Below are 56,444 nucleotides of genomic sequence, written 5' to 3' on the forward strand. Positions count from 1 at the left end.
ACAGTGAAACGACTTTGCGCCGATGATAGTGCGGGTTCCCGTGTGAAAGTAGGTCATCGTCAGGCTCTTACAGCCCAAACCGCCCTTCTGCTCTGCTGAGTAGAAGGGCGTTTTGCTTTGGGCCGCACGCAAGCACGTTTACATTCAACTAGCTTCTATTTCTCCGCGTTATGCAGCTGCAAGATATTCTGTATTCCCAAGGCTTTGGCACCCGCCGTGTCTGCGCGGGGTTGGTACAGCAGGGCTGGGTATCGGTGCGCGAATCGTCGTCCGGCACCCAGGGTTACGAGCCGTGCACCGACGCGGCAGCCGAGCTGGAGCCGGAAGGGTTGATACTGCGCGTTCAGGGCGTCGATTGGCCCTACCACGCTAAAGCGTATGTGTTGCTGCACAAGCCCGCAGGCACCGAATGCTCTCAAAAGCCTTCGACTTACCCGAGCATCTATACCTTGCTGCCGCCCCCTTTGCGCCAGCGGCCTACGAAAAGTGCGGTTCAAGGGGTGCAGGCTGTGGGCCGGCTGGACCAGGACACCACAGGATTGCTGTTGCTGAGCGATGATGGACAGTTCATTCACCGGATGAGTTCGCCCAAGAAACATGTGGCCAAGGTGTACCAAGTCACCACGAAGCACCCCGTGGATGGCGGACAGATCGCAAAGCTGCTTGCAGGCGTGGTGCTCGACGACGATCCGAAACCGGTGAGGGCAGCGGCCTGCGAGCAAGTGGAGAGCCATCGGCTGGACCTCACGCTGACAGAAGGAAAATACCACCAGGTCAAGCGCATGCTCGCTGCTGTTGGCAATCGCGTGGAGGGGCTGCATCGGTCGCGCATCGGTGCGATGGAGTTGCCATCCGATCTGGCCCCCGGTGCGTGGAAATGGCTCAGCCACGACGAACTGGATTTGCTTGCTCAATCCAATTGAGAGGTAAGAGGAGGGGAGCGCACAGCAGCACCCTCGCGTGTATTCGGTGCTTGGCTGCTTGGAGAATATTCCAATCTGGTGCTACTGGTTGAGGGGTACTCGTGGCTGGATGCACCTGAATCCGGGCCCTCGCGATGCCGGGCCCGGGCCCTTCGAAGCCTGATTTCTTGATCCAAGGCCGTTCTACATCAAGGATGTTACGTGTTCCTGTTCGGGGTATCCGCATGGGCGGCGCTACACTCGAATGCTGTGTTGAAAGTGGTTGTGTGAAGATTTTTTCGATTGCACGCGCATACCTTGCGCTGGGTGGGCTCTGGATGTCGATGGGGGGCGTGCTGGCTGGAGCGCCTCCTTTGTTCGTGCTCAATTCCCTGGAAGCCAACGTCAGCGTCATTGACCCTGCGACCTGGACCGAGACCGTCCGCATTCCCACGGGCAAGGAGCCTCACCATCTCTATCTCACCCCCGACGAGAAGTCGATCATCGTGGCGAATGCGCTGGGTGACACGCTGACGTTCCTGGATCCGCGCACCGCACAGGTCCAGCGCACCGTCCGCGGCATCGTGGACCCTTACCACTTGCGCTTTACACCGGACATGAAGTGGTTCATCACGGCGGCCAACCGGCTCAACCACGTGGACTTCTATCGCTGGGATGGCAAGGAACTGACTCTCGTCCAGCGCGTGGCCACATCCCGCACCCCAAGCCATTTGTGGATCGACAGCCGAAGTACCACGGTGTACTCCACGATGCAGGACAGCGACGAGCTGGTGGCCATCGACATCGCGACGCAGACGATCAAGTGGCGCATCAAAACAGGAGCCATGCCTGCAGATGTCTACGGCAGCGCAGACGACAAGCGCGTGTTCGTGGGCCTGACTGGCAGTGACAGCGTGGAGGTGTTCGACGTTTCCGGACGCGAACCCGTGAGCATCAAGAAAATCAAGACGGGCAATGGGGCGCACGCTTTCCGCGCGGCGGGAGACGGACGGCATCTGTATGTCAGCAACCGCGTGGCCAACTCGATCAGCAAGATCGACATGACGACCCAGCAGGTGGTCGAGTCCTACCCTGTTCCTGGGGGGCCCGACTGCATGGAGGTATCCGCCGATGGCCGTTTCATCTATGTCAGTTCCCGCTGGGCGCGCAAGCTGTCCGTGGTGGATACTGAAACGAAGAAGGTCGTGCGGCAGGTCACGGTGGGCAAGTCTCCCCATGGCGTATGGACGCTGCAGCACGCGCCGCGCTGAACGGCGGGGCTGGCCGTAGCCGGCTTTCCCGGGGTTGGGGGCAGCTTGCCCGCGGGATCAGGAGTGCTATATTTTTTACAGCACTTGGCGCATGCATATCAGGCGCCAATGCCCAAAACGACTGTAAAACTCCTGTTTACCTCACCTTTGACACGGGCCACATGGCCGTGGCGCCCCTGGTCGCGGAGGTTCTGGCGCGCCAGCAGGTGCGCGTGACGTTCTTTGCCGCCAATGAGCGGACCCAGGAAGGCGATGGCAGCCTGGGCGCCCACTGGGCTTCGTGGTGGCGCGCACGCGCGGCAGAAGGGCATGAGTTTGCCTCGCACACCTGGGACCACACGTACTGGCGCGCCGACCTTGGCACGGTAGAAAACCCTTCGTTCCGCGTGCGTCCCTCGGCAGGGCCTCGAGAGGGGCAGGATTTCGTGCTGACGGCCGCCGGGTATTGCGAAGAGATCGCCCGGGCCGCGGACCGGTTGCAGGTGCTGACGGGCAAGACTCCCCTGCCTCTGTTTCGCGCGCCGGGGGGCAAGACATCGCCACGGCTGCTCGCCAGTGCGCGCGCATGCGGCTTCACGCATGTGGGGTGGTCCCCGGCGGGGTTCCTGGGAGACGAATTGCCCAGTGAGAAGGCCAGCAACGCCGCGCTCTTGCACAAAGCCTTGCGCGAGGTGCGCAGTGGCGACATCCTGCTGGCCCACCTGGGCATCTGGTCGCGCAAGGACCCGTGGGCGCCGGCGGTGCTGGAGCCGCTGATCGTGGGCCTCAAGGAGCGGGGGTTTTGCTTTCGCACATTGCGCGAGCATCCTGACTATGCACCCGGGAAGGGGCGCTGAGATCATGGCGGCGGGGATTGTTTGGGTTGTGCACGGCCGCCGCCTGAGCGCAGGCGGGGCCGGCGGTACGGAGGGAGCGTGACGCGATGGGGTGGCTAGGCAACGGGTTTGATGCGGCTCAGCAATGGCTTTTTGAAAGCCTGTTGCAGCCAGCGATGTTCGCCATGGGACTGGGGAACCAGCTTGAAAGCGGCTACGAGGCCGCGGGCTGGATACTGGTGGGTCTTTTGCAGCTCGTGGTGATCGCCGCGGTGATTGGCCCGCTGCAGCGCTGGCGGCCTGTGGAGGCCGTGACCGACCGGGCGACGATCCGCACGGACATTCTCTACACGCTGATTCACCGGCTGGGCCTGTTCCGGCTGGGCCTGTTCCTGGCGGTGGACCCGCTGGCGGATTCGTTCTTCGGCGCCTTGCGAGTGGCGGGCATCAGCACATTCCAGCTCGATGGCCTCTGGCCCGGTATCACCGATGTACCCTGGGTCAGCCTGTTGCTGTATCTGGTGGTGTTCGATTTCGTGGACTACTGGATTCACCGGGGGCAGCACCATTTTGAATGGTGGTGGCGCCTTCATTCCCTGCACCATGCGCAGCGCCAGATGACCATGTGGAGCGACAACCGCAACCACCTGCTCGATGACCTGCTGCGCGACACGATTCTCGTGGTGGTGGCGCAACTCATCGGGGTCGCGCCGGGGCAGTTCATCGCCATCGTCGCCATCACGCAGCTCAGCGAGAGCTTTCAGCATGCCAACGTGCGTCTGTGGTTTGGCCGCTGGGGCGAGCGGCTGTGGGTGAGCCCGCGCTTTCACCGACTGCACCACAGCATTGGGATCGGCCATGAAACCATCAAGCCGCTGCCGGGTGAGGGGGCGAGCGCGGGGCGCGCAAGGTATCGCACCGTCCTGGGCGGCCACAACTTCGGAGTGCTGCTGCCCTGGTGGGACATTCTGATGCGCACCGCCAATTTCGAGCTGCGCTTCGATCCGACGGGCGTGCGCGACCAGGTGGAAGCGGGGCCGACCGGGCAGGTACGGGACTACGGAAAGGGTTTCTGGTCGCAGCAATGGCGTGGCTTGCTGCGGCTGCTCGGCAAGGCTTGAAAGCCCCTGCGGACGGCCAAGACGGTATGCTTGCCGGCATGGGACTTCTGTTTGATTCTTTCTGGCGCGCTGCTGCCTACTGCCTGCGCCCGCGTGTGATTGCCCTGTCCGTGCTGCCGCTCGTGCTAATGGTGGCGCTGGCGCTGGGCTTGGGGTACTTCTACTGGGACGGCGCCGTGCGGGGAATGCGCGCACTGCTGGACGCATCCGCCCTCCTGGCCAGCTTCTGGAGCTGGCTGCAGGGCTGGGGGTTGGGAGATGTCACTTCGGTGGTGGCGCCACTGATGGTGATCCTGGCGGTGGCTCCCGCGCTGGTGGTGGTTTCCCTGCTGGTGGTGGCGGTGCTCATGACGCCTGCACTGGTGGCGCTGGTGGCCGACCGGCGCTTTCCGGCCCTGGAGCGCAAGAAGGGCGGCTCCTTCATCGCCAGCGTGGTGTGGTCGGTCAGTTCCACGTTGCTGGCATTGATCGCCCTGGTGGTGTCGGTGCCCCTGTGGCTGGTGCCGCCGCTGGTGCTCATCCTGCCGCCCTTGATCTGGGGGTGGCTTACTTACCGGGTGATGGCTTTCGATGCCTTGGCCGACCATGCCAGCAAGGAGGAGCGGCAGGCTATTTTTCGCCGCCACCGCAGCAGCCTGCTGGGCATTGGCATCCTGACGGGCTACCTCGGCGCTGCGCCCAGCATCGTATGGGCCTCGGGGGTGGTGTTTGCAGCGGCCTTTTTCATCCTGGTGCCGTTGGCGATCTGGATCTACACCCTCGTTTTCGCATTTTCATCGCTGTGGTTCGCGCACTACTGCCTGGCCGCGTTGGCACGCCTGCGGCAAGAGGCTGCGGGGCCGGTGGCCGCTGAGGCGCCCCCGATCCTTGCGCCGGCGAAGGAGCTGGCGCGCGGACCGGACGCCAGTGCCGAGCCGCCTCCTGCTGCTGCAGCCCCGGCGGCACTCGCAGCGCCTCCGACGCCATCTCCCACCCACGGAACCCCTTCCCCATGACTCCCTCTTTCGGCCTGATCATCGTGGGCGATGAAATCCTGTCGGGCAAGCGCGCGGACAAGCACATGCCCAAAGTCATCGAACTGCTCTCGGCTCGCGGCCTGTCGCTGTCGTATGCGGACTACGTCGGGGACAGCCCGGACCGCATCACCGCGACACTGCGGCGGGCCTTTGCCTCGGGCGATGTGGTCTTCTCCTGCGGAGGCATCGGTGCGACGCCCGATGACCACACCCGCCAATGCGCGGCAAGCGCCCTGGGCCGTGAGCTGGCTCTGCATGCCGAGGCCGAGGCGTTGATCCGCGAACGCATGCAGGACGTTGCGCGGGAGCAAGGTGTGCCATACGAAGCCGAGCGGCCGGACAATGTGCACCGGCTCAACATGGGCGTCTTTCCCGCAGGCGCCCGCATCATCCCCAATCCCTACAACAAGATTCCCGGCTTCAGCTGCGAGGGCGTTGGCGGCGGTGCCGTCCATTTCGTGCCCGGATTCCCGGTCATGGCCTGGCCCATGATCGAATGGGTGTTCGACCACCACTATGCAGACCTGTTCAACCGTGCTCCCCAGGTCGAGCAGTCGGTGGTGGTCTATGGCGCCATGGAGGCAGCATTGACACCTCTCATGGAGCGCATAGAAAAATCGCACCCCGAGATCCGGGTGTTCAGCTTACCCAGCGTGGATCATCCACAATACGGGCGGCACATCGAACTGGGCGTCAAAGGTCCTGCTCCCTTGGTCCCGGCCGCCTGGCAGGATCTCAAGACGGGATTGCACAGTTTTGGTGCGGAGTGTGGCCCTGAATTGGTGCGCAATTTGTGATGCTTGGTGTTGATCGTTGTTGTGCACCTTATTGGTGCAATCTCGCAAATGTCCTATCGGCCTGCAGTCCGTAGTGCTCCTTCATAGTGCGGCGGCTGCACCCAGCTGGCACGCAAACTGCTTTTATTTCCACAAATTCTTTTTTCAACAAGCGCTTTACCCAGGAGAACCTGATGGCCAAGACCGTTGCAGACGTGATGAAGATGGTGAAGGAGAACGAAGTCAAGTTCGTTGACTTCCGTTTTACCGATACCCGGGGCAAGGAACAGCACGTGACCGTGCCGGTGTCCCACTTCGATGAAGACAAGTTCACGTCCGGCCACGCATTCGACGGTTCGTCCGTGGCTGGCTGGAAGGGCATTGAAGCCTCGGACATGCAGCTCATGCCCGACCCCAGCACCGCCAACATCGACCCCTTCTTCGAAGAAACCACGCTGTTCCTGCAGTGCGACGTGATCGAACCCGGTGACGGCAAGGCCTACGACCGCGACCCACGCTCCATCGCCAAGCGCGCTGAAGCCTACCTGAAGGCCTCCGGCCTGGGCGACACGGCCTTCTTCGGCCCCGAGCCAGAATTCTTCATCTTCGACGGCGTGCGCTGGTCCAACGAACCCGGCAAGGTCATGTTCGAGATCGAAGAGTACGAAGCCCCCTGGAACTCGGGCGCCAAGCTCGAAGGCGGCAACCGCGGCCACCGTCCCACCGTCAAGGGCGGCTACTTCCCCGTGCCTCCTGTCGACAGCACGCAGGACATGCGCGCCGAAATGTCCTTGATCCTCGAATCCCTGGGCATCCCGGTCGAAGTGTTCCACCACGAAGTGGCGGGCGCTGGCCAGAACGAAATCGGCACGCGCTTCAGCACGCTGGTCGAGCGCGCTGACTGGACCCAGGTCCTGAAGTACGTGGTCTGGAACGTGGCCAACGCCTACGGCAAGACGGCTACCTTCATGCCCAAGCCCTACGCTGGCGACAACGGCTCCGGCATGCACGTGCACCAGTCCATCTGGAAGGACGGCAAGAACCTGTTCGCGGGCGACGGCTATGCCGGCCTGTCGGACTTCGCGCTGTACTACATCGGCGGCATCATCAAGCACGCACGTGCCCTGAACGCCATCACCAACCCCGGCACGAACTCGTACAAGCGCCTGGTGCCCGGCTTCGAGGCCCCTGTGAAGCTGGCCTACTCGGCCCGCAACCGCTCGGCCTCGATCCGCATTCCTTACGTCGCCAACCCCAAGGGCCGCCGCATCGAAGCGCGCTTCCCCGATCCATCGGCCAACCCTTACCTGGCCTTCTCGGCCCTGATGATGGCCGGCCTGGACGGCGTGGAAAACAAGATCCATCCGGGCGAAGCCGCCACGAAGGACCTGTACCATCTGCCACCCGAAGAAGACAAGCTGGTGCCCACCGTTTGCCACAGCCTGGACCAGGCCCTGGAGTATCTGGACAAGGACCGTGGTTTCCTTACCAAGGGCGGCGTCTTTACCGACTCCATGCTCGACGCGTACATCGAGCTCAAGATGGGCGAAGTCACGCGTTTCCGCATGGCGCCTCACCCTGTCGAGTACGACATGTACTACTCGCTGTAATCGCCTCCCTGCAGGCTGTTGCGCACCAAAAAGGCGGCCTTGGCCGCCTTTTTTCATGGGGCCGGGGAGGCTGGTGAAACCAATCCCGGGGCCGTTGCATCCATGTACAAAGCCCTGCGAGGGCCTGCTGGTGTTGGATTGGCGATGCATGGTGATTGGTGGATACTCCCCTGACCCCTGCATGGCAGTGCGAGGAAACCGAATGAAGAAAACGCTCATCACCCTGTTACTCATCGCCGCGACGGCACCGGCCGCGTGGGCGCAAGACCGCATCTACCGCTGTGGCAACGAATACACCAACAACGCCGCCCAGGCCAAGGAGCGGGGATGCAAGCTGGTGGAAGGCGGCAATGTCACCGTCGTGCAGGGCACCCGGCCGGCGTCGGCGGCCCCGGCGCCCTCGGGCGGCGGCACGCCTGCGGCAACGGCGGCACCTTCGAATGCACCCCGGGCCAACAGCAACGACCAGAAAGCGCGCGATGCCGATGCGCGGGCCATTCTCGAATCCGAACTGCGCAAGGCCGAGGCCCGCCATGCCGAGCTGGTGAAGGAATACAACGGCGGCGCGCCAGAGCGCAATGCCCTCGATTTGCGCAACCCCCAGCGCTACATGGAACGCACGGCGGAGCTCAAGGCCAACGTGGCCCGCAGCGAAAGCGACATTGCCGGCATCAAGCGCGAGATCGCACGCCTGCCGCCCGCCAACTAAGTCACCTTCCTTTTTTCTTGCATGGCACGCGTGTGAGCTCTTCGCCCTTTCCCGACACCCCAGCCACCGACACAGGGCGATTCCATTCGCTGGACCTGATGTCCACCCTGGTGGCCGTGCTGCGCGCCGATGGCGCCGTGCAATTTGCCAATGCGGCACTGGAAAACACGCTCGGCCTGTCGCGCCGCACCCTGGAAGGCGTGGACTTCTCCACCTTTTTCACCGACCCCGCGTTGCTGCAGACCGCGCTGGCAGGTGCCCGGGGCAAGGACTTTGCCGCCTTGCGGTATGAGGCGAGCCTCAAGCGCCTGCACCAGGACCCGGTGCCCGTGCATGTGAACGTTGCCGACGCCGAGCAGGTGGGCGAGATCCTCGTCGAGCTGTGGCCGCTGGAGCAGCAGGCGCGGCAGGACCGCGAGGAGCGCCTGCTCGACCAGGCCCAGGCCAACAAGGAGCTCATCCGCAACCTGGCCCACGAGATCAAGAACCCCCTGGGCGGCATCCGTGGTGCCGCCCAGCTGCTGGAGATGGAGCTCGAGAGCCGCGAGCTCACCGAGTACACCCAGGTCATCATCCACGAGGCCGACCGCCTGCAAAGCCTGGTGGACCGGCTGCTCGCGCCACACCGCCACCCGCACCTGGTGGGCGACGTGAACATCCACGAAGTGTGCGAGCGCGTGCGCTCGCTGGTGCTGGTGGAGTACCCGCAGGGGTTGCGCGTGCAGCGCGACTACGACACGTCGATCCCCGAATTCCGCGGCGACCGCGCCCAGCTCATCCAGGCGCTGTTGAACATTGTGCAGAACGCGGCCCAGGCGCTGACCGACCGCATCGCGGCCGGCGACGCCGTCATCACCCTGCGCACCCGTGTGGCCCGACAAGTAACGTTTGGTCGCCAGCGCTACCGGCTGGCACTGGAATTGCATGTCATCGATAACGGACCGGGCGTGCCCGACACGATCAAGGAGCGTATTTTTTACCCTCTGGTGTCGGGTCGGGATGGCGGGTCAGGGCTGGGGCTCACGTTGGCGCAAACCTTCGTGCAGCGCCATCATGGGTTGATCGAATGCGACAGCGTGCCGGGTCGCACCGACTTCCGCATCCTGATTCCCTTGCCTTGAAAGCGCACGATGGTCCCTGACACGCAACCACAGGGAAGGTAAGAAAAACATATGAAGCCGATCTGGATAGTAGATGACGACCCCTCGATCCGCTTCGTCCTGGAAAAGGCGCTGGCGCGCGAAAACCTGCCCACGCGCAGCTTCACGCACCCGCGCGAGGTGCTCGATGCGCTGGCCGACATCACCGCTGGCGACCCCGCGCGCCAAGGGCCCCAGGTCCTGGTGAGCGACATCCGCATGCCCGGCGGCTCGGGCCTGCAGTTGCTGGAAAAGGTGCGCGAACTGCAGCCTGGGCTGCCCGTCATCATCATGACGGCGTACTCCGACCTGGACAGTGCCGTATCCGCCTTCCAGCGCGGCGCCTTCGAGTACCTGCCCAAGCCCTTCGACCTGCCCAAGGCGGTGGAGCTGATCCGCCGGGCGGTGGAGGAAAGCCAGCGCGAAGAGGTGACGGAAGAGCGCCAGGCCGAGACGCCCGAGATGCTCGGGCAGGCGCCCGCGATGCAGGACGTGTTCCGCGCCATCGGCCGCCTCTCCCAGAGCCAGGTCACCGTGCTCATCACGGGCGAATCGGGTTCGGGCAAGGAGCTGGTGGCGCGCGCGCTGCACAAGCATTCGCCGGTCGCCGACGGGCCCTTCGTGGCCATCAATACCGCCGCCATCCCCAAGGATCTGCTCGAGTCCGAGCTCTTCGGCCACGAGCGCGGCGCCTTCACGGGCGCGCAGACGCAGCGGCGCGGCCGCTTCGAGCAGGCCGAGGGCGGCACCCTGTTCCTCGACGAAATCGGCGACATGCCCTTCGACCTGCAGACGCGCCTGTTGCGCGTGCTGTCGGACGGCCAGTTCTACCGCGTCGGTGGCCATGCGGCCGTGAAGGCCCACGTGCGCGTGATTGCCGCGACCCACCAGGATCTGGAAAAGCGCGTGAAGGAAGGCGGTTTCCGCGAGGACCTTTTCCACCGCCTCAACGTCATCCGCCTTCGCCTTCCTGCGCTGCGCGAGCGGCATGAGGATGTGCCCGTGCTCACGCGCCACTTCCTGCAGCAAAGCGCGCGGCAGCTGGGGGTGGAGCCCAAGCGCATTGCAGATTCGGCCCTCGCGCGGCTCGAGCAGTTTGCCTTTCCGGGCAATGTGCGGCAGCTGGAGAACATCTGCCACTGGCTCACTGTGATGGCACCTGCCCAGGTCATTTCCCTGCAGGACCTGCCGCCCGAAGTGCTGGAAGCCCCCGTCCATCAACCCGTGCCGCGTGCAGGCGCCACCACCGAGCCTGCCGCGCAGCAGCTGCAGCCTTCCGCCGGTGCGCCTCCTCTCCCGCATGCGGGCCCCGTGGCCGCTGTGCCGGCTGAGCGCGTTGGTGGACTGCACCCGCCCATGGCCCCGGCCATTGCGCCAGTCAGCGTGGCCCCCGGGGCGGCCGCCTGGCCGGTGGTTCCGGAGGTGTCCGCGGCGCCGGTTGCGGCCCCTGTCGGCCACGGCTGGGAACAGGCGCTGGAGACCGAGGCGCAGAAACTGCTCGCGGGTGGCCAGCCCGAGGTGTGGGATGCCCTGACGCGGCGATTCGAGTCACGGCTCATCCGCACCGCGCTCGCCGCCACGCATGGCCGCCGCATGGAGGCCGCCCAGCGCCTGGGCATTGGCCGCAACACCATCACGCGCAAGATCCAGGAGCTGGGCCTGGATGCGCCAGATGAAGGGTGAAATTGGCCTGCAGCGCTTTATTTTCAAGCGCTGTATGCTATTAAAAATATAGCGTATTGGTGTGGCTGCGCCTCTTGCAGAAAGGCGCCGGACGGTTCGCATCGCCCCAGCCTGTGGCGAGGGCGCGGCGTGCTGGTCGGTGTCCTACACGCAAGCACTCCATGGACCGACCCGGGGCGGCGGGGGTGAATCCAACAATGAACTCACTGTCAACCAACCGGAGAGCTTCTATGTCGGATTTCAACGATGCCAACCGTGACCCCTTGACCAACGAGCCGGGCGCCCATCCCGTCGGCACCGGCGTGGGGGCCGCGATGGGTGGGGCGGCCGCTGGGGCGGCTGCGGGTGCCTTTGGCGGCCCCGTGGGGGCAGCCATTGGCGGTGTGGCGGGCGCCGTGGCCGGCGGCCTGGCTGGCAAGGCTGCCGCCGAGGCGGTCAACCCCACGGATGAAGACGCCTACTGGCGCGAACGCTACCACCGCGAGCCCTACTACGTGGGTGGCCGCACGTACGACCAATACCGCCCTGCCTACGAACTGGGCTGGTCTTCCGTAGACCGCTACGAAGGCGACTTTGAGGCCGTCGAACCCCGCCTGGCGGACGACTGGCGTGCCCGCCATTCGGACGGCCTGGCCTGGACGGATGCCCGTCCTGCCGCCCGCGCCGCGTGGGACCGCGTATCCGGCGCCCGCATCAACAACGAGCTTCCGCTGGACGTGGCGGACAACGAAGACACGGTGGACGTTCTCAACGATCTGCTGGAATCGGCGCGCGACGGGGAGTATGGTTTCACCGCCTGTGCCGAGCGCGCCAATTCGGCGCAACTCAAGGGGGTGTTCCAGCGCCATGCGCGGGAATGCGCCGCCGCCGCCACCGAGCTGGAAAGCGAAGTCCGCCGCCTGGGTGGCGAGCCGGCCTCGGGCGGTACCGTGGCCGGGGCTTTGCACCGGGGCTGGGTGTCGGTCAAGTCGGCGCTGTCCATCAACGATGACAAGGCGGTGCTGCAAGAGTGCGAGCGCGGCGAGGACGCTGCCGTGGCGCGCTACCGCAAGGCCTTGAAGTCGGCATTGCCCGCTGATGTACGGGCCCTGGTGGAACGCCAGTCCCAAGGGGCGCAGCGCAACCATGATGAAGTGCGTGGCCTGCGCGATTCGTACTCGAACACCTGATCGGATCTGATCGGACCGCCTGCACCCCGGGCTCCGGCCCGTGGTGCATGCAAGGGCCCCCAGCGGGCCCATGGCGCGTCTTCTGCCCTGCATGAACCAGCAAAGGCTGCAAGGAGAAATCCTTGCAGCCTTTGTGTTGTGGCCTGCCCGGCGTGCGCCCTGGCCGGTGGAATTGCTGCGGGCGCGCCGGCAGCAGCGCAGCCGCCTTGCCAACACGTCACGCCATCGTGAGCACCACCGGTGCATGGTCGCTGGGCTGGGGGTTCTTGCGCGGAGCGCGGTCCACCACGCACGCCGTCACCGTCGGGCGCAGGGCCTCGCTCACCAGGATGTGGTCGATGCGCAGGCCCCGGTTCTTCTGGAAGCCGAGCATGCGGTAGTCCCACCACGAATAGGTTTTTTCAGGTTGCTCGAACATGCGGAAGGTATCGGTCAGGCCGAGCGCAACCAAATCCTGGAAGTGCTGGCGCTCTTCCACCGTGTGGTGGATCGTGTCCTTCAGGCCCACCGGGTCGAATGAGTCGCGGTCTTCCGGCGCGACGTTGAAGTCGCCCAGCAGCGCCAGCCGCGGGTGGGCCCGCAACTCCTCGCGCAGCCAACGGTGCAGCGCCGTAAGCCACAGCATCTTGTACGCAAACTTTTCCGTACCGGGGGCCTGTCCATTGACGAAATAACAGTTGACCAGCCGCAACGCGCCGGAGGGGGTGTCCACCGTGGCGGCGATGACGCGGGCCTGTTCGTCCGTGTGGCCCGGGATGTTGCGCACCACGTCCCGCAGGGGATGCCGGCTCAGGATGGCCACGCCGTTGTAGGTCTTCTGGCCGAAGGTCACCGCTTCGTAACCGGCCTCCTTCAGCGCGTCGTGCGGGAATTTGTCGTCGGTCAGCTTGAGTTCCTGCAGGCACAGGGCATCCACCGGATTGGCCTCCAGCCAGGCCAGCACCTGGGGCAGGCGCACCGACAGGGAATTCACGTTCCAGGTGGCTATTTGCATTTTTTGAACAGTAATAGTGAATAAAAACAAGGGCTCCGCACTGACTGCCAGCAGCTGCAGCGGTGGCGGCCGTGGGCGAAGGCTCGCAGCGCGCATCGTACCCATCATTGCTTTCTTGTGGCATCAGGCTGTGCATTGCGTGTCCGACATGGCACTGCGGCACGAAGCGCCCCATCCCCCGGGACCACGGGTATTTGTCCGACGCTTCGCGGCCGCCGTTCCGCAGACACTGGAAATCTGTTCCCGATGGAGAACTCCATGCCATCCATTCACCAGCAAGCGCTGGCTTGCGTTCTGGCCATGGGGGCCGCGGCTGCAGGTGCCCAGGGGGTGAACACTCCTGCGGTGGTGCCTGGCTTGCAGCCTGCGTTGACCCCTGCCTCCACGCCGGTGCAGACGCCGGCCCAGACGCCAGCTCCCCCGCCCGCGCAGACGCCGGCGGAAACACCGGCACCCGCTCCGGCCCTTACCCCTGCACAGACGCCCGATCCGTCGCGCGACCAGACGCCTGCAAAAACCCCGTCAGCCACCCCATAGCCGGGTGCAAGGGGAAAGGGAAGGGCACGTGCCCGCCGAAGAGGGACTCAATCCGCCGCGCGCACGTAGCTCACAAAACTGAAGGGCAGGCCGTTGGTGCTCACATGGTCGCTGCGGGCGGCCTCGGTCCAGGCTTTGCCTAGCACTGGCGCGTGGGCGTCGCCCTCGAAGTCCCGGGCGATCTCGGTCACCTCCAGCCGGTCTGCCGTCGGCAGGGCCTCGGCGTAAATCTGCGCGCCGCCGATCACCCACACCGTCTGGCGGGGATCGCACTGCGCCAGCGCAGCGTCCAGGCTCTCGGCGCGCCGGGCGCCTTCGGCCTGCCAGTCGTGCTGGCGCGTCACCACGATGTTGGTACGGCCCGGAAGGGGGCGAAAACGCGCCGGAAGCGAATCCCAGGTCTTGCGGCCCATCACCACGGGGCAGCCCTGTGTCAGCTGCTTGAAGTGCGCCATGTCCTCCGGCAGGTGCCAGGGCAGGGCGTTGTCCTTGCCGATCACACCGTTGGCGGCGCGGGCGTAGATGAGGTGCACTGGCATGGCGGAACGTCCTTGTTTTTCAGATGTGCAAGGCGGCGAGGGCACCCACGCCCAGGCCCACGGCGGCCACGCCGTACATGCCGTATTCCAGCCATTTTTTCTTGGTGAGCAGCGCAATGGCGGCCAGCGCGATGGCCACCTGCAGCGCCGTGGTGGCCTGGGCCCAGCGGTGGTGCTGGTGCATCTGGGCTTCGCTCTTGCGGTCGAATTCGTGGGCATCGGCCTCGAGCTTCTCGGCGGCCACCTTGATCTCGTTCTTCTCGGTTTCGTAGCGCTCCACTTTGGTCTGGTAGCCGGCCTTGCGGTCATCGGGCGCCAGGTCGCGGGCCAGTTCGGCCAGGGATTGCTTGGTGCTCTTGGACTGGAAGTAGTTCCATTGGTTGGAGGCCTCGGTCTTCTTGATGGCCGCGTCGTTCTTGAGCAGCCCGGCGTTGGCCTGCGTGGCGCCGCCCATGTACGAGAAGATCGCGCCCACCGTGGCCACGATGGCGGTGAACATCGCGATTTTGTTCATGGACGAGCCATTGCCGTTGTTGCCGTGGCTGGCCGTGGCGTCGTCATGGTGGCCGTGGGTGGCATGCTCCACCGCGTGGTCGTGGGGGCCGTGTACGTGAAATCCGCCGGAAGACATGGATGAAAGCTCGTGGTGGTGGTTGTTGGTGGATGCGGGCTGGGCGCTGCTGCACCTGGCCCTGGGGCTCAGGAGGTGTGGGGTCTCAAGAAGGGCTGGTGCGTGATCACACGGCCACGGGGGCCTTGATCGCCGGGTGGCACTGGTAGTCCACCACTTCGAAGTCCTCGTACTGGTAGTCGAAGATGCTGCCGGGGCGGCGCTTGATGTTCAGCACCGGGTAGGGATAGGGTGTGCGCGCCAGCTGCGTTTGCACTTGCTCGTGGTGGTTGCTGTAGATGTGGCAGTCGCCGCCCGTCCAGATGAAATCACCCACATCCAGGTCGCACTGCTGCGCCACCATGTGGGTGAGCAGGGCATAGCTCGCGATGTTGAACGGCACGCCCAGGAAGATGTCCGCACTGCGCTGGTACAGCTGGCAGGAGAGCGTGCCGCGTCCGCCGGGCTCCTGTGCTGGCGCCACGTAGAACTGGAAGAAAGCGTGGCAGGGCATGAGCGCCATCTTGCCGAGCTCGGCCACGTTCCAGGCGCTCACGATGATGCGCCGCGAATCGGGGTTGGTCTTGAGCGTCCTGACCACATCGCTGATCTGGTCGATGTGCCCGCCGTCCGGCGTGGGCCAACTGCGCCACTGCACGCCGTACACCGGCCCCAGGTCGCCGTCCTCGCGCGCCCATTCGTCCCAGATGGTGACGCCGCGCTCCTTGAGCCAGTTGTTGTTGCTCGACCCCGTGAGGAACCACAGCAGCTCCTGGATGATGGACCGCAGGTGCACCTTCTTGGTGGTGACGAGCGGAAAGCCTTCCTTCAGGTCGAAACGCATCTGGTGGCCGAAAACGCTGCGGGTGCCGGTGCCCGTGCGGTCGGATTTTTCCACGCCGTGGGTGAACACGTGGCGCATGAAGTCTTCGTATTGCGAGCGGACGGGGCGGGCGTGTTCGGTCATGGCGGTTGGAAGGCGAAAGACGCGATTTTAGGGGGCGGCTGCCGGCAGGAACCGGCTAAGCTCGCAGACCTTTTCGCCCAGCTGCCCTTTTTAGAAAGAAGCCCCCGATCATGCGCCCTATCTCTCCAGCCCCTTTGTCAAGCGCCGTGCTGGCCGCTCTTGCGTTGGCTGTGCTGCTGCCGGGTTGCGTGGGCACGGTACCCACGGCGCCCACGGCGCTGCGCAAGGTCGCGCGTCCTGTGCCCAACGAGGTACCTGCCGCGCCCGCCAATCCCTGGGCGAACCTGCAAACCCAGGTAGGCAACTATCCGGTCGGGGGCTCAGACTTCCTGCGTGCCGGCCCGCTGGCCGAGCGGCTGCGTGGGCTGCTCGGTCTCGCCAACTACAACGTGCTGCTGGACAACCTGCAGGTGAGTGGGCCGCTGCGGCAAGACGGCTCCATGCTCTACATCACCGGTAACCGGCCGGACGCAGGCGACACGGAGGCTGCCGCCATCGTGGTCCACGCCGCCACCGACTCGGTACGCGTATGGCTGCTGACCGGCGGGGAGGAATGGGACGTGCAGGACCTGGGGACCCCGAAGACCCTGCCGGCCCACGTTACCACGATGATGGAAAACGCGCGGCGCTGAGCGCGCAGCCGGTCTGCCGGATGGCGGCGTGCCCAGGGGCTGGGCGGGAATGTGTTTCTATAATCAAGAATCATTCTCAAAAAGGCCGTCACGCCATGTCTGCCGCTCACCCCCTGCACGCGCTCTACAGCCACCACCACGGGTGGCTGCAGTCCTGGCTGCGCCGGCGGCTCGGTTGTGCCGACGACGCGGCCGACTTGGCGCAGGACACCTTCGTGCGCCTGCTCGCACGGCCCACCGCCATCGCCCCCGACGCGATGCGTGAGCCGCGCGCTTACCTGACCACGGTGGCACGCGGGCTGCTGGTGGACTTCTGGCGCCGGGGCGAACTGGAGCGCGCCTACCTGGCAGACCTGGCCCTGCAGCCCGAGGTGCTGCAGCCATCCCCCGAAGAGCGCCTGGCCGCCGTGCAGATGCTTCACGCGGTCGATACACTGCTGCAGGGCCTGACGCCCAAGACGCGCGCGGCATGGCTCATGAACCGGCTCGACGGTCTCACGCACGCAGAGATCGCCGAGCAGCTGCAGGTGTCGGTGCCCCGCGTGCGCCAGTACCTGGCCAACGCCATGCGCCACGCCTACCACCTGCGTTTTGGCGGCGCGGCGTGAGCAGCGCGGGCTGGACAACGGGCGGCTTGCCTGGCGGCGCAGGCGACGACCACCCCGTGCCGCCTGCCGTGCTGGAGGCCGCCATCGGCTGGCAACTGCGCCAGGGCGAGGGCGCCACGTCGCCGGCGGACGCCCAAGCCCTGAACGACTGGCTGGCGGCACACCCCGACCATGCCCGCGCCTGGCGCCAGCTGGGCGACATCGACCAGCACCTGGCCCGTGCCGCCGCAGGGCCTGGAGCCCGCGCGGCCTTGCTGCTGCCACCGCGCCGGCGCCGTCCTGCCCGTGTGGCGGGCGCCGTGGTGGGCCTGGCGTTGGCGGTGGCCTGCGGCGTGCTGGTGCTGGACCGCCACCAGCCCGTGGGCCAACTGCTGGCCGACCACCGCACCGCCACCGGCGAGCGCCGCACCATCGTGCTGCCCGACCAGACCGTGCTGCACCTGAACACCCGCAGCGCCGTGGACGTCGTGTTCAGCCAAGACCAGCGCACCATCCACCTTCGCACGGGCGAGGTCGCGGTAGAAACCAGCCATGCCGACCCGGCTGAGCGGCGCCCGTTCGTCGTGCTGACCGAGGACGGCAGCCTGCGCGCCCTGGGCACCCGCTTCACCGTGCGCCGCTGGCCACAGGCGCAAGCCACTGGCACCGATGGGGCGCAGAGCCTTAGCACGCCCGCCACCGAGGTCGCAGTCACCCAGTCGGCCGTCGCGGCCCGCCCGGCGACCTGTGCGGCAGCAGCATCCGAGCCGTGCAGTGCCGAGCGCATCGTGTCGGCCGGGCAGGGCGCGCGGCTGGAGGGCGGGCGGGTGGACCCGTGGGCAGCCCCGCCCGATGCCGACGCCTGGAAGGACGGCATGCTGGTCGTGGACAACCAACCCTTGGGCGAGGTGGTGGCAACGCTCGCGCGGCACCGGGTCGGCCACCTGGGTGTCGACCCCCGTGTGGCCGGGTTGCGCGTGACGGGCACGCTGCCCCTGGCGGACACCGACCAGGCCCTGTTGGCGCTGACCGCGGCCGTGCCGGTCGATGTGGTCTGGACCACGCGCTGGTGGGTCACGCTCAAGCCGCGTGCTGCGCCCTGAGGATGAAAATATAAGGAAAATCGGCCGCTACCGCTTGATGGGAAAGCGCTGGTAGCTATCAAAAGATGAGTGACTTGGTGCAACTGATCGACGGTTCCAGTCAGTTCAGTCCAGATCAACCAGCCCAACCTGTTCTGCCGGTTCGACAACCGCCGGTCGGTGCAGGTCGCCGCTGCCAGCTGGCCTCCCACCACCTGCGATGCCGGCCCAAAAAAGAAATCGCCCCGGCCCCCTCTCACTTTTCGGCACCCGTTCGGCAATCAGACAGAGACCGTGCATCGGCGCGGTTACCCCTCTTTTCTGACGTGACCGTTTCGGAGCCTGACCCATGCCCTCTGCTGTTCTCCCCTTTCCGCTGAACCCTTGCGCTGCGGCGCTGCTGCTCGCGTTGGGCGCCTCTGCCGTGACCGCACAGCCAGCTACGGCAGAGGCCCCTGCGGCCACGGCCAGCGCTGCGGCAGTGCGCGACTACGACCTGCCCGCCGGGCCGCTGGGAGCAGCCCTCAACCGCATCGCGCGCGACGCGGGCCTGGCCCTCACCGCCGATGCGCAGTTGGTGGAAGGCCGCAACGCGGCGCCCGTGCGGGGCCGCTTCGATGCGCCCGAGGCACTGCGCCGCGCGCTGGCAGGTTCGGGGCTGGAGCTGCGGCAGGCCACGGGCGGCGTCTTCACGCTGCGCGAGGCATCGCGCCCTGCAGCGCAGGCACCCCGGCTCAGCGATGCCGCCACCCTGGGCGCCGTCACCGTGACGGCCAGCGCCGAGGCAGCGCCCGGCGATTTGCCGCCCGCCTATGCCGGCGGCCAGGTTGCCACGGGCAGCCGGGTCGGCCTGCTGGGTCAGCAGAGCCTGATAGACACGCCGTTTCACATCACCAGCTACACGGCCGAACTCATGCAGGACCAGCAGGCGATCACCGTGGCCGATGTGCTGGCCAACGACCCGTCCGTGCGCACGGTGTCGTACAGCCTGACGAACGCTGCTGCGGGGGGCGACATCTTTCTGATCCGCGGCTTCTCGGTGCAGGACTCCGTGCTGTTCGACGGCATCGGCGGCATCGCCACCAACCGTTCCGTGGCGGTCGAAGCGGCCGAGCGCGTCGAGGTGCTCAAGGGCCCCAACGCGCTGCTCAACGGCATGGCACCCGGGGCGGGCGGTGCGGTGGGCGGCGCCATCAACCTGGTGCCCAAGCGCGCGGGCGACGTGCCGCTGACACGCCTGACCACCACGTACCTGTCCAGAGGCAACCTGGGCGGCCACCTGGACGTGGGCCGCCGGTTCGGCGACGACCACCAGTGGGGTGTGCGCTTCAACGGTGTCTACCGTGACGGAAAGACCGCCACCCAGGGCCAGTCCGTCGAGCTGGGGGCTGCGGCGCTGGCCGTGGACTACCGGGGCAGCCAGCTGCGGGCCTCGGTGGATGCCGGCCACCAGACGATGAACAACGAAGCGCCGCAAGGCGCCGCGGGCTTTGGCATCGACGACGCCATTGCCATCCCCAGGCCGCCCCGGGCCAGCCACCGCATCGCGCAGGACTGGGAGTTCGCCAGGTCGCGCAGCAACTACCTCTTGGCCAAAGCCGAGTACGACCTTACCCCGGACTGGACGCTCTCTGCAGCCGCGGGTGGCAGCCACACGCGGTCCCGCTACCTCGCCACCGACGTGTTCGTGACCAGCGTGCAGGGCGATGCGCAGGCCACCACGTACTTCTGGCCCAACTGGACGAACTACCGCACCCTGCAAGGCGAGCTGCAAGGCACGGTGCGTGCCGGCGAGCTTACGCACCGCATTCACCTGCATGCGTCGTACCTGAAGAAGGACAGCGGCTTCACGGCGCAGTACTACGGCTTCGACAGCTTCGCCACGAACATGTACGCACCCGCGGCCACCGCGCGTCCGTCCATCGACGGTTTCTCATCGCGGCCGCCCCAGACCGATTCCTTGCAGCTGCCGTCCGTAGCGCTGTCCGACACCGTCTCGCTGTGGCAAGACCGCCTGTCCGTCACCCTGGGCGCCCGCTACCAGCGCGTGAAGGTCGTCAAGCACGACACCACCACCGGGGCCGGCAGCACCGCGTACGACGAGCACGCGGTGACGCCGGCGCTGGCGGCGGTGTTCAAGCTACAGCCGCACGTGTCGCTCTACGGCAATTACATCGAAGGGCTGGTCCAGGGCGATTCAGCACCGCTGGGCACCACCAACGCCGGGCAGGTGTTTCCGCCGGTCCGCACGAAGCAGCGGGAGGTGGGCGTGAAGGCCGATTGGGGCCGCTTCAGCACCACGGCGAGCCTGTTCCACATCCAGAAGCCGAGCGGGCTGGTGGCGTCCAATGGCGATGGCACGTTCACCTACCAGGTCGGCGCGGAGCAGCGCAACCGCGGGGTCGAGCTCAATGTCTTTGGCGAGCTGGCCCGGGGCACGCGCCTGCTGGGCGGCGTGACCTTCAACGATGCCCGGCTGACCAAAACCGAAGGCGGCATCTACAACGGCAACGCCGCGCCGAACGTGTCGCGCTGGCAGCTGAACCTGGGCAGCGACCACGACCTGGCTGCCGTGCCAGGGCTGACGCTGTCGGCCCGCATGATCTCCAGCAGCGCGCAGCAGGTGGACGCCGCCAACCTGCGGCGCATTCCGGGCTGGACGCGCTGGGACATCGGTGCCCGCTACAAGACCCAGGCGTGGGGCCGGCCGCTGGTGCTGCGCGCGGGCGTGGACAACCTGTTCAACCGCAACTACTGGTCCAGTGGCTCCGGCAACTGGCTGTATGTGGGAAGTCCCCGCACGGCGACTCTTTCTGCCACGGTGGATTTCTGACGCGGAGCAGGCTCCCCTGGGCAGAGGGGCAAATGGAGGGAGTTGGGGGGTGTGGGCGTCAACCCCAGTGGGCCTTGGTGCAAGAAAATGTGGACTGAATTGGCCTCTGCCGCTTGATAGGTAAGCGCTGGCAGCTATCTATTTGATAGTAATCCAGAGCATTCGCTACGCCAACGCCGCAACGGTGGAGCCGCCTTTTTGCACTCGGTTAGATACCCTGTTGACACATCTAGGTATAAATCCTGAGTATCTGGTGCAAATTAGTATTTGTGGAGGCGTCTGGAGTACCAATCGAGCATCGCAGCATCGGTATCGTTCAGTCCGTCAATGCCTGCATGCCTTGCGCCGGTGTTGAAAGGCAGATTCCCATACCAACGACCGAGGAGACTTTTCCGATGCCACATTCCACCCCTGTCACCATGCCCCAGCGCCTGGCCGTCGCCGTTGCGCTGGCCTTGACGTCGCTGTGCGGCGCCGCCAGCGCGCAGACCGAGCTCGTGATCGCCACCGTGAACAACGGCCACATGATCGAGATGCAGAAGCTCTCCAAGAACTTCGAGCAGGCCAACCCCGACATCAAGCTCAAGTGGGTCACGCTCGAAGAAGGTGTGCTGCGCCAGCGCGTCACCACCGACATCGCCACCAAGGGCGGCCAGTTCGACGTGATGACCATCGGCATGTACGAGGCGCCCATCTGGGGCAAGAAGGGCTGGCTGCAGGAGCTCAAAACCGACGCCGCCTACGACGTGGACGACCTGCTGCCCGCCGTGCGGGGCGGCCTGTCCATCGACGGCAAGCTGTTCGCCGCGCCGTTCTACGGCGAAAGCTCCATGCTCATGTACCGCAAGGACCTGGCCGACAAGGCCGGCGTGCAGGTGCCCGAGCGTCCCACCTGGCCGCAGATCAAGGACCTGGCCGCCAAGATGCACGACCCCAAGAACGGCGTGTACGGCATCTGCCTGCGCGGCAAGCCGGGTTGGGGCGACAACATGGCGTTCTTGACCACGCTGGTCAACACCTTCGGCGGCCAGTGGTTCGACATGCAGTGGAAGCCGCAGCTCGAATCCAAGCCCTGGAAGGACGCGATCACCTTCTACGTGGACCTGCTCAAGAACTACGGCCCGCCTGGCTCGTCGGCCAACAGCTTCAACGAGATCCTGGCGCTGACCAACTCCGGCAAGTGCGGCATGTGGGTGGACGCGACCATCGCGGCATCGTTCGTGAGCGACCCCAAGCAGTCCAAGGTGGCCGACCAGATGGCCTTTGCCCAGGCGCCCACCATGAACACGCCCAAGGGCGCCAACTGGCTGTGGTCGTGGAACCTGGCCATCCCGGCCGGTTCGAAAAAGGTGGACGCCGCGCAGAAGTTCATCACCTGGTCCACCAGCAAGGACTACATCCAGCTGGTCGCCAAGACCAACGGCTGGGCCAACGTGCCCACCGGCACGCGCAAGAGCACCTACGCATCGCCTGAGTTCCAGAAGGCCGCCCGCTTCGCCGCCGCCGAGAAGGTCGCGATCGACTCGGCCAACCCGACCGATTCGACCCTGCCCAAGAGCCCCTACGTGGGTGTGCAGTTCGCAGCGATTCCGGAGTTCCAGGCCATCGGCATCGCGGTGGGCCAGCAGATGAGCGCGGCGCTGGCAGGCAAGACCACGGTGGACGCGGCCCTCAAGGCCAGCCAGGTGTCTGCGGACCGGGAAATGAAGAAGGCTGGTTACTACAAGTAAAGGCTGGCGGGGCCACCGAGGCTCCGCCGTCCACTGCCCATCCGTGGATTGACCAGTGCTGATCCTGGGGCTCGCCATTCACCGTGGCGGCCCCGTCGCCCTTTCGGAAACACCATGAACCGCCGCCTGCTCCCCCGCCTGCTGCTCACGCCAGCCATGGCCACGCTCTTCCTGTGGATGATCGTGCCGCTGGTGATGACGATCTACTTCTCGCTCATCCGCTACAACCTGATGCAGCCGGATCAGACCGGCTTTGCCGGGCTGGAGAATTTCGAGTACTTCGTCACCGACCCCTCGTTCGGCACGGCGGTGGTCAACACGCTGCTGCTGCTCGGCAGCGTGATCCTCATCACGGTGGTGTTCGGCATCGCCATCGCGCTGCTCATCAACGAGCGGTTCGCGGGCCGGGGCATCGTGCGGGTGCTGCTGATCTCGCCGTTCTTCGTCATGCCCACGGTGAACGCGCTGATGTGGAAGAACATGATGATGAACCCCATCTACGGCGTGCTCGCCCAGGTGTGGATGTTCTTCGGCGCGCAGCCGGTGGACTGGCTCACCGACCACCCGCTGTTCTCGGTGATCGTCATGGTCTCCTGGCAGTGGCTGCCCTTTGCCACGCTGATCTTCATGACCGCGCTGCAAAGCATGAACCATGAGCAGCTCGAGGCCTCGCGCATGGACGGCGCCAACTACCTGCAGCAGCTGCGCTACCTGTACGTGCCGCACCTGGCGCGCTCTGTGGCGGTGGTGGTGATGATCGAACTCATCTTCCTGCTCAGCATCTTTGCCGAGATCTACACCACCACGGGCGGCGGCCCGGGCGATGCGAGCACCAACGTCACCTTCCTGATCTTCAAGCAGGCGCTGCTCAACTTCGATGCGGGCGTGGCCTCGGCCGGCGCGCTGTTCGCGGTGGTGCTGGCCAACATCGCGGCCGTGTTCCTGATCCGCATGGTCGGCAAGAACCTCGACAAATAACCGAAGCACCACCATGACTGCTCGACGCCGTTCCAACTATCCGCTGGGCCTGCTGGCCCTGCGCACCGTGGCTGCCTGGGGCGTGGCCCTGCTGCTGTTCTTCCCGCTGGCCTGGCTGCTGCTGACCGCGTTCAAGACCGAGCTGCAGGCCATCGCCGTGCCGCCGCAGCTGTTCTTCATCCCCACGCTCGAAAATTTTCACGAGGTGCAGGAGCGCAGCGACTACCTGCTGTACGCCAGGAACTCCGTCATCACCAGCGTGCTGTCCACCCTGGTGGGGCTGATGCTGGCAGCGCCCGCGGCGTATGCCATGGCCTTCTTCAAGGGCAAGTACACCAAGGACATCCTGATGTGGATGCTCTCCACCAAGATGATGCCCGCCGTGGGCGCGCTGGTGCCCATCTACGTGCTGGCGCAAAAGAGCCACCTGCTGGACACGCAGCTGGCACTGATCATCGTGTTCGCGCTGTCCAACCTGCCCATCATGGTCTGGATGCTGTACTCGCACTTCAAGGACATCCCGCGCGAGATCCTGGAGGCCGCGCGCATGGACGGCGCCACCCTGTGGCAGGAGGTGCGCCTGGTGCTGCTGCCCCTGGGCATGGGCGGCCTGGCGTCCACCGGCCTCCTGTGCCTGGTGCTGTCGTGGAACGAGGCCTTCTGGAGCCTGAACCTGAGCGCCGCCAAGGCCGGCACGCTGGCCACGCTGATCGCCTCTTACTCCAGCCCCGAGGGCCTGTTCTGGGCCAAGCTGTCTGCCGCCTCGCTGATGGCCATCGCGCCCATCGTGGTGTTTGGCTGGTTCAGCCAGAAGCAGCTCGTTCAGGGCCTGACCTTCGGTGCGGTCAAGTAAGCGCCGCAGTTTTTCTCCCAGTTTTCAAGATTTCAGGAACCCGATTCCATGGCCTACCTTCAACTGCGCGGCATCGAGAAATTCTTTGGTGAGCACCGCGCCATCAAGGGCATCGATCTCACCATCCAGCAAGGCGAGTTCATCGTCTTCGTCGGCCCCTCGGGCTGCGGCAAGTCCACGCTGCTGCGCCTGATCGCGGGGTTGGAGAACATCGACGGCGGCTCGCTCATGCTCGATGGCCGCGACATCACCGACCAGCCTTCGAGCAAGCGCGACCTCGCCATGGTGTTCCAGAGCTATGCGCTGTACCCGCACATGAGCGTGTACGAGAACATGAGCTTCGCGCTCAAGCTCGCCAAGGTCGATCCGGCCATCGTGCGCGAGAAGGTCGAGCGCGCCGCAGCCATCCTGAACCTCACCACCTACCTGGAGCGCACGCCCAAGGAACTCTCCGGCGGCCAGCGCCAGCGCGTGGCCATCGGCCGTGCCATCGTGCGCGCGCCCAAGGTGTTTCTGTTCGACGAGCCGCTGTCCAACCTCGACGCGGCCCTGCGCGGCCAGACCCGCGTGGAGATCGCCAAGCTGCACCGCGACCTGGGCGCCACCACCATCTACGTGACGCACGACCAGGTGGAGGCCATGACCCTGGCCGACCGCGTGGTGGTGCTGCGCGACGGCGTCATCGAGCAGGTGGGCACGCCGCTCGAGCTGTACGACCAACCCGCCAACCAGTTCGTGGCCCAGTTCATCGGCACGCCGCAGATGAACGTGGTGCCCCTGCCGCAGCTGCCGCCACCGGTGCAGCAGCAGGCACCTGCGGGCGCCGAGGGCGGTGCCATCGGCCTGCGCCCCGAGAACATCACCGTGCGCAACACCGGCGTGACGCCGGTGGGCGGCCAGGTAGACCTGGTCGAAGCGCTGGGTGCCGAGACGCTGATCTATGTGAGCACACCAGGGGGCGCACAGTTCGTGGCCCGCCAGAACGACCGCACCAGCCTGCGCGCCGGTGATGCGGTCAGCCTGGACATCGACGCATCGCAAGCCCATTGGTTCGACCCCGCAGGCCGCGTGGTGGTCCGCCAGACCGCATGACCACCATGACCCTCGGACAAGAACTGCAAGGCAAGGTGGCGGCCATCACCGGCGCTGCATCGGGCATTGGCTTCGCCAGTGCCCAAGCCATGGCCGACGCGGGTGCGCGCGTGGTGCTGATCGACCGCGACGAAGCCGCGCTGGCCAAGGCCTGCGCTGCGATCGGTGCCAGCGCATTGCCGTTGGTACTGGACTTGCTGGACGCCAAGCAGTGCGCCAGCCTGCTGGCGCGCACGCTGGCCCTCGCCGGCCAGCTCGACATCTTCCACGCCAATGCCGGGCTTTACGTCGGCGGCGATCTGGTGGACGCCGACCCCGACGCCATCGACCGCATGCTGAACCTCAACGTCAACGTGGTGATGAAGAACGTGCACAACGTGCTGCCCCACATGATCGAACGCGGCACGGGCGACATCATCGTCACCAGCTCGCTGGCCGCGCATTTCCCCACGCCATGGGAGCCGGTCTACGCATCGTCCAAGTGGGCGGTGAACTGCTTCGTGCAGACCGTGCGCCGCCAGGTGTTCAAGCACGGCATCCGCGTGGGCTCCATCTCGCCCGGGCCGGTCATCACCTCGCTGCTCGCCGACTGGCCGGCCGAGAAGCTGGAAGAGGCCAAGGCGAGCGGCAGTCTCATCGAAGCGGCCGAAGTGGCCAGCGTGGTGCTGTTCATGCTCACGCGCCCCCGTGGCATGACCATCCGCGACGTGGTGATGATGCCCACGAACTTCGATCTTTAAACACCTGCATTCACGCACCATGAATTTCATCCTGCACCTGGGCCTGGGCTCGTTCCACCGCGCCCACCAGGCCGTTTACGTCCACGCATTGCGCCAGCAGGGAGACACCGGCTGGGCCATTGCGGGCGGCAACCTGCGCGCCGACATGGCCGACACCATCGCCGCGCTGCAGGCCCAGGGCGGCCGCTACACGCTGGAGACCGTCACGCCCCAGGGCGAGCGCAGCTACACCGTCATTGAATCGATCCAGCGCGTGATCCCCTACCAGGACGACCTGGCCCCGCTGATCGCCGCAGGTGCCGACCCCGCCACGCGCATCATCTCGTTCACGGTGACCGAGGCGGGCTACTACCTCGATGCGCAAGACCAGCTCGACTGGCCCAGCTTTGCCGACCTGCGCGCCGACCTCGCCGCCGTCAAGGCGGGCCAGGCGGGCCACACCCTCTATGGCGGCCTGGTGAGCATCCTGCGCGCGCGCAGGGCCGCCGGTGCCGGCCCCGTGACGCTGATGAACTGCGACAACCTGCGCCACAACGGCGACCGCTCGCGCGGGGGCCTGCTGCAGTTCATCGACGCGCTGGGCGATGCCGCGCTCAAGGCCTGGGTGCAGGAGCACACGAGCAGCCCCAACGCCATGGTCGACCGCATCACGCCACGCCCCACGCCGGACGTGGCCGAGCGCGTGAAGGCCGCCACCGGCTGGGACGACCAGGCCGCGTTGATGGGCGAGAGCTTCATCCAGTGGGTGATCGAAGACGACTTCATCGCAGGCCGCCCCGCGTGGGAAAGGGTCGGAGTCGAGATGGTCGATTCGGTGCAGGCGTACGAAGAAGCCAAGATTCGACTGCTCAACGCCACCCACAGCTGCATTGCCTGGGCGGGCACGCTGGCGGGCTACCAGTACATCCACGAAGGCACGCACGATGCCGCCATCCGCCAGATGGCCTACGACTACGTGACCGACGACGCGATCCCGGTGCTGCTGCCGTGCCCCATCGACCTGGAGGCCTACCGCGACGTGGTGCTGGACCGGTTTGGCAACCCTGCGATTGCGGACACCAACCAGCGCGTGGCCATGGATGCGTTTTCCAAGATCCCCGGCATGATCGCGCCCACCATCCGGGACCAGCTGGCCCGCGATGGCTCGTTCGACAGCGTGGCCGTGCTGCCCGCGCTGTTCCTGGCCTACCTGCAGCGCTGGCATGCCGGGCAGATCCCCTACACCTACCAGGACCAGGCCATGGACCCGGCCGTGGCGCATGCGATCTGCGATGCGCCGGACCTGGTCGCCGCCTATGCCGCGGATACCACCCTGTGGGGTGAAATGGCCTCAAACCCGCGGCTGGTTGCCACGCTGCGCAACGCCTTTGCCCGCGTGCAGGCCTTCGTGGCCGGGCGTGCGGAACGCCAGGGGTTGGTGTAAGTTGAGCGGCCCGACCACAGGAATGACGCCATGACCGTGAAGACGACGCCTGTCTCTCCGCGCCAGACCAAGCCCGAGCTGGAGCACGACTACGTGCGCTTTCCCGAGCTCGGGTACGAGTCGCCCGAGGCCGCAGGTTTCATCCGGTGCCTGTCGCATGGGTTTCCCACGCCGCTGGCGCGCTGGCACTACCACGACGAGTATGAGCTGCACCTCATCACCGCCACCTCGGGCAAGGTGTTCGTGGGCGACTGGATCGGGCAGTTCCAGCCCGGCCATCTGGTGTTGACCGGGCCGCGCCTGCCGCACAACTGGATCAGCATGGACCTGCCCGAAGGCGGCGTGCCGCTGCGCGACCTGGTGATCCAGTTCTCGCACGCGCCGCTGGTCGCCAGCAGCGAGAGCATCCCCGAGCTGCGCGAGGTGTTGCCCCTGCTGGAGCGCGCACGCCATGGCATCGAGTTCTTTGGCATGGAGGCCCAGGCGCAGGAACACTGGCACCGCATCAAGGCGCGCCAGGGCCTGGCCCGGTTTGGCGCGTTCTGTGAATTCCTGAGCGACCTGGCCCGCTGCACCGACTTTCGACTGCTGTCGAGCACCCAGCTGCAAAGCGAGGACAACGACACCCAGCTCGACCAGATCAACGCCATCGTGAGCCGCATCACCGACCACCTGGCCGACCCGCTCTCGGCTGCCGACCTGGCACAGGAGCTGGGCATGACGGAAAGCCGCTTCTCCCGCTTCTTTCGCCGTGCCACGGGCAACACCTTCACCGACTTCGTGAACCTGGTGCGCGTGAACCGCGCGTGCCAGCTGCTGATGGAGACCGAGCGCTACATCACCCACATCGCCTACGACGTGGGCTTCAACAACATGGCCAACTTCAACCGCCGCTTTCTGGACATCAAGGGCATGACGCCCAGCGAATACCGCAAGCAGGGAGCCGGAAGATTCGGAAAGGCCCCTTGAAGTGGCGGGGCGCCTTCGCTGCGGGGCGGCCCTTGCCGGGCATCTGTGGCCTGGGTCGCGCCGGTTGCGTGCGGCGGGGGCCTGGCTTCCACTTTGAACCACTGAAATCTGCCAACCACCCATGTACTTCGGAATTGATTTGGGCACCTCGGGTGTCAAGCTCCTGCTGCTCGACGAAACGCAGGCCGTGATCGCCACGGCCGACGCCGCCGTGCCCCAGCACCGCCCGCGGCCCACCTGGAGCGAGCAGCACCCGGCCGACTGGCTGGCCGCCGTGGAAGCCGCCGTGCCGCAACTGCGCGCCCAAGCCCCCGCAGCATGGGCGCGGGTGCGCGGCATCGGGCTGTCTGGCCACATGCATGGCGCCGTGGTGCTGGGCGCGCAGGGCCAGGTGCTGCGCCCCGCCATTCTCTGGAACGATGGCCGCGCGAGCGCCGAATGCGCCGCGCTCGAGCAGGCCGTGCCCGCCGCGCGCCAGGTCACCGGCAACCTCGCCATGCCCGGCTTCACCGCACCCAAGCTGTTGTGGCTGCGCACGCACGAGCCGGCCGTGTTCGGCCAGATCCGCACGGTGCTGCTGCCCAAGGACTGGCTGCGCCTGCAGCTCACGGGCGATGCGGTGAGCGACATGTCCGACGCATCGGGCACGCTGTGGCTCGATGTGCAGGCCCGCGCCTGGAGCCCCGCGATGCTGCGGGCCTGCGGGCTCGATGCCTCGCACATGCCCGCGCTGGCCGAGGGCAGTGCACCCACGGGCACGCTGCGCAGCGATGTGGCCCGCCGCTGGGGCCTGAGCGGGGGCGTGGTGGTGGCCGCAGGCGCGGGCGACAACGCCGCCAGCGCCGTGGGCGTGGGCGCCCGCACCGCCGGGCAGGGCTTTGTGTCATTGGGCACCTCGGGCGTGGTCTTCCGGGTGACGGACGCCTTTGCGCCCGCCACCGAACGCGCCGTGCACGCCTTTGCCCATGCGCTGCCGCAGCGCTGGCACCACATGTCGGTCATGCTCAGTGCGGCAAGTGCGTTTGGCTGGGCCGCGCGGCTCACGGGGCAGGGCGATGAAGCCCGGCTGTCTGATGCCGTGGGTGCCCTCAGCCCCCACCGCCAGGCCCAGGCGCCGCTGTTCCTGCCCTACCTGAGTGGCGAGCGCACGCCGCACAACAACGCGGCTGCGACCGGCGTCTTCATGGGCTTGCGCGCCGAGCACGAAGCGGCGGACCTGGCCCATGCGGTGATGGAAGGCGTGGGCTTTGGCCTGCTCGACGGGCTCAACGCCATGCGGGCGGTCGGGGCAGGGCAGGGCCGTGCGCTCGGGGCGATCGGTGAGGGTGAGGACGCCCTGGCACTGGTCGGTGGCGGCGCCCGCAGCAACCCCTGGGCGCAATTGCTGGCCAGCGCGCTGGGCACGCCGCTGCAGCGTCCGCAGGGTGCACATGCTGCTGCCGCCCTGGGCGCGGCGCGGCTGGCGGCCATGGCCTGCGGTGGCGACGAGGCCCACTGGTGTCAGCCCTTGCCCGCCGACGCCACTTTCGACCCCCAGCCCGCACAACAAGCCCTGCTGGCCGAGCGCTACGCCCGCTTTGTCGCGCTATACCCGGCACTGCAATCGCAGTTCTGACGCTGCTGTCCGCACCCTCTTCACATCCACCATGACTTCGGTACACCACACTTCCCAGGCCACGGCCCCCGTCCAGGCCGCCATCGCGGGCGAGGCCCTCATCGACCTCATCCGCCGCCCCGATGGCAGCTACCTGCCGTGCCTGGGTGGCGCGCTGTACAACCTGTGCCGCGCGCTGGCCCGGCAGGGCGTGGGCACGCAGTACCTCAACCCCTTGTCGCGCGACCGCTTTGGCCGCGAGCTGGCCGCGCAGCTGGTCGCCGACGGTGTGCTGCTGGCCCAGCCCGGGCCGGTGCAGCAAGTCACATCATTGGCCGTGGTCAATCTCAATGAACACGGCCACCCCGACTACGCCTTCTACCGTGAGGGCGTGGCCGACCGCGCCGTGTCGGCGCACGGCCTCAGCGAGGCCTGCGCCGCCTTGCCCGCGTTGCAGCTGGTCTGCACCGGCGCCCTCGCGCTCGATGCCCGCGACACCGCCATCTACCAGCCCTGGCTCGCTGCCCAGCGCGCCGAAGGCCGCTGCGTGGTGGTCGATGCCAACCTGCGCCCCTCGGTCATGCCCGACCTGGACGCCTACCGCACCACGGTGCACGCGGCGTTGGCACACGCCCACATCATCAAGGCCAGCGACGAAGACCTGGACCACCTGGCCGTGCCCGGCACTGGCGCCCTGGCCCGCGCCCGCCACCTGCTGGCCGCCAACCCCCAGGCCCATCTGCTGGCGCTGACGCTGGGCGCAGAGGGGGCCTGGCTGCTGCACCAGAGCGGCATGCAGTGTTTTGCCAAAGAAGCGCAGCCCCTGCGGGTCATCGACACCGTGGGGGCGGGCGACAGCTTCCTGGCGGGGCTGCTGGCGCACCTGCTGCGGCAGGCGCCGGCAGCGGGCGCTGCCAGCTTCGTGCAGTTCGTTGAAGCGCTGTCCGTCGAGGCCGGCCAGCAGGCTCTTCGCCATGCACTGGCCAGTGCGAGCCTGTGCGTGATGGAGCAGGGGTGTGTGCCGCCCGGGTGGGAGGCCGCGAGCGGGTGGGCGCGGGCGCACCCTTGCGTCGCCGGGTAGCGGCCGGCGCCGCCACGGTCTTGCGCCCGTGCCCGCCTGCGCGCAGGCGGGCTGGCGGTACGATGGCACCGGCCTGTCCGGGCAGGACAGCCTATCGCAACCTCCATCTTTGCCCGCGCAGACCTTGAATCCACCATGAAGCCCGTCCCTGCCGCTGTTCCCGTCACGGCCCATGCAGCGGCCGACGCCTGCAACGTGGTCCGCCAATCCATCACCCACTGCTGCGCCCTCGACCACCACCACGATGCCGCCATCCTCGGCACATGGCTGGCCAACAAGACGCCCGAGAACCTGGCCGCCTGGATGGCGGCACCGGGCGCGATGGCGTGGGGTGTGTATCGGGGGGACTCGATGGTGGGGTTTGCGCTGTGGGCACGCTCCACGCTGGCGCTTTGTTATGTGGTGCCAGAAGCATTGCACCAAGGTGTGGGCCGTGCCCTGCTGCTCGGCGCGGAGGCCCATGCGCGGCAGTTGGGCCTGGCGGCTGTGGGGCTTGAGAGCACGCGCACGGCGGAAGATTTTTACCGCCGCCACGGGTATGAACCATCGGGCGCGCTGCAGGTGTGGGCGGGGCTGCAGGCGCAACCCATGCGCAAGGTGCTGTGAGGCGGTTTTTTGCGCGGCGCGGTTGACGGTTGTGGCCCTGGTGGTGGCTGCGGTTTTTAGCGAAGAATCGGGCGCTGGCGCCCGAGGTATCTGCGCTGAATGCTATTGTTTTTATAGCAAATTGGCTGCGCCGTACCTCCGCACGCGCCACCCGTGGCCGGGATGCCCGGGAGGGGGCTTCGGGGCGTGGGCCCTGTTCAGAGTTCCTGGGCGTAGACGATGAAGCCGTGGTGCTTGGCCATCTTGTCGTACAGCTGGCGCCCGGCCGCATTGGTTTCGTGGGTCTGCCAATACACCCGCGACGACTTCGCGGCACGCGCCGCGCCATACACGGCGTCGATGAGCGCGCGCCCCACGCCCCGGCCGCGCGCGGCTTCGCGGGTGAACAGGTCGCTGAGGTAGCACACGGGCTCGATGCGCGTCATGCTGCGGTGAAAGAGGTAGTGCGTCAGCCCCAGCATCTCGCCGCTGGCCGCATCGTGCGCCACCAGGCAGAAGACGGGTTCCGCCGGGTCGTGAAAACGCTGCCAGGTGGCCTGGGTGATGTGCTCGGGCAGCGCGGTGGCCCCAAAGCGGCCATAGAACGCGTTGTAGCCATCCCAGAGCGGGCGCCAGGCGGCGTAGTCTTCGGGATCAACGGGGCGCACTGTAACGGCGGTGGTCATGGGCTGGCCTCCTGGGATTTACTGGAGCACCCGCCCCGGGTTCATGATGCCCTGCGGGTCGAGCGCCTGCTTGATGGCGCGCATCATCGACAACGCCACGGGCGACTGGTACTTCTCCAGCTTGTCGGCCTTGAGCTCCCCAATGCCATGCTCGGCCGAGAACGAGCCGCCGAACTCGGCCACGGCTTCGTACACCAGGTGGTGCACATGCTGCTCGTGCTCGCGCAGGAAGGCTTTGGCATCGCCCTCGGCCGGTGCCTGCACGTTGTAGTGCAGGTTGCCGTCGCCCAGGTGGCCAAAGTTGACCAGGCGCACGCCCGGGATCTCGCGCTGCAGCACCGCGTCGGTGTGCGCGACGAAGGCGGGGATGCGCGAGATCTGGATGGAGATGTCGTGCTTGATGTTCAGGCCCTCCTCGGCCTGCGCGAGCGGAATGTTCTCGCGGATGTGCCAGAGCTGGCTGGCCTGGGTGAGGTTCTCGGCCACGACGGCATCGGTCACGCAGCCCATCTCGAACGCGGTCTCCAGCAGCGCTTCAAACCGCGCGCGGGCATGTTCTTCGGATTCGCTGTCGGAGTTTTCGAGCAGCACGCACCAGGGAGCGTTTTCGTCGCCGAGGAAGGGCACGCGCAGCTGCGGCATGTGTTTGCCCACCAGGCTCAGCGCGAACTGGCCCATCACTTCAAAGCCCGTGAGGCCAGCGCCCAGCTGCTTGTGCGCCAGGCCCAGCAGGGCCACGGCGTGTTCCATCGACGGCACGGCGGCCCAGGCCGTGAGGCGGGCGGCGGGCTCGGGGTAGAGCTTGAGCGTGGCGGCGGTGATGATGCCCAGCGTGCCTTCGCTGCCGATGAACAGGTCGCGCAGGTCGTAGCCCGTGTTGTCCTTGCGCAGGCCCTTGAGGCCGTCCCACACCTCGCCCTGGGCGGTGACCACCTCGAGGCCCAGGCACAGGTCGCGCGCATTGCCGTAGCGCACCACCTGCGTTCCGCCCGCATTGGTGCCCAGGTTGCCGCCGATGGTGCAGCTGCCCTCGGCCGCCAGCGAGAGGGGGAACAGCACACCCGCATTGCGCGCCACGTCCTGCAGGTTCTGCAGGATGCAGCCGGCCTCCACCGTCATGGTGAGGTTGTCGGTGTCGATGCTGCGCACCGCGTTCATGCGCGTGAGGCTCAGCACGATCTGCGTGCCGGAATCATCGGGTGTCGAGCCCACGGCCAGGCCGGTGTTGCCGCCCTGCGGCACGATGGTGGTTCCCGCCGCCGCGCAGGCCGCGACCACGGTGGCCACCTCCTGCGTGGTGGCGGGGCGCACCACGGCCAGGGCCTTGCCGCGCACGCGGCGGCGCCAGTCCTGTTCCCAGGCGGTGAGGTCGCCCTCGGTGATCACGTGGGCAGGGCCGACGAGGGTGCGCAAGGTGTCGAGCAAGGTGGTCATGGACAAGCGTCTTCTTCAGTTCGAGGGAGGGGGATGGCGCGCGGGGCGGCTGGCATCAAGAGGCCGGCGTGGCCGCGGCGGCTGCCGCCGCCTTCGCGTTGCGCTGGCGCAGCCGCACGTGCAGTGTGCACGCCACGAACAGGGCCAGGCACAGCGCGACCTCGGCCCAGGCCAGCCATTGCGACGGCGGCCTGTCGCTCCAGCCGCGCACCACGCCTTCGGTGAAGTACAGCCAGATCACCAGGCTGACCCAGCGGTAGGTGTACATGCGGTTCTTGAGGATGCCCGCCAGCGGGATGCACAACGGCAGCGCCTTGAGCGCGAGCCAGGTCCCGCCGGGCCGCAGGGGCGCCAGCACCAGTTCCCAGGCCAGGCACAGGACGATGAGCGCCAGCAGGCTGCCGGTGGCCAGCCAGCGTGTGGCACGGACGCCGCTGTCGGCGGGGCTGGAAGGGAGGGCGGGGGCTCTGGGGGAGGCGGTCATTGGGGTGGCATCATATCGGCCATGCCTTTTTCCTTACAGACAGTAGCGTCGCGCTTCGAGGCGCTGATCACGGAACTGTCGCACTTTCCCTGGAAAACCACCGCGCTGACCCTGCGTGAACGCTTTCGCGAGGACCATCTGGGGCTCACCGCCAGCAGCCTGACCTTCACCACCATCCTCGCGCTGGTGCCGTTTTTTGCCGTCGCCCTGGCCGTGTTCACGGCATTCCCCATCTTTGGAAAGCTGCAGGACGTGTTGCAGCGCTGGCTGGTGGACAGCCTGGTACCCGACAGCATCTCCCGCCAGGTGCTGGGCTACCTCACCCAGTTCGCGGCCAAGGCCAGCGGCCTGGGCGTGGCGGGTTTCAGCATCCTGCTGGCCACGGCGCTGGCGCTGATCCTCACGATCGACCGCACGCTCAACGACATCTGGCGCGTGCAGCGCCTGCGGCCGCTGGGGCAGCGGGTGCTGATCTACTGGGCGGCCATCACGCTGGGCCCGCTGCTCATGGGGGCGAGCCTGGCGCTCACCTCGTATGTGATGTCGGCCTCCGGCGGGCTGGTCAAGCGCCTGCCCGACGGCGTGCAGCTGCTGTTCGATTCGATCCAGTTCCTCGTGCTGGCGGCGGGCATGGCGTCGCTGTACCACTATGTGCCCAACACCCCGGTGAAGTGGCGCCACGCGTGGACCGGCGGGCTCTTCGTGGCCGTGTGCATGGAGCTGGCCAAGAAGGTGCTGGCGCTGTACCTGGGCAACGTGCCCACCTATTCGGTGGTGTACGGCGCGTTCGCCACGCTGCCCATCCTGCTCATCTGGATCTACGTGGCCTGGGTCATCGTGCTGCTGGGGGCGGTGGTCACGGCCTACCTGCCCAGCCTTCTCGCGGGGGTGGCGCGGCGTGGAACCGTGGCGGGCTGGACGTTCCAGCTGGCCGTGGAGGTGCTGCAGGAGCTGCACCGGGCCCGCTTCCACGCCATGAAGGGGCTGCGGCCGAGCCAGCTGGCGCAGCGGCTGCGCGTGGACATGCTGCAGCTGGAGCCGGTGCTGGAGGCGCTGACGGCCCTGGACTGGGTGGGGCAGGTGAGCGATGCGGCGATGAGCGTGTCGGACGTGCCCGAGTCCCGGTACGTGCTGCTGATCGACCCGCAGAACACGCCGCTGGAGCCCCTGGTGCACAAGCTCCTGCTGGAACGCTCCACGAGCCTGGAGCCCCTGTGGGCGCGCGCGGGGCTGGGCGGCCTGCATGTGCGCGACGTGCTGCAGGCAGAGTAGGCCGTGGCCGGCCAGGCGGTCCGCTCCATTGGTTTGCTATTATTTTTATAGCTATCCGCGCATTGCAGTGAAGCGCCGTGGCCTGTTGGAGCCAGAAATCACAGGGATACCTTCCCCGTCCAGATGTCCTTGTACATCACCCAGTCGCCCATGAAGCTGTACAGGGGCCGCTTGAAGCTGGCCGGCTTGTTCTTCTCGAAGCCGAAGTGCCCCACCCACGCGAAACCGTAGCCGCAGAGCAGGCCGTACAGCAGGTACTGCGGCTTGCCCGTGGCGATGAGCATCGCCAGGCACACCAGCGTCAATGTCGAGCCGGCGAAGTGCAGTCTGCGGCAGGTGCGGTTGCTGTGCTCGCTCAGATAGAAGGGGTAAAACTCCGCGAAGCTCTTGAAGGCGCGCGGATCGGTCGTGGGGGCGGCGCTGAGGTCCATCGTTGTCTCCTGGTTGTTTTCAAGCGCTTTATACGCCCAAGCCCGTCCCCATGGCGTGCCGGGTTTGACAGGCGCCGCCGCGTGGTATTTAATTAATCGACTAATCGATCTATTAATAACCGTGCGAGGTGTGCGATGCGGACCGTGAACCCCGAGCGCCACCAGGCGCGGCGGCAGCAGATCCTGGAGGCCGCGGTGGCCTGCTTCATGCGCAAGGGGTTCCATGCCACGCGCACGGCGGAGATCTGCGCCGAGGTGGGCATGAGCCCCGGCAACCTGTTCCATTACTTCCCGACCAAGGAGGCCATCGTTGCCGCCATCGTCGAAGAAGACCAGCGCGAGACCGCCGGGCGCTATGCCGCGGCGGCCCGCGCCCGGAACCTCTACCAGGCGCTCCAGGACATCGTGGAGGAGAGCATCGCCCAGCTGGCCGACCCCGTGTACCTGCGCATCGGCGTGGAGGTGCTGGCCGAAGCGGTGCGCAACCCGCTGGTGTTTGCGAGCGTGGCCGGCAGCGAGGCGGGCCGCAAGGCGGCCCTGGTGCATCTGCTCGGCGCGGCCGTGGAGCGCGGGCAGGCCCGCCTCGCCCTGCCGCCGGCGCAGGCGGCGGACTGGATCCTGCTGCTGCTGGACGGCGCCTTTGGCCGGGCCATGGTGGAAGAGCGCTTCGACGCCGCTGCCTGCCGCACGCTGGTGCTGGGCGCGCTCGCGGCGGTGGTGGTGCCGGCCGCATGACGCGCGTGGCTTGCCCCGCCATGGACACCAACCCCTCGCTCCCGGACGGCAACCCGGCCCAGCCCGCCGGGGCGGCGGACCGCGAACATGCCATTGACGCGCTGCGGGGATTTGCCCTGCTGGGCATCGCCATGGTCAACGCGGGCAGCTTTGCGTCCACCTACTTCGGGGTGGGCGTGTCCGACCCGGCCTTCTCGCGGCCCGTGGACCATGCCGTGCGCTGGTTCGTGGCGCTGGTCTTCGAGACCAAGTTCTATCTGCTTTTCTCGCTGCTGTTCGGCTACAGCTTTGCGCTGCAGATGGACTCGGCCCAGCGCTCGGGCGGCGCGTTCGTGCCGCGTTTCCTGCGGCGCCTTCTGGGGCTGGGGCTGCTGGGGCTGGCACATGCCTGGCTGCTGTTCGCGGGGGACATCCTGGTGACCTATGCACTCCTGGGCCTCGTGCTGCTGGCGCTGGGCCGGCTGCGCCCCGTGGCCGCCGTGGCGCTGGCCCTGGGGTTGCTGGGCATCACGGCCTGGGGCTGGGGGGCGATCGCCTGGCTGATGGCGCTGGCCCCGCCGCTGGACCTGCCCGTGGCCGAACTGCACGCCAAGGCGCAGCAGGCCGCGCAGGCCTACCGCGCCAGCGTGCAAGAGGCGATCGCGCAGCGGGGCCGCGACATGGCCGATGGCGTGTGGTTCGTGCTGGTGTTCGTGCAGGGGCCCTGCGCGCTGGCCATGTTTTTGCTGGGGCTGGCGGCTCGGCGCTCGGGCTACCTGGCCAGGGTGGCGCGGCAGCCGGCCCGGCTGCGCCGATGGATGGCGTGCTGCCTGCCCGTGGGCGCGGCGGGGGCCTGGTTCTACGCGTCCGTGCAGCCCGGGGCCAGCAGCGTCACCCACCCCGAGCACCTGGGGCTGGCCGCGTTGGCGGTCGATCTGGCCACGGCGCCATTCCTTACCTTCGGGTACGTCGCGGCGCTGCTCTGGCTGCTGCAAAGCGGCCCCGCCGGCCGCCGGCTGGGCGCGGTGCTGGAACCGGCGGGGCGCATGGCGCTGTCGAACTACCTGCTGCAGTCGCTGGTGGGGGCGCTGGTGTTCACGGCCTACGGCTGGGCGCTGGTGGGCCAGGTGGCGCCGCTTCTGGTGGGGCTGGGCGTGCTCGTACTGTACGGTGCCCAGCTGGCGCTGAGCCGGCACTGGATGGCCGCCCACGCCTATGGCCCGGTGGAGTGGCTGCTGCGCGCCGTCACGCTCTGGCAGCGGCCGGCATGGCGCCGCCGCGCGCGCTGACGGCGAGAGCGCGCACGGTGGACGCGGGGACGCGGGCCGGCCGCGCCCTGCCGTGCTGGTTCAGCGGGCCAGGAAGTCCCGCAGCGCGAACAGCGTTTCTTCCGGCGCTTCGGTCATCTGGTTGTGGCCCACCGGCAGGGGCGCGACCTGCACTGTCCTGCCCGCCGTGCGCGCGGCGTTGACCAGGCCCTGTGCGGCTTTGGGCGCGGTCATCTGGTCCTGCGTGCCCAGTGCAAACAGCACGGGGCAGGTCAGCTGGGCCATGGCCGCTTCGCCGCCGCCATAGCTGTCGCAGGCGACGAAACCCCGGTGAAACACGTTGACGGCGGGGTTGCTGCGCAGCACCTTGCGCCCGAGCGCCATGCCGGCGCCAAACACCCAGGTGCCGGGGCCCAGGGCGGAAGGGGGCGCCGCCAGCGTGCTGCGAGAAAACACGTTGACCATGCGCATGGCCTTCTCGGGATCGCTTTGCGAGGCCTCGATGAGCGCGGGCGACACCTTCATGGGAAACGCCGTGCCCACCAGCACCAGATGGCTGATGCGGTCCTTGAGCCGCGCGGCCGCCTCCATGGCGATGAGCGAACCCCAGCTGTGCCCCACCAGCGCCGCCCTCTGCACGCCGGCCGCGTCCAGCAGCGCGCCAATGAAGTCGGCGCCCTGCTCCACCGAGGCGGGCGCGTCGCCGCCGCTTCTGCAGTGGCCGGGCAGGTCGATGGCCAGCACGTTCCAGCCGTGGTTGGCCATGTAGCGGCTTTGCAGGGCCCAGACACTGTGGTCGTTCAGCACGCCATGGATGAAGACCACGGTGGGCTTGGATGCATCGAAGGCCTTGCCCCCGGTGTAGCAGTAGACGGGGCTCTCGTTGACTTGAAGTTGCATGGCGTGTTCCTGTGTTCGCTCTCTTGTGTGGATTGTCTCGGTGGAAAAGGGGCATGGGGCTGGCGCCTAGCCAGGTGCCTGTCCGGTCGGGGCCATCGCGCGGTGCGTGTCCAGCGCCTCCAGCCAGCGCAGCGCGGCATCGCGAATGCGGTCGCTCGGGTCGTGTGCCGCCGTGGCTTGCGCCAGGGAGCGCAGGTGGGCCGCATCCTGCTTCCAGTAGCCCAGGCCCAGCACGGCCAGGAAGCGCACGGTTTCCTCGGCATCGCCCGTGGCGGCGCGCGCCAGCGCGGGCACGATGCGCGGAGCCCGTTCGCTGCCCAGGGCGCGGTCTCCCAGTGCCATGGCAGCGTGCTGGCGCACGAGCGGCGTGGGCGAGCCCAGGCCGCGCAGGGCTTCGTCCACGTCCGCCGGGCCCAGCGTGCAGGTGCCGCGCCCCGGAGCCAGCTTGCCCTGCAGGGCAAGCCGGAGGGCAGGGTGCTGCAGGACGGCGTGTTCCAGGGGGGCATAGTCCAGCGGGCGGGGCTGAAGGCACCGGTCCCGAAAGGGCCCCAGCGGCGCGGCCAGGCCGCTGGCGACCAGGTCGTCCGCCAGCGTGCCCACCTGCGACAGCAGCCACCGCCCATCCCCCAGCTGCCCCAGCGCGCAGGCGCACCCGAGCCGGCCCGCGCGGCCAAGGTGGGCCCGGCTGCCGCGTGGGACCGGCCGCAGCAGGTGGTGGCGCAGGGCGTCCAGCACCTCGGGGCTGGCGGATCCGATGTCGCCCAGGAGCCTGGCCGCGATGGACTGCGTGTCCGCGCGCTCCAGCAGCGCCAGCAAGGCGGGCGCCGCGACGGGGCCGAGCCGCCGCAGCGCGTGTTCGGTGTCCTGCGTGGCATGGTCCACGGCTTGTTGGCGGCCCAGGCCCAGCTCGGGCGCGGCTTCATTGCGCAGGCATGCCAGGTGATAGCGCAGTTGCTGGTCCGGGGGCAGCGCTTCCACGCGCAGCGCCTCCGCGATGGCGGCCGCATGGCCGGGAAGCAGGGCGGCGAAGGCATCGTCTCCCAGGCAGCGCCGGGCCCACTGCACGCCCTCGTCGCTGTCCTCATGCAGCAGCACGGCGAAGTCCGGCGTGAGCCGGTCCGACCAGGGCAAGGCCCGCAGCGCGGTGCGCAGGCGCTGGCATGCGCGCACCAGGGCCTCCAGGCATTGCTGCTCGGTGGCCCGCCAGTGCGCCACGTCGCCGCGGCAGGCATGTGCCTGCAGCTCCTGCTGCATCCGGGCCAGGGCTGGGCTGTCGGCCGGCAGGTCAGGCCACCCCCAGTCCGCCGGATTCCAGCGCAGGCTGTACAGCGTGCCGCCCCCGCCGTCATCGCCGCCGCCCTTGGCCTGGGCGTAGGCCTGTTCGCTGTTCAGCGCGATCGCGGGCAGGAAGAGGGGGCCATCAAGCTCGCGGCCCATGCCGGCCAGGGCGACCGCATAGAAGCGGTGCTCCGGGTGCCCGGCAAGGACGGCGCTGGCCACCGCGAGCGCGGCGTCAAGGAAGGCCTGCTCGAAGGCGTCCCAGGAAAACGCGGGCTGTGGGGCTGCGGCTTGCATCGGTGTGGCTGGCGTGGTCGGGCCCAGGCCTTCAGGCGGCCTTCTCTGCGGCCTTGAGGGCGCGCTTCAAATCGTCGATCAGGTCGTCGGCATCCTCCAGCCCGATGGACAGGCGGATCGTGCCCTGCGTGATGCCGGCACCCGCCAGGGCCTCGTCGCTCATCCGGAAATGCGTGGTGCTGGCCGGATGGATCACCAGGCTGCGGCAGTCGCCCACGTTGGCCAGGTGGCTGAAGACCTTGAGGGTTTCGATGAACTTCTTGCCCTGTTCGCGGTTGCCCTTGAGGTCGAAGCTGAACACCGAGCCCGCGCCGCGCGGCAGCAGCTTTTGCGCCAGCGCGTGGCTGGGGTGGGATGCGAGCATGGGGTGGCCCACGCGTGACACGAAGGGCTGAGCGGCCAGAAATTCGACCACCTTTTCGGTGTTGCGCATGTGCTGCTGCATGCGCAGCGGCAGGGTCTCGATGCCCTGCAGGATGAGCCAGGCCGTGTGCGGGCTCATGCAGGCGCCGAAGTCGCGCAGGCCCTCGCGGCGCGCGCGCAGCAGGAAGGCGCCCACGGTGCTCTCTTCGGCGAACACCATGTTGTGAAAGCCGTCGTAGGGCTGGGTCAGCTCGGCGAACTTGCCGACGGATCTGGGGCCGTCCCAGTCGAAGCTGCCGCCATCGACCACGACGCCGCCCACCACGGTGCCGTGGCCCGAGAGGAACTTGGTGGCCGAGTGGTAGACCAGATCGGCGCCATGCTCGAACGGCCTGATGAGCCAGGGCGAGGTCAGGGTGGAGTCCACCAGCAGAGGCACACCGGCCTCGTGCGCAATCGCGCTCACGGTGGGGATGTCCAGCACGTCCAGGCCCGGGTTGCCCACCGTCTCGCCAAAGAACAGCTTGGTGTTGGGCCGCACGGCGGCGCGCCAGGCGTCGATGTCGCCGGGCTTGACGAAGGTGGTCTCGATGCCGAAGCGCGAGAGCGTGTAGTGCAGCAGGTTCTGCGAGCCGCCATACAGCGCGGTGCTGGCCACGATGTGGCTGCCGGCACCCATCAGCGTGGCCACGGCCAGGTGCAGCGCGGCCTGGCCGCTGGCGGTGGCAATGGCGCCGACGCCGCCTTCCAGCGCCGCCACGCGCTGCTCCAGCACGGCGTTGGTGGGGTTGCTGATGCGGCTGTACACGTGGCCGCCACGCTCCAGGTTGAACAGCGACGCGGCATGGTCGCTCGACTCGAAGACGAAAGAGGTGGTCAGGTGGATGGGCACCGCGCGCGCGCCAGTGGCGGGGTCGGGGCTTGCACCCGCGTGCAGGGCCAGCGTGTCAAAGCCGGGGTCGGAGTAGCCGGGCATCTGTGTGTCTCCCATGTTGTCAATTCAGCCGGGCATTGTGGGCTATATTTGGTGCAAGACAGCCTCTAGCGCCTGCCGCGCTCTTCCCGCCCTCTTGGAGACCCAGAAACCATGAAAGTCAGCGACATCCTCCGCGTCAAAGGGAACACCCTCTACACCGTCACGCCGGACGAGCCGCTGGCGGGCGCCGTGGATGTGATGGCCGACAGGGACATCGGCTCGCTGGTGGTGATGGAGCTGGGCGATCTGGTGGGCATGCTCACGTTTCGCGAAGTGATCCAGGCCGTGGTGAGGAATGGCGGCAGCGTGGGCACCCTGCAGGTTCGCTCGGCCATGGACGATGCACCCCTGACCTGCACGCTCGAAACCGACATGGACGAGGTGCGCCGCATGATGCTGGACCGCCATGCGCGCTACATGCCGGTGATGGACCGCAAGATGCTCATGGGCGTGATCAGCTTCTACGACGTGGCCAAGGCCGTGGTGGACAGCCAGAACTTCGAGAACAAGATGCTCAAGGCCTACATCCGCGACTGGCCGGAAGACGACGCCCGCGGCGGCTGACCACGGCCGCGCCCTGGCGGCGCTCAGCGCGGGCGCGCTGCCTGCGCGCAGAGCCAGGCCTCCAGTTCGTCCGGTGGCAGCGGCTTGCCAAACAGATAGCCCTGCATGACGGGACAACCATGCGCCTGCAGCCACTGCTGCTGGCCCGTGGTTTCCACCCCTTCGGCCACCACCACCATGCCCAGGCTGTGGGCGATGCTGAGCACCGATACCGTGAGGGCCCGCGCGGTGGGGCTGGTGGTGAGGTCCTGCACGAAGGCCATGTCGAGCTTGAGCTCTGAAATGGGAAGGCGGTGCAGGTAGCTCAGGCTGGAATAGCCGGTGCCGAAATCGTCCAGCGACAGCCGGAATCCCTTGCCGTGCAGCGCCTCGATGTTGGCCAGCGTGACGGGCCGCGCGTCCATCATGACGCTCTCGGTGATTTCCAGAAGCACGTCGTCCGCGCGCAGCCCGTGGCGCCGCAGCGCATCGCACACCTGCTGCGCAAGGTCTGCCTGGTGGAAGCTGCGCCCTGACAGGTTGACCGCCACGCAGGGCACGTGGTGGCCCGCCGCGCGCCATGCCGATAGCTGCGCACAGGCCTCGTCCAGCAGCCACAGGGTCAGCTCGTGAATCAGGCCGGACTCTTCGGCCACGGGGATGAACCGGCTGGGCGGCACCATGCCCCATTCGGGGTGCTGCCACCGCGCGAGGGCTTCCACGCCGTGCAGTGTGCCGGGCGCTTCGCCGAGCACCTGGGGCTGGTAGTGCAGCGTCAGGCGGCGTTCGGCCAGGGCCTGGCGCAATGCGCGCTCCAGCGCTGCACGTTCCTGCGCGCGCCGGTTCATCTCCGCGCTGAACAATTGCAGGCTGTGCCGGTGATCGCTCTTGGCCTGTGCCATCGCCTGGTCGGCATGGCGCAGCAGCGTCTCGATGGCGTCGCCGTCGTCGGGAAACATCGCGATGCCGATGCTGGCGTGGCAGACATGGGCCTGTCCATGGATGTCCATGGGCCGGGACATTTCCTCCAGCATGCGGTGCGCCGCCTGCACCGCTTCCTCGGTGGCGCACTCGGACAGCAGCAGCACGAATTCGTCGCCCGCCAGCCGGCCGATCAGGTCCCGCGCTCGCAGGCACTGCGTCAGCCGCCTGGCCACTTCGCACAACAGCGCGTCGCCCGCGGCATGCCCCTGCGTGTCGTTCACCTGCTTGAAGCGGTCCAGATCGATGAACAGCAGCGCGCCGGGGCGGCCGTCCTGCCGCAGGCCGGCCAGCGTGCGCCCGGCGCTGCTGAGGAACATCGCGCGGTTGGGCAGGCCCGTGAGCCCGTCAAAAAAGGCGAGGCGGTGAATGCGCTGCTGCGTGGCATTGCGCTCGATGGCCAGCGCGCACAGGTGCAGGCATACACCCACCAGCCGGTAGTGCAGCGCATCCGGGCCGCGCGGCTCGCGAAAGTAGAAGGCAAAGGTGCCCACCACCTTGCCCGTGTGGTCGCAGATCGGGCTGGACCAGCAGGCGCGCACGCCGCTGGGTGCGAACAGCGCGCGGTAGTCGTCCCACAAGGGGTCGGTGGCGATGTCGTTGACCGCCACGGGGATGCCCCTGAAGGCCGCGGTGCCGCACGACCCCGCACGGGGGCCGATGGGCAGGCCGTCGAGCGCCTGGCAGATGGCGGGAGGAAGCCCCGGTGCCGCCAGGGGGCGCAGCAGGCCTTGCTCATCCACGGCCAGGATGGAGGCGGTGACTTCGGGGGCGATGCGCTCCACTTCGTGGCAGACGAGGGCCATCAGATCGGCCAGGGGCAGTTCATTGACCATGCCCTCGAGCACCCGCTTTTGCAGCACCTCGTGCATCTTGGTGAGCGTGATGTCCGTCAGCACGGTGATGCTGCCGCCCGGCCCGCCCGAGGCCTCGTCCGATGCATTGATCATCATCGACACCCAGCGCGGCGCGCCGGCCCGGCTGTACAGCAGGGTCTCGGTGTGGAAACTGCCCTCGGTGTGCATGCCGCTGCGGATGTCGGCGAGCAGCCCCGGGTCGGAGTGCGGGCCCAGCAGCACATCGCTCAGGTGCCGCCCGAGCACCTCCTGGGGCCTGAAGCCGAACAGGCGGGTGAAGCCCTCGTTGATGTACACGACGAGCCTGGCGCTGTTGCTCATCACGATGGCGTTGTCGCTGGCATCCAGGGCCCTGCGCAGCGGGGCGTCTGCCAGGAGGCCTGTCGGTGGGCGGTCCAAAGGGGAGGGGGAGCCTGGAAGGTGCGGAGCTGAAACGGGCATGGTTGTCCCAAAGATCGTCCACCCATGCTAGCAAGCGCATCCCGCGATGCCAAGCAGGTTGGTGGCGCGTGGTATCCGCACCGCACGGAGGGCCCGCCTTCGGGCTCCTGGCGCACGGCACGGGCCATCACCCCGGGGGCAAGGCGCGGCCGTGCGGCCGCTCTGGGATAATCCCGCGCCATGAGCGGCAATACTTTCGGATCCCTATTCGCAGTCACCAACTTTGGTGAATCCCACGGCCCGGCCATTGGCTGCGTGATCGACGGCTGTCCGCCCGGCATGGCGCTCGCCGAGGCCGACATCCAGGCCGACCTGGACCGGCGCCGCCCCGGCACCAGCCGCCACGTCACCCAGCGCAACGAGCCCGATGCGGTGGAGATCCTGTCGGGCGTGTACGAAGGCAAGACCACCGGCACGCCGATTGCGCTGCTGATCCGCAACACCGACCAACGCAGCAAGGACTACAGCAACATCGCCGAGAGCTTTCGCCCCGGCCATGCCGACTACACCTACTGGCACAAGTACGGCATCCGCGACCCGCGCGGCGGAGGCCGGTCTTCCGCCCGCCTGACGGCGCCCACGGTGGCCGCTGGCGCCGTGGCCAAGAAGTGGCTTGCGCAGCGGTACGGCGTGCAGTTCCGCGCCTGCATGACACAGCTGGGCGACCTGTCCATCCCGTTCGAGAGCTGGGACCACGTGCGCAGCAATCCCTTCTTCGCCCCCGTGGCCGACGTGCAGCAGTACGAGGATTACATGGACGCCCTGCGCAAGGCCGGTGATTCTTGCGGTGCCCGCATCCGCGTGCAGGCCACCGGCGTGCCCGTGGGGCTGGGCGAGCCGCTGTACGACAAGCTCGATGCCGACATCGCCCACGCCATGATGGGCCTGAACGCGGTGAAGGGCGTGGAGATCGGCGCGGGCTTTGCCAGCGTGGCCCACAGGGGCACGATGCATGGCGATTCGATGACGCCCCAGGGCTTTCGCACGAACAACGCGGGCGGCGTGCTGGGCGGCATCAGCACCGGGCAGGACCTGGAGGTGAGCATCGCGATCAAGCCCACCAGCTCCATCATCAGCCCGCGCGAATCGATCGATGTGCACGGCAAGAGCACCGAGGTCGTCACCAAGGGCCGCCACGACCCCTGCGTGGGCATCCGCGCTGCGCCCATCGCCGAGGCGCTGCTGGCGCTGGTCGTCATGGACCATGCCCTGCGCCACCGCGCGCAGTGTGGCGATGTGGTGCCGCCGGTGCCGCCCATCCAGGCATCGTTTCTGTAGGAATCGGCATGGCAGAGCGCACCGGGCCCGGCCCGGGCGCTTCGCCGCCGTGGTTTGCGGGGCGTGCAGGGATGCGCGCCCTTTTTACTGGACTGGACAAGGCACTCTCCATGCGCAGGTTGTTGGCACAGGCATTCCGTGGTTCAGGATGGGCGCGCAGCGGCGCGGTGCTCGCGGCGGCGGGCGTCCTCGGGGGTCTCCTGGCGGGCTGCGGCACGGCCACGCGATGGGCCGGCGAGCCTGCACCCGCGCACATCGACATCACGCTCATCGGCTTCAACGACCTGCATGGCAACATGGAGCCGCCTCGCATGGCGCATGCCGTCCCAAGCCCCGCAGGGCCGGTGGCGGTGCCTGCGGGCGGGATGGCGTACTTCGCGAGCGCCATCGCAGCCCTCAAGGCGCGGGGGCCGCACCACGCGGTCGTGTCCGCCGGCGACATGGTCGGTGCGTCGCCGCTGGTGTCCTCGCTATTCCTGGACGAGCCCACCATCGAGGCCGTCAACGAGATGCAGATCGACTTCAACGCGGTGGGCAACCATGAGTTCGACCGCGGCTGGCGCGAGCTGCTGCGCCTGCAGCAGGGAGGTTGCGAGAAGTTCACGGCGCGCCAGCCCTGCCAGATCAGCCAGCCATTCAAGGGCGCCCGCTTTGGCTTCCTGGCCGCGAACACGGTGCGCGTCGAGGACGGGCGGACACTGCTGCCCGCGACGGGGCTCAAGCGCTTCACGCAGGGTGGCACCACGGTGACGCTGGGCGTCATCGGGCTCACGCTCCAGGCCACGCCCACCATGGTGAGCCCCTCGGGCGTGGCCGGGCTGCGCTTCGAGGACGAGGCGGCCACCGCCAATGCCCTGATTCCCCAGCTCAAGGCGCAGGGCGCCGACGTGATCGCGGTCGTCATCCATGAAGGCGGCAACACCACGGCCGGCGTGCAGGAGACCAGCTGCGCGGGCCTCTCCGGCGACATCGTCCCCATCCTGGAGCGCCTGGACCCCGCGGTGGACGTGGTGGTCTCCGGCCACACGCACCAGGCCTACGTGTGCGACTACGCCCGTGTGAATCCCGCCAGGCCCTTCCTGCTGACCAGTGCAGGCCAGTATGGGACGCTGCTCACCGACATCCAGCTGCGTGTGGACACCCGCACGCGCCGCGTGGTGCGCAAGACGGCGCGCAACGTCATCGTGCAGGGAGAGGCCTTCACCGGCAGCCAGGGACACGTGCCCATGACCTCGGCCGTGCCTTCCTTCCCGGCCGATCCGGCGGTGCAAAAGATCGTCGACACCTACCGCGCGGCGGCCATACCGCTGGCGCAGCGCCCGGTGGGGCAGGCCGTGTCGGCCCTGCGCCGCGTGCTGACGCCCTCGCTGGAGAGCGCCCTGGGCAACCTGGTCGCCGATGCGCAGCTCCACGCCACGCGCGCGCCGGAGCAGGGCGGGGCGCAGCTGTCCTTCATGAACCCGGGGGGGCTGCGTGCCGACCTGGTGCCGGATGCGCAGGGCCTGGTGCGCTACGGGCAGCTGTTTGCCGTGCAGCCCTTTGGCAACCAGCTGGTCGTGAAGACCTTCACGGGCGCGCAGATCAGGGCGGTGCTGGAGCAGCAGTTCGCCAGCGGCAGCAACACCGTGCAGCGGCCCCGCGTGCTGTCGGTCTCATCGGGCTTTGCCTACCAGTTCGACCTGTCCCGGCCGGCGGGCGAGCGCGTCAGCCAGATGGTGCTGCAGGGTGCTGCGCTGCGCGACGACATGCCGGTGCGCGTGGTGATGAGCAGCTACCTCGACAGCGGCGGAGACAACTTCACCGTGCTGACCGAAGGGCGCGACCGCCTGGTGGGCGGGCTGGACCTGGACGCGCTGGAGGCCTACTTCCGCACGCAGAGTCCGGTGGCCGTGCCTGCTACCAACCGCATCACGTCCGTCGCGCGCGCCGTGCGTTGAGCGGCGGCGGCTATTCCTTGCCCGGGCGCAGTGCCGCCAGCCAGCGCAGCGGGTTGAAGCCCGTGACCAGGCCGGTGGCCACCAGCACGAGCGCGCCGCCCCAGAGCATGCCGGGGCCCAGGGCCTCGCCCAGGAACACATGCCCCCAGGCCACCCCGAACAGCGGGATCATGAACGCGGAACTCATCGCCGCCACCGGGGATACCTGGGCGAGCACGCGCAGGTTGAGCCAGTAGGCCAGGCCCGAGGTGGCGATGCCCATGACCGCCACCGCCGCCACGGCCCCGGGGGTGAAGCGGGCTTCGGGCAGGCTCCATGCGGCGCCCGGCAGCAGCAGCACCAGCGCGGCGGCGTGGATGCCCGCGGCGATCGACAGGGGCGACATGCGCGTGGTGGCCCGCTTCATCCAGGTGGTGGAGACCCCGTAGCAGGCCGACGCGATGATGCAGGCCAGTGCCGCGACCAGCAGGGACGGCGTGGGCTCCACCGGGCCGAGCTGCACGATCAGGGCCACGCCCGCGAAGCCACACAGGCAGCCCAGCCACTTGCGCTGGCTCAGCGTGTCCTCCTTCATCCACGCGGCCGCGAGCACGCTGAAGGGAACGGCCATCGTGTTGAGCAATGAGCTGTAGCCCGCCGGCAGGTGCAAGGCGGCCCAGGCATACAGCAGGAACGGCACCGCCACGGTGAGCGTGCCCAGCCCGAACAGCTCGCGCCAGTGGCGCCACGGCCAGGGCTCGCCGGCCGCCCGCATGATGGCGACCAGGGTCAGTGTGCCCAGTCCGATGCGCAGGGCGGCCATCACGTTGGGCCCCAGCAGCGGGCTTGCGATGCGGATGAAGAGAAACGAAGCGCCCCAGAGGGCCGACAGCAGCACCAGCTGCAGGAAGTGGCGGGTTTTCACCGCAGGCATTGTCGGGCAGCCGCGGTGTTTCTGTGCACCAGGGGGGTGTTTTGCCCATGAAAATAGCCTCTGGCGCTTTTACTTCAAGCGCCGAAAGCTATATTTTTGATAGCGTATCGCCAAGGTGGCCGCTGGGCCTGGCTGGAGGCGGGTGCGTGGGCAGCCCAGCCCGGCAACAAACGGGCCGTGGGCGCCGCGGCGGTTATTTGCGCACTTCGTCCACCATCGCGCGGAAGTCGTCGATGTCCTCGAAACTGCGGTACACGCTGGCAAAGCGGATGTAGGCCACCTTGTCGAGCTTCTTGAGCTCGCGCATGACCAGCTCGCCGATGCGGCTGGAGATCACTTCGCGCTGGCCGAGGTTGAGCAGCTTTTCCTCGATGCGCTCGATGGCGCTGTCGATCTGGTCCGTGCTGACCGGGCGCTTGCGCAGCGCCAGATTGAAGGAAGCGAGCAGCTTGGCGCGTTCGTACTCGATGCGCCGGCCATCCTTCTTCACGATGGCCGGGAAGCTCACTTCCGGCCGTTCGTAGGTGGTGAAGCGCTTGTCGCACGCGCCGCACTGGCGGCGGCGGCGGATGAACACCCCATCTTCAGACACCCGCGTTTCGACGACTTGCGTTTCCAGGTTGCTGCAGAAGGGGCACTTCATGGCGGCTGCTGACCGGTGAAGTTAACGGTAGACCGGGAAGCGGGCCGTCAGCGCATTGACCTTGGCGCGCACGGCGGCGATGTTGGCCTCGTCGCGCGGGTTGTCCAGCACATCGGCGATCAGGTTGGCGGTGATGCGCGCTTCTTCTTCCTTGAAGCCGCGCGTGGTCATGGCGGGGGTGCCAATGCGCACGCCGCTGGTCACCATCGGCTTTTCAGGGTCGTTGGGGATCGCGTTCTTGTTGATGGTCATGTGGGCGGCGCCCAGCACAGCCTCGGCTTCCTTGCCCGTGATGCCCTTGGCACGCAGGTCCACCAGCATCACGTGGCTTTGCGTGCCGCCGGAGACGATGCGCAGGCCGCGCGCGGTCAGTGTCTCGGCCACCACCTTGGCGTTCTTGGCCACCTGCTCCTGGTAGGCCTTGAACTCGGGCTGCAGCGCTTCCTTGAAGGCCACGGCCTTGGCAGCGATCACGTGCATCAGCGGGCCGCCTTGCAGGCCGGGGAAGATGGCGCTGTTGATGGCCTTCTCGTGCTCGGCCTTCATCAGGATGATGCCGCCACGGGGGCCGCGCAGGCTCTTGTGCGTGGTGCTGGTGACCACGTCGGCATGCGGCACCGGGTTGGGGTACACACCCGCGGCGATCAGGCCGGCGTAGTGGGCCATGTCCACCATGAAGATCGCGCCCACGTCCTTGGCCACCTTGGCAAAGCGTGCGAAGTCGATGTGCAGGCTGTAGGCCGAGGCACCGGCGATGATGAGCTTGGGGCGGGTTTCGTGCGCCTTCTTCTCCATGGCGTCGTAGTCCAGAGCTTCGTTGGCATCAAGGCCGTAGGAGACCACGTTGAACCACTTGCCCGACATGTTCAGCGGCATGCCGTGCGTGAGGTGGCCGCCTTCGGCCAGGCTCATGCCCATGATGGTGTCGCCGGGCTTGAGGAACGCGAGGAACACGGCCTCGTTGGCGGATGCGCCGCAGTGGGGCTGCACGTTGGCGGCCTCGGCACCGAAGATCTGCTTGACGCGGTCGATGGCCAGCTGCTCGGCCACGTCCACGTGCTCGCAGCCACCGTAGTAGCGCTTGCCAGGGTAGCCTTCGGCGTACTTGTTGGTCAGCTGCGTGCCCTGCGCCCACATCACCGCGGGGGATGCGTAGTTCTCGCTGGCGATCAGCTCGATGTGGTGCTCTTGCCGGGCATTTTCAGCCTGGATGGCGGCAAAGAGTTCGGGGTCGGTTTGTTCGACAAGAATATTGCGGTCGTACATGATTGGCAGTCCTATGAACTTGTGTCCCTTGAAACAAGGGCTGCCCAGGCGAACGGCGGAACGCAGAAGGATGAACCCCGTGCGGCACGCTTCCCAGTGGTTCACAAGGGGCAAGCCCTTGCTGGTTTCCACGTCAGCGGCAGCACCCTGTGTGCGGGATGCCGCGCCTATCGCCAGTCGCGTACCCCGCTAGTGTAGCTGACGTGGCATGCGCAACCTGTGTCGCATCGCGCGAAGTGCCGTGCGCCCCGGGGGCATGGTGCCCCGGCCGGCGGCACAGGATCGGCTCAGAGCCCCGTCAGCAGGGCCACCTTGTCGGCCGCCACCGCCGCTGGCGTCGCGGGCGGCGCAGACACCGGGATGATCTGGGCGGGTGCCTGGGTGGACAGCGTGGGCGGTGGCGCGGTGGGCATGGAGCGGCCGCCGGCCACCTGGCGCAGGCGGAAATGCTCGGCCATCACCTTGGCGGCATAGCCGCCGTCGTCGGCCAGGTTGCCGGCGCCCACGTAAAAGCGCAGCCCGCCCTCCACGGAACCCGCGCGCGAAATGCATTCCTGCAGGACCTTCACGCCCACGCGCAGGTTGCTCACGGGATCGAAGGCCGCAAAGTGCCCCCCGAAGTTCTGGTACTTGTCGGTATGCACGTTGGTCATCACCTGCATCAGCCCCTGGGCGCCCACCGCGCTTTGCGCAAACGGGTTGAAGCTCGACTCGATGGCCATGATGGCCAGGATCAGCGTGGGATCGATCTTGGACTTCGCGCCAATTTCATAGGCCTCTGCCACCAGCACGCTCAGCGGCTCGGGGGCAACGCGGTACTTCTTGCTGAGCCAGAAGGCGACGGCGGCCTGCTCCTTGGGCAGGTCCTTGGGATTGCCCGCCGTGGCGCGCTCGCTGGCCTCGGGCTCGATGGGCATGCCAAGCACTTCCACCTGGCGGGCCTGCAGCCAGTTCATCAGTTGCGCTTCGCCTGCCTGGCGCAGGTCCGGGCGGGCCGTGAGGGTGATCACGACAAAGGCCACAGCCAGGCCGATGAGGGCGAAGCTGTTGTGGGTGATTTCAAGAAAACCTTCGGTCACGTCGGACACGAAGGTCCGCACGCCGGAGACTATTTTTCCTGACGCTGTCATAGCTCTTCCTTTCTGAAGCGCCGCACTGAGCCTGGGCAGTCATCGGTGACTGTCCCGTCTCAGCGGGTCGCCTGGATTGGTACGCCATCAAGTGGGCCGCACATCTCTGGGGTGCTTTGGGCCTGGTTTGACTTAGCCGGGTTCGGCAGCGGGTTGGGGTTTTTACTAGCCTGTTTTTGGGGCTGGCGGATTCTAGGAGGTCACTAAATGCTTAGTCAATACTAATGAATTAAATAATAAGACTAATAAGTTATAAAAAACATGTAAAAAATCACAGTTTTTGGGGTGCCGGCGGACGCTTGGGGCCTGTGGCCTCAGGCGGGTTGTTACAAGCTCATGTCAAATTCAATCGGTGGACTTTTCGCCATTGAGAATCCAGTTTGAACTGCGGCAACTACTTTGGTAAGGTTCAGTTGCCTGTTGATTTCAGGCATCGCCAGACGAAACCAAGTCTCCCTCCAAAGGCATTCAGTGCCCTGGTGCAGCAGATGAGGATTCCAAGGCACCCCCTGGAGGCAATACCTTGCCTCCTCGCAGTGTGGACCTTCATCTCCGCATTTGCGACCGATGGCAAAGACCGTTGTGTCAGCCGTCAAGCCCGGCAGGCAGGCCTTGAGGCACTGTCCGCCGGGCTTTCTTGTTTGTGCTGGCGGGCTGTCTGGGCTAGCGGCGCTTATATATAGATAATGGGGGCTGTTCCCTAGAGCGGCGACAGTTCGCCCGGAGTCGCGGGCGATGCCCCTTGCGGGGGTCGCAGCATGTCAGCCCGTCTGGCAAAGCCTTGTGCCAGATCACCCTCGGGGTTTGGCGCAGCGCCATGCTGCGGTCTGTTGGCCGAACCCGGTGAAAATAGTCTCCTTGTTGCCTTGGCGCGCGTGCAGTGCGGTTGCCAGGGCGGGCCTCCAGGCAATGCGCCTGGGGGAGCCTTTGTTATCCATTGGATCCATGTTTCCATTTTTTTCCCGCAGCAAAATGTCCGACGCACCTGAAGTGAATCCGGCCCCGGCCAAAACCCATGAGCCGCATCCGCTTGATGCGTTGACCGGCGGCGCCTTTTCTGCCGCCACCTCTGGTGAGCGCGCCTCCCGCATCCGCGACTGGCTGGCCACGCAGCCTGCCCCGGAGCAGTTGCAGGAGGTCTTCAAGGAGTTGAGCGGCCGTGACAAGGGCGCAGCCCGCGCGGTGCGCGAGCGCCTTGACGAAATCCGCCGCGCCAAGGGGCAGGAGGCCATCGCCGCCGAGTGGGCGGAAAAGGCACAGGCCCTTCTTGCGGCCCCCAAGCTCAATATCGCCGATGCCATGGCCTGGCAGCGCGATGCGGCCAAGGCCGGTGCGCCGCTGTCGCGCGAGCCGTTGTCGCTGCTCAAGGTGCAGGTCGCGGACCGTGTGAAAGTGATCGAAGACCTGCAGCATCGCGTGCAGGTGCAGCGCGAGGCCGCCGTGCTGCTGGCCCAGCGCATTGAAGTGCTTTCCACCAAGCCCTGGCGCGATGCGCAGGCGGCGCTTGAACTCCTGCGTGCCGATGTGGCCCGCTGGCAGGAGCAGGCACAGGAACTCACCAGCGATGCCAGCTGGGCGAGCGTGGAAGCGCGCTTTCCTGCGTTGCTCGATGCGTCGCGCACCCAGTTGCTGGTGGTGTGGGAGGCTTTCCAGCCCGCCGTGGCCCAGGCCGTGGCGGCCGCGGCCGATGCCAGCGCTGCACTGCCGCCCGTGCCCGTATGGGCCGACGAGCTGCGCGCCGCGCGCGGCCTGCCCACGGAGGCCGCTGCTGCGGCGGCCGCGGCCAAGCCCGCGCGTGCGGCCAAGCCCAAGGCGGCTCCTGAAGTGATCGAGAAGGCCGCGCAAAGCGTGCGCGAAGCCCTGGCCGTCCTCGAAAAGGAAACCGCCGAAGGCCATGGCAAGGCCAGCGCGGGTGCTGCAGCCGCGCTGCGCGCCGTGCTCAAGGTGCATGGAAAGCACATCGACAATGCCCTGGAGCAGCAGGTGCACGCGGCCCTGGTGGCGGCTGGCGAGCTGGAGGGCTGGCAGCGCTGGAGTGCCGACCAGGTGCGCGAGGACCTGGTGGCCAAGGCCGAGGCCTTGCTCAACCGTCCTGAAGGCCAGGCCCTGGGTGGCCGCAAGATGCAGGAAATCCTGCGCAACCTGCGCGACCAATGGAAGCAGGCGGACCAGGGGGGCGCACCCAACCATGCGCTGTGGAAAAAATTCGATGAAGCCTGCAACGCGGCCCACAAGGTGGTCGAGGCCTGGCTGGACAAGATCCGCACGGAGGCTGCCGAGCACAAGGCGCAGCGCCTGGCACTGATCGAGGAGCTCAAGGCATGGTCGCAAGCGCACGCGGCGTCGGGTGACTGGAAGGCCATCAACCGCGCGCTCCACCAGTTTGGCGACCGCTGGCGCGAAGGTGGTCATGTGGGCGAGAAGATCTTTGCCGAGCTGCAGCCCTTGTGGAAGCAGGCCATCGCCTCGGCGGCGGCCCCGCTGGAAGCAGCCCAGAAGGAGAGCCTGGCGCGTCGCCACGCCATGATCGACGAAGCCACCGCATTGGGGGCTGCGCCCGCGCTGCGCATTGATGCGGTCAAGGCGCTCCAGCAGCGCTGGCAGGCCGAGGCGCAGACGGTGCCGCTGGACCGCAAGCACGAGCAAAAGCTGTGGGACGCGTTCCGCAAGCCCATCGACGAGGCTTTCAACCGCAAGTCCGCAGACCGTGAGCGCGCAGTCACCGAATTGAGCGCCCGCGACCGCGTGGTGCTGGAGGCCTCCAAGTCCCTGGAAGCCGCCAATGCGACGGGGGATGCGCAGCAGATCCGCTCTGCCATGCAGGCGCTGGAGGCCGCGCTGCGCGGTCAGGCGCAGGCCGCGCAGGCCGTGGCCTCGGCGCAGAAGGACGAGCAGAGCCAGTCCGCCATGGCGGCTGAATCCGCTTCGGAAGCTCCGGCGGATCCGGTGGCCGAGGGTGTGGAGGCGGAGCCGGTGGCTTGCGCACCGGCGCCCGCGGCACCCAAGCCCGTGGCGCGGCCCGTGGTGGCCGTGCGCGGTGACGACCGGCCGGGCATGAAGAAGGATGCGCCTGCTGCGCCGGGCCGTGGTGCGCGCCCCGGCGACCGCAGGGATGGCCGCCCTGGCGACCGTGATGCCGGCCGTGGCGGCCCGCGTCCAGACGGTCGTTTTGGCGACCGCAATGACCGGGGTGGCCGTTTCGGCGACCGTCCTGCGCAGGAAGACCGGGGCCCGCGCCTGGGAGACACCGCTTTCCGCGCGCAGCGCGACGCCATGGAGCATGCCCAGCTGGCCCTGAAAAAACTGGCGGCGCAAGCCCACGGCGAGGCACTGACGCAATTGCTGACCGCGTGGGAAAAGCGCGACGCGGGCCTGGTGCCCAGCACGCAGGATCTCGGAGCGGGTGTGACGGCATCGGTGCGCAACGCCTGGGCGCAGGCCCTGTCGGCGGCGCCGAAGGGCGATGCCTCGGAAGCGCTGCTGCGCCTGGAGATGGCCGCAGAGGCGCCCACGCCCGCGGAGCACATCGCCGCCCGGCGCATGCTGCAGCTGCAACTGCTCACGCGCCGCAACGATCCCGCGCCAGCGCAGACCTGGGGGCAGGACGCGGCCCGCGTGCTGGCCAGCGCCAGCGACGCGGCCAATGCGCGCCGCCTTCAGAACGCGCTCAAGGCACTGCTGCGCAAGTAAGAGGGCCAAAGAAGCGATGGCTGGCGGGTTGCCGGTGCACATCCGGCCTTTCGGGGCGGCCGATGAGGCTGCCGCGGTGGCGCTGTGGCACGACTGCGGGCTTGTCCGCCCCTGGAACGATCCTCACAAGGACATCGCCCGCAAGCTTCTGGTGCAGCCAGAACTTTTTCTGGTGGCGGTGGTGCCGGCGCGAGACGGCATGGCGGAACGGCTCGTGGGCACCGCCATGGCGGGCTATGACGGCCACCGGGGCTCCGTGTACTACCTCGCGGTGGCACCGGGGCATCAGCGGCTGGCGCTGGGGCGCCGTCTCATGGCGGAGGTGGAGCTGCGCTTGCTGCGGCTCGGGTGTCCCAAGGTGAATGTGCTGGTGCGTACCAGCAATGCCCGGGTCCTGCATTTCTACGATGCCCTCGGCTATGCGCGCGACGAGGCGTTTTCACTGGGCAAGCGGTTGATACCTGATCTTTGAGCAGGGCCGGGGGGGGGGGCTTGTCCGGAGCGTGGGCCGCGCAGGGCATTGATGGCCACGAAGAGCCGCCCGTTGCCCGCCTGTCGAGGGCGGGGCGGGAATAAAAAAAGCCGTTGCGGTTGCAACGGCTTTTTTTATTGTTTGGTGCCCCGG

49 protein-coding genes and 1 riboswitch are annotated in these 56,444 nt (G+C 67.4%); of the genes, 33 read left to right on the forward strand and 16 right to left on the reverse strand.

What is annotated here, in order from left to right:
* Window positions 1–170 precede the first annotated feature (170 nt).
* From AC07OC_RS00005 to AC07OC_RS00055, 11 genes are all read left to right on the forward strand, one after another.
* Window positions 171–923 carry a 16S rRNA pseudouridine(516) synthase gene (locus tag AC07OC_RS00005; protein WP_218341544.1) on the forward strand — a complete coding sequence of 251 codons (753 nt, stop codon included), beginning with the start codon at window positions 171–173 and terminating at the stop codon, window positions 921–923.
* A gap of 266 nt (window positions 924–1,189) precedes the next feature.
* Window positions 1,190–2,173 (forward strand): YncE family protein, encoded by a 984-nt coding sequence (locus AC07OC_RS00010; protein WP_218341545.1) that lies wholly within the window; start codon window positions 1,190–1,192, stop codon window positions 2,171–2,173.
* Window positions 2,146–3,009: a polysaccharide deacetylase family protein gene (locus AC07OC_RS00015; protein WP_218341546.1), complete on the forward strand. Its 864-nt coding sequence runs from the start codon at window positions 2,146–2,148 to the stop codon at window positions 3,007–3,009. The genes AC07OC_RS00010 and AC07OC_RS00015 overlap by 28 nt, the downstream gene beginning before the upstream one ends.
* Before the next feature lie 86 nt (window positions 3,010–3,095).
* On the forward strand, window positions 3,096–4,109 hold the full coding sequence (locus AC07OC_RS00020) for a sterol desaturase family protein (protein ID WP_218341547.1): 1,014 nt from the start codon (window positions 3,096–3,098) through the stop codon (window positions 4,107–4,109).
* Window positions 4,110–4,147: 38 nt separating this feature from the next.
* Window positions 4,148–5,104 (forward strand): EI24 domain-containing protein, encoded by a 957-nt coding sequence (locus tag AC07OC_RS00025; RefSeq protein ID WP_218341548.1) that lies wholly within the window; start codon window positions 4,148–4,150, stop codon window positions 5,102–5,104.
* Window positions 5,101–5,922, forward strand: coding sequence for a competence/damage-inducible protein A (locus tag AC07OC_RS00030; protein ID WP_218341549.1), 822 nt, complete (start codon window positions 5,101–5,103; stop codon window positions 5,920–5,922). The genes AC07OC_RS00025 and AC07OC_RS00030 overlap by 4 nt, the downstream gene beginning before the upstream one ends.
* Before the next feature lie 173 nt (window positions 5,923–6,095).
* Entirely contained in the window at window positions 6,096–7,511 is a 1,416-nt protein-coding gene (gene glnA / locus AC07OC_RS00035) for a type I glutamate--ammonia ligase (RefSeq protein WP_218297751.1), read from the forward strand.
* A 202-nt stretch (window positions 7,512–7,713) separates the two neighbouring features.
* Entirely contained in the window at window positions 7,714–8,220 is a 507-nt protein-coding gene (locus AC07OC_RS00040; RefSeq protein ID WP_218297750.1) for a hypothetical protein, read from the forward strand.
* A 98-nt stretch (window positions 8,221–8,318) separates the two neighbouring features.
* Window positions 8,319–9,341: a nitrogen regulation protein NR(II) gene (gene glnL / locus AC07OC_RS00045; protein WP_218297761.1), complete on the forward strand. Its 1,023-nt coding sequence runs from the start codon at window positions 8,319–8,321 to the stop codon at window positions 9,339–9,341.
* Window positions 9,342–9,392: 51 nt separating this feature from the next.
* Window positions 9,393–11,042, forward strand: coding sequence for a nitrogen regulation protein NR(I) (ntrC, locus tag AC07OC_RS00050; RefSeq protein ID WP_218341550.1), 1,650 nt, complete (start codon window positions 9,393–9,395; stop codon window positions 11,040–11,042).
* A gap of 230 nt (window positions 11,043–11,272) precedes the next feature.
* Entirely contained in the window at window positions 11,273–12,211 is a 939-nt protein-coding gene (locus AC07OC_RS00055; protein WP_218341551.1) for a ferritin-like domain-containing protein, read from the forward strand.
* 217 nt (window positions 12,212–12,428) lie between these two features.
* Here AC07OC_RS00055 and AC07OC_RS00060 read toward each other — a convergent pair whose 3' ends face one another.
* The 4 genes from AC07OC_RS00060 to AC07OC_RS00075 form a co-directional block, all read right to left on the reverse strand.
* The gene (locus AC07OC_RS00060; protein ID WP_218341552.1) at window positions 12,429–13,205 is read right to left on the reverse strand and encodes an exodeoxyribonuclease III; all 777 of its coding nucleotides are present in this window, start codon (window positions 13,203–13,205) and stop codon (window positions 12,429–12,431) included.
* A gap of 584 nt (window positions 13,206–13,789) precedes the next feature.
* Window positions 13,790–14,281 (reverse strand): dihydrofolate reductase, encoded by a 492-nt coding sequence (locus AC07OC_RS00065; RefSeq protein WP_218297746.1) that lies wholly within the window; start codon window positions 14,279–14,281, stop codon window positions 13,790–13,792.
* Window positions 14,282–14,300: 19 nt separating this feature from the next.
* Window positions 14,301–14,912 (reverse strand): DUF4337 domain-containing protein, encoded by a 612-nt coding sequence (locus AC07OC_RS00070; protein WP_494600298.1) that lies wholly within the window; start codon window positions 14,910–14,912, stop codon window positions 14,301–14,303.
* A gap of 106 nt (window positions 14,913–15,018) precedes the next feature.
* Complete coding sequence (locus AC07OC_RS00075) at window positions 15,019–15,858, reverse strand: thymidylate synthase (RefSeq protein ID WP_218297744.1); 840 nt, start codon at window positions 15,856–15,858, stop codon at window positions 15,019–15,021.
* Between the two features lie 110 nt (window positions 15,859–15,968).
* On the opposite strand from AC07OC_RS00075, the gene AC07OC_RS00080 reads away from it, so the two are divergent.
* The 14 genes from AC07OC_RS00080 (at window position 15,969) to AC07OC_RS00145 (ending at window position 32,058) form a co-directional block, all read left to right on the forward strand.
* Window positions 15,969–16,490, forward strand: coding sequence for an Ivy family c-type lysozyme inhibitor (locus AC07OC_RS00080; RefSeq protein ID WP_218341554.1), 522 nt, complete (start codon window positions 15,969–15,971; stop codon window positions 16,488–16,490).
* A 95-nt stretch (window positions 16,491–16,585) separates the two neighbouring features.
* Window positions 16,586–17,098, forward strand: a complete 513-nt coding sequence (locus AC07OC_RS00085) for a sigma-70 family RNA polymerase sigma factor (protein WP_218341555.1) — start codon at window positions 16,586–16,588, stop codon at window positions 17,096–17,098.
* A 26-nt stretch (window positions 17,099–17,124) separates the two neighbouring features.
* The gene (locus AC07OC_RS00090) at window positions 17,125–18,180 is read left to right on the forward strand and encodes a FecR domain-containing protein (protein WP_218366914.1); all 1,056 of its coding nucleotides are present in this window, start codon (window positions 17,125–17,127) and stop codon (window positions 18,178–18,180) included.
* A gap of 328 nt (window positions 18,181–18,508) precedes the next feature.
* Window positions 18,509–20,992: a TonB-dependent receptor gene (locus AC07OC_RS00095; RefSeq protein WP_218341557.1), complete on the forward strand. Its 2,484-nt coding sequence runs from the start codon at window positions 18,509–18,511 to the stop codon at window positions 20,990–20,992.
* A gap of 395 nt (window positions 20,993–21,387) precedes the next feature.
* Entirely contained in the window at window positions 21,388–22,722 is a 1,335-nt protein-coding gene (locus AC07OC_RS00100) for an ABC transporter substrate-binding protein (protein WP_056413437.1), read from the forward strand.
* A 114-nt stretch (window positions 22,723–22,836) separates the two neighbouring features.
* Window positions 22,837–23,700, forward strand: a complete 864-nt coding sequence (locus tag AC07OC_RS00105; protein WP_218341558.1) for a carbohydrate ABC transporter permease — start codon at window positions 22,837–22,839, stop codon at window positions 23,698–23,700.
* Window positions 23,701–23,713: 13 nt separating this feature from the next.
* Window positions 23,714–24,553: a carbohydrate ABC transporter permease gene (locus AC07OC_RS00110; RefSeq protein WP_218341559.1), complete on the forward strand. Its 840-nt coding sequence runs from the start codon at window positions 23,714–23,716 to the stop codon at window positions 24,551–24,553.
* Between the two features lie 48 nt (window positions 24,554–24,601).
* Entirely contained in the window at window positions 24,602–25,645 is a 1,044-nt protein-coding gene (locus tag AC07OC_RS00115; RefSeq protein WP_218341560.1) for an ABC transporter ATP-binding protein, read from the forward strand.
* Between the two features lie 5 nt (window positions 25,646–25,650).
* The gene (locus AC07OC_RS00120) at window positions 25,651–26,385 is read left to right on the forward strand and encodes an SDR family oxidoreductase (RefSeq protein WP_218341561.1); all 735 of its coding nucleotides are present in this window, start codon (window positions 25,651–25,653) and stop codon (window positions 26,383–26,385) included.
* A 19-nt stretch (window positions 26,386–26,404) separates the two neighbouring features.
* Window positions 26,405–27,808 carry a D-arabinitol 4-dehydrogenase gene (gene dalD, locus AC07OC_RS00125; RefSeq protein WP_218341562.1) on the forward strand — a complete coding sequence of 468 codons (1,404 nt, stop codon included), beginning with the start codon at window positions 26,405–26,407 and terminating at the stop codon, window positions 27,806–27,808.
* 30 nt (window positions 27,809–27,838) lie between these two features.
* Window positions 27,839–28,777 (forward strand): AraC family transcriptional regulator, encoded by a 939-nt coding sequence (locus AC07OC_RS00130; RefSeq protein WP_218297734.1) that lies wholly within the window; start codon window positions 27,839–27,841, stop codon window positions 28,775–28,777.
* A gap of 121 nt (window positions 28,778–28,898) precedes the next feature.
* The gene (xylB, locus tag AC07OC_RS00135; protein WP_218341563.1) at window positions 28,899–30,392 is read left to right on the forward strand and encodes a xylulokinase; all 1,494 of its coding nucleotides are present in this window, start codon (window positions 28,899–28,901) and stop codon (window positions 30,390–30,392) included.
* Window positions 30,393–30,423: 31 nt separating this feature from the next.
* Complete coding sequence (locus AC07OC_RS00140; protein ID WP_218297732.1) at window positions 30,424–31,452, forward strand: PfkB family carbohydrate kinase; 1,029 nt, start codon at window positions 30,424–30,426, stop codon at window positions 31,450–31,452.
* Between the two features lie 135 nt (window positions 31,453–31,587).
* On the forward strand, window positions 31,588–32,058 hold the full coding sequence (locus AC07OC_RS00145) for a GNAT family N-acetyltransferase (protein WP_218341564.1): 471 nt from the start codon (window positions 31,588–31,590) through the stop codon (window positions 32,056–32,058).
* A 197-nt stretch (window positions 32,059–32,255) separates the two neighbouring features.
* On the opposite strand, the gene AC07OC_RS00150 is transcribed toward AC07OC_RS00145, so the two are convergent.
* From AC07OC_RS00150 to AC07OC_RS00160, 3 genes are read right to left on the reverse strand one after another with little or no spacing between them, the layout of a single operon-like run.
* Window positions 32,256–32,723, reverse strand: a complete 468-nt coding sequence (locus AC07OC_RS00150; RefSeq protein ID WP_494600299.1) for a GNAT family N-acetyltransferase — start codon at window positions 32,721–32,723, stop codon at window positions 32,256–32,258.
* 18 nt (window positions 32,724–32,741) lie between these two features.
* Window positions 32,742–34,157, reverse strand: a complete 1,416-nt coding sequence (locus AC07OC_RS00155) for an FAD-binding oxidoreductase (RefSeq protein ID WP_218341566.1) — start codon at window positions 34,155–34,157, stop codon at window positions 32,742–32,744.
* A 55-nt stretch (window positions 34,158–34,212) separates the two neighbouring features.
* Window positions 34,213–34,641 (reverse strand): DUF2069 domain-containing protein, encoded by a 429-nt coding sequence (locus AC07OC_RS00160; RefSeq protein ID WP_218297728.1) that lies wholly within the window; start codon window positions 34,639–34,641, stop codon window positions 34,213–34,215.
* A 21-nt stretch (window positions 34,642–34,662) separates the two neighbouring features.
* Between AC07OC_RS00160 and AC07OC_RS00165 the strand changes: the two genes are divergently transcribed.
* On the forward strand, window positions 34,663–35,913 hold the full coding sequence (locus AC07OC_RS00165) for a YihY family inner membrane protein (RefSeq protein ID WP_218297727.1): 1,251 nt from the start codon (window positions 34,663–34,665) through the stop codon (window positions 35,911–35,913).
* 98 nt (window positions 35,914–36,011) lie between these two features.
* Here the strand turns inward: AC07OC_RS00165 and AC07OC_RS00170 are convergent, their stop codons facing one another.
* Window positions 36,012–36,344, reverse strand: a complete 333-nt coding sequence (locus AC07OC_RS00170) for an Mpo1-like protein (RefSeq protein WP_218297726.1) — start codon at window positions 36,342–36,344, stop codon at window positions 36,012–36,014.
* Between the two features lie 135 nt (window positions 36,345–36,479).
* Here AC07OC_RS00170 and AC07OC_RS00175 point away from each other — a divergent pair, with 135 nt between their 5' ends.
* On the forward strand, window positions 36,480–37,079 hold the full coding sequence (locus AC07OC_RS00175) for a TetR/AcrR family transcriptional regulator (RefSeq protein ID WP_218341567.1): 600 nt from the start codon (window positions 36,480–36,482) through the stop codon (window positions 37,077–37,079).
* A 20-nt stretch (window positions 37,080–37,099) separates the two neighbouring features.
* On the forward strand, window positions 37,100–38,347 hold the full coding sequence (locus tag AC07OC_RS00180) for a DUF418 domain-containing protein (protein WP_218341568.1): 1,248 nt from the start codon (window positions 37,100–37,102) through the stop codon (window positions 38,345–38,347).
* Window positions 38,348–38,407: 60 nt separating this feature from the next.
* Here the strand turns inward: AC07OC_RS00180 and AC07OC_RS00185 are convergent, their stop codons facing one another.
* The 3 genes from AC07OC_RS00185 to AC07OC_RS00195 all read right to left on the reverse strand — a co-directional run bounded on the left by AC07OC_RS00185 (window position 38,408) and on the right by AC07OC_RS00195 (window position 42,140).
* Window positions 38,408–39,226 (reverse strand): alpha/beta fold hydrolase, encoded by an 819-nt coding sequence (locus AC07OC_RS00185; protein WP_218341569.1) that lies wholly within the window; start codon window positions 39,224–39,226, stop codon window positions 38,408–38,410.
* Window positions 39,227–39,292: 66 nt separating this feature from the next.
* Window positions 39,293–40,801, reverse strand: a complete 1,509-nt coding sequence (locus AC07OC_RS00190) for a DUF4303 domain-containing protein (protein ID WP_218341570.1) — start codon at window positions 40,799–40,801, stop codon at window positions 39,293–39,295.
* 31 nt (window positions 40,802–40,832) lie between these two features.
* Window positions 40,833–42,140 (reverse strand): O-acetylhomoserine aminocarboxypropyltransferase, encoded by a 1,308-nt coding sequence (locus AC07OC_RS00195; protein ID WP_218341641.1) that lies wholly within the window; start codon window positions 42,138–42,140, stop codon window positions 40,833–40,835.
* A gap of 111 nt (window positions 42,141–42,251) precedes the next feature.
* Here AC07OC_RS00195 and AC07OC_RS00200 point away from each other — a divergent pair, with 111 nt between their 5' ends.
* Window positions 42,252–42,704, forward strand: a complete 453-nt coding sequence (locus AC07OC_RS00200; protein ID WP_218297720.1) for a CBS domain-containing protein — start codon at window positions 42,252–42,254, stop codon at window positions 42,702–42,704.
* 23 nt (window positions 42,705–42,727) lie between these two features.
* Here the strand turns inward: AC07OC_RS00200 and AC07OC_RS00205 are convergent, their stop codons facing one another.
* Entirely contained in the window at window positions 42,728–44,920 is a 2,193-nt protein-coding gene (locus AC07OC_RS00205; protein ID WP_255591759.1) for a sensor domain-containing protein, read from the reverse strand.
* Between the two features lie 222 nt (window positions 44,921–45,142).
* On the opposite strand from AC07OC_RS00205, the gene aroC reads away from it, so the two are divergent.
* Window positions 45,143–46,240 (forward strand): chorismate synthase, encoded by a 1,098-nt coding sequence (gene aroC, locus AC07OC_RS00210; RefSeq protein ID WP_218297718.1) that lies wholly within the window; start codon window positions 45,143–45,145, stop codon window positions 46,238–46,240.
* A gap of 110 nt (window positions 46,241–46,350) precedes the next feature.
* Window positions 46,351–48,177, forward strand: a complete 1,827-nt coding sequence (locus tag AC07OC_RS00215; protein ID WP_494600300.1) for a bifunctional metallophosphatase/5'-nucleotidase — start codon at window positions 46,351–46,353, stop codon at window positions 48,175–48,177.
* A 10-nt stretch (window positions 48,178–48,187) separates the two neighbouring features.
* On the opposite strand, the gene AC07OC_RS00220 is transcribed toward AC07OC_RS00215, so the two are convergent.
* From AC07OC_RS00220 to AC07OC_RS00235, 4 genes are all read right to left on the reverse strand, one after another.
* Entirely contained in the window at window positions 48,188–49,090 is a 903-nt protein-coding gene (locus AC07OC_RS00220) for a DMT family transporter (protein ID WP_218341573.1), read from the reverse strand.
* Window positions 49,091–49,283: 193 nt separating this feature from the next.
* A complete protein-coding gene (gene nrdR / locus AC07OC_RS00225; protein WP_218297715.1) occupies window positions 49,284–49,733 on the reverse strand; it encodes a transcriptional regulator NrdR in 450 nt (149 codons plus the stop codon).
* A 21-nt stretch (window positions 49,734–49,754) separates the two neighbouring features.
* Window positions 49,755–50,999, reverse strand: a complete 1,245-nt coding sequence (gene glyA / locus AC07OC_RS00230) for a serine hydroxymethyltransferase (RefSeq protein ID WP_218297714.1) — start codon at window positions 50,997–50,999, stop codon at window positions 49,755–49,757.
* Between the two features lie 35 nt (window positions 51,000–51,034).
* Window positions 51,035–51,190, reverse strand: a riboswitch (ZMP/ZTP riboswitch).
* Between the two features lie 96 nt (window positions 51,191–51,286).
* The gene (locus AC07OC_RS00235) at window positions 51,287–52,129 is read right to left on the reverse strand and encodes a lytic transglycosylase domain-containing protein (protein ID WP_218341575.1); all 843 of its coding nucleotides are present in this window, start codon (window positions 52,127–52,129) and stop codon (window positions 51,287–51,289) included.
* A gap of 945 nt (window positions 52,130–53,074) precedes the next feature.
* Here AC07OC_RS00235 and AC07OC_RS00240 point away from each other — a divergent pair.
* Both AC07OC_RS00240 and AC07OC_RS00245 read left to right on the forward strand, forming a co-directional pair.
* The gene (locus tag AC07OC_RS00240; protein WP_218341576.1) at window positions 53,075–55,819 is read left to right on the forward strand and encodes a DUF349 domain-containing protein; all 2,745 of its coding nucleotides are present in this window, start codon (window positions 53,075–53,077) and stop codon (window positions 55,817–55,819) included.
* A gap of 34 nt (window positions 55,820–55,853) precedes the next feature.
* Complete coding sequence (locus tag AC07OC_RS00245) at window positions 55,854–56,291, forward strand: GNAT family acetyltransferase (RefSeq protein ID WP_369643762.1); 438 nt, start codon at window positions 55,854–55,856, stop codon at window positions 56,289–56,291.
* The last annotated feature ends 153 nt before the right edge of the window (window positions 56,292–56,444 follow it).

Source organism: Acidovorax sp. GW821-FHT10E04, assembly GCF_059415185.1.

Coding starts and splice junctions, on each gene's coding strand:
- AC07OC_RS00005 (WP_218341544.1), top strand. CDS start 171: ATGCAGCTGCAAGATATTCTGTATTCCCAAGGCTTTGGCACCCGCCGT.
- AC07OC_RS00015 (WP_218341546.1), top strand. CDS start 2,146: ATGGACGCTGCAGCACGCGCCGCGCTGAACGGCGGGGCTGGCCGTAGC.
- AC07OC_RS00020 (WP_218341547.1), top strand. CDS start 3,096: ATGGGGTGGCTAGGCAACGGGTTTGATGCGGCTCAGCAATGGCTTTTT.
- AC07OC_RS00025 (WP_218341548.1), top strand. CDS start 4,148: ATGGGACTTCTGTTTGATTCTTTCTGGCGCGCTGCTGCCTACTGCCTG.
- AC07OC_RS00030 (WP_218341549.1), top strand. CDS start 5,101: ATGACTCCCTCTTTCGGCCTGATCATCGTGGGCGATGAAATCCTGTCG.
- glnA (WP_218297751.1), top strand. CDS start 6,096: ATGGCCAAGACCGTTGCAGACGTGATGAAGATGGTGAAGGAGAACGAA.
- AC07OC_RS00040 (WP_218297750.1), top strand. CDS start 7,714: ATGAAGAAAACGCTCATCACCCTGTTACTCATCGCCGCGACGGCACCG.
- glnL (WP_218297761.1), top strand. CDS start 8,319: ATGTCCACCCTGGTGGCCGTGCTGCGCGCCGATGGCGCCGTGCAATTT.
- ntrC (WP_218341550.1), top strand. CDS start 9,393: ATGAAGCCGATCTGGATAGTAGATGACGACCCCTCGATCCGCTTCGTC.
- AC07OC_RS00055 (WP_218341551.1), top strand. CDS start 11,273: ATGTCGGATTTCAACGATGCCAACCGTGACCCCTTGACCAACGAGCCG.
- AC07OC_RS00060 (WP_218341552.1), bottom strand. CDS start 13,205: ATGCAAATAGCCACCTGGAACGTGAATTCCCTGTCGGTGCGCCTGCCC.
- AC07OC_RS00065 (WP_218297746.1), bottom strand. CDS start 14,281: ATGCCAGTGCACCTCATCTACGCCCGCGCCGCCAACGGTGTGATCGGC.
- AC07OC_RS00070 (WP_494600298.1), bottom strand. CDS start 14,912: ATGTCTTCCGGCGGATTTCACGTACACGGCCCCCACGACCACGCGGTG.
- AC07OC_RS00075 (WP_218297744.1), bottom strand. CDS start 15,858: ATGACCGAACACGCCCGCCCCGTCCGCTCGCAATACGAAGACTTCATG.
- AC07OC_RS00080 (WP_218341554.1), top strand. CDS start 15,969: ATGCGCCCTATCTCTCCAGCCCCTTTGTCAAGCGCCGTGCTGGCCGCT.
- AC07OC_RS00085 (WP_218341555.1), top strand. CDS start 16,586: ATGTCTGCCGCTCACCCCCTGCACGCGCTCTACAGCCACCACCACGGG.
- AC07OC_RS00095 (WP_218341557.1), top strand. CDS start 18,509: ATGCCCTCTGCTGTTCTCCCCTTTCCGCTGAACCCTTGCGCTGCGGCG.
- AC07OC_RS00100 (WP_056413437.1), top strand. CDS start 21,388: ATGCCACATTCCACCCCTGTCACCATGCCCCAGCGCCTGGCCGTCGCC.
- AC07OC_RS00105 (WP_218341558.1), top strand. CDS start 22,837: ATGAACCGCCGCCTGCTCCCCCGCCTGCTGCTCACGCCAGCCATGGCC.
- AC07OC_RS00110 (WP_218341559.1), top strand. CDS start 23,714: ATGACTGCTCGACGCCGTTCCAACTATCCGCTGGGCCTGCTGGCCCTG.
- AC07OC_RS00115 (WP_218341560.1), top strand. CDS start 24,602: ATGGCCTACCTTCAACTGCGCGGCATCGAGAAATTCTTTGGTGAGCAC.
- AC07OC_RS00120 (WP_218341561.1), top strand. CDS start 25,651: ATGACCCTCGGACAAGAACTGCAAGGCAAGGTGGCGGCCATCACCGGC.
- dalD (WP_218341562.1), top strand. CDS start 26,405: ATGAATTTCATCCTGCACCTGGGCCTGGGCTCGTTCCACCGCGCCCAC.
- AC07OC_RS00130 (WP_218297734.1), top strand. CDS start 27,839: ATGACCGTGAAGACGACGCCTGTCTCTCCGCGCCAGACCAAGCCCGAG.
- xylB (WP_218341563.1), top strand. CDS start 28,899: ATGTACTTCGGAATTGATTTGGGCACCTCGGGTGTCAAGCTCCTGCTG.
- AC07OC_RS00140 (WP_218297732.1), top strand. CDS start 30,424: ATGACTTCGGTACACCACACTTCCCAGGCCACGGCCCCCGTCCAGGCC.
- AC07OC_RS00145 (WP_218341564.1), top strand. CDS start 31,588: ATGAAGCCCGTCCCTGCCGCTGTTCCCGTCACGGCCCATGCAGCGGCC.
- AC07OC_RS00150 (WP_494600299.1), bottom strand. CDS start 32,723: ATGACCACCGCCGTTACAGTGCGCCCCGTTGATCCCGAAGACTACGCC.
- AC07OC_RS00155 (WP_218341566.1), bottom strand. CDS start 34,157: ATGACCACCTTGCTCGACACCTTGCGCACCCTCGTCGGCCCTGCCCAC.
- AC07OC_RS00160 (WP_218297728.1), bottom strand. CDS start 34,641: ATGACCGCCTCCCCCAGAGCCCCCGCCCTCCCTTCCAGCCCCGCCGAC.
- AC07OC_RS00165 (WP_218297727.1), top strand. CDS start 34,663: ATGCCTTTTTCCTTACAGACAGTAGCGTCGCGCTTCGAGGCGCTGATC.
- AC07OC_RS00170 (WP_218297726.1), bottom strand. CDS start 36,344: ATGGACCTCAGCGCCGCCCCCACGACCGATCCGCGCGCCTTCAAGAGC.
- AC07OC_RS00175 (WP_218341567.1), top strand. CDS start 36,480: ATGCGGACCGTGAACCCCGAGCGCCACCAGGCGCGGCGGCAGCAGATC.
- AC07OC_RS00180 (WP_218341568.1), top strand. CDS start 37,100: ATGGACACCAACCCCTCGCTCCCGGACGGCAACCCGGCCCAGCCCGCC.
- AC07OC_RS00185 (WP_218341569.1), bottom strand. CDS start 39,226: ATGCAACTTCAAGTCAACGAGAGCCCCGTCTACTGCTACACCGGGGGC.
- AC07OC_RS00190 (WP_218341570.1), bottom strand. CDS start 40,801: ATGCAAGCCGCAGCCCCACAGCCCGCGTTTTCCTGGGACGCCTTCGAG.
- AC07OC_RS00195 (WP_218341641.1), bottom strand. CDS start 42,140: ATGCCCGGCTACTCCGACCCCGGCTTTGACACGCTGGCCCTGCACGCG.
- AC07OC_RS00200 (WP_218297720.1), top strand. CDS start 42,252: ATGAAAGTCAGCGACATCCTCCGCGTCAAAGGGAACACCCTCTACACC.
- aroC (WP_218297718.1), top strand. CDS start 45,143: ATGAGCGGCAATACTTTCGGATCCCTATTCGCAGTCACCAACTTTGGT.
- AC07OC_RS00215 (WP_494600300.1), top strand. CDS start 46,351: ATGCGCAGGTTGTTGGCACAGGCATTCCGTGGTTCAGGATGGGCGCGC.
- AC07OC_RS00220 (WP_218341573.1), bottom strand. CDS start 49,090: ATGCCTGCGGTGAAAACCCGCCACTTCCTGCAGCTGGTGCTGCTGTCG.
- nrdR (WP_218297715.1), bottom strand. CDS start 49,733: ATGAAGTGCCCCTTCTGCAGCAACCTGGAAACGCAAGTCGTCGAAACG.
- glyA (WP_218297714.1), bottom strand. CDS start 50,999: ATGTACGACCGCAATATTCTTGTCGAACAAACCGACCCCGAACTCTTT.
- AC07OC_RS00235 (WP_218341575.1), bottom strand. CDS start 52,129: ATGACAGCGTCAGGAAAAATAGTCTCCGGCGTGCGGACCTTCGTGTCC.
- AC07OC_RS00240 (WP_218341576.1), top strand. CDS start 53,075: ATGTTTCCATTTTTTTCCCGCAGCAAAATGTCCGACGCACCTGAAGTG.